The organism is Sinorhizobium numidicum, assembly GCF_029892045.1.
Classification (GTDB): domain Bacteria; phylum Pseudomonadota; class Alphaproteobacteria; order Rhizobiales; family Rhizobiaceae; genus Sinorhizobium; species Sinorhizobium numidicum.
The window spans coordinates 963,498-1,019,483 of sequence record NZ_CP120368.1; the positions used below are offsets into that span (position 1 = coordinate 963,498).

51 protein-coding genes, 2 tRNA genes and 2 pseudogenes (2 of these 55 running past the window's edge) are annotated in these 55,986 nt (G+C 61.4%); 28 read left to right on the forward strand and 27 right to left on the reverse strand.

Annotation, left to right across the window (positions count from 1 at the left end):
- Positions 1-939: the 3' portion of a zinc-binding metallopeptidase family protein gene (locus PYH37_RS15675; protein WP_280735837.1), read on the forward strand. 126 nt of this gene lie to the left of the window's left edge; only the last 939 of its 1,065 coding nucleotides appear in the window; its start codon lies off the left edge, out of view; the stop codon is at positions 937-939.
- Positions 940-1,012: 73 nt separating this feature from the next.
- On the opposite strand, the gene PYH37_RS15680 is transcribed toward PYH37_RS15675, so the two are convergent.
- The 4 genes from PYH37_RS15680 to thrC all read right to left on the reverse strand — a co-directional run bounded on the left by PYH37_RS15680 (position 1,013) and on the right by thrC (position 7,582).
- A complete protein-coding gene (locus PYH37_RS15680; protein WP_280735838.1) occupies positions 1,013-3,925 on the reverse strand; it encodes a sensor domain-containing phosphodiesterase in 2,913 nt (970 codons plus the stop codon).
- Positions 3,925-4,536: a GNAT family N-acetyltransferase gene (locus PYH37_RS15685; RefSeq protein ID WP_280735839.1), complete on the reverse strand. Its 612-nt coding sequence runs from the start codon at positions 4,534-4,536 to the stop codon at positions 3,925-3,927. The genes PYH37_RS15680 and PYH37_RS15685 overlap by 1 nt, the downstream gene beginning before the upstream one ends.
- Before the next feature lie 331 nt (positions 4,537-4,867).
- Positions 4,868-6,166 carry a M16 family metallopeptidase gene (locus tag PYH37_RS15690; RefSeq protein ID WP_280735840.1) on the reverse strand — a complete coding sequence of 433 codons (1,299 nt, stop codon included), beginning with the start codon at positions 6,164-6,166 and terminating at the stop codon, positions 4,868-4,870.
- 15 nt (positions 6,167-6,181) lie between these two features.
- On the reverse strand, positions 6,182-7,582 hold the full coding sequence (thrC, locus tag PYH37_RS15695; RefSeq protein WP_280735841.1) for a threonine synthase: 1,401 nt from the start codon (positions 7,580-7,582) through the stop codon (positions 6,182-6,184).
- Between the two features lie 473 nt (positions 7,583-8,055).
- Here thrC and PYH37_RS15700 point away from each other — a divergent pair, with 473 nt between their 5' ends.
- Positions 8,056-8,601, forward strand: coding sequence for a hypothetical protein (locus tag PYH37_RS15700; protein ID WP_280735842.1), 546 nt, complete (start codon positions 8,056-8,058; stop codon positions 8,599-8,601).
- Between the two features lie 267 nt (positions 8,602-8,868).
- On the opposite strand, the gene PYH37_RS15705 is transcribed toward PYH37_RS15700, so the two are convergent.
- On the reverse strand, positions 8,869-9,975 hold the full coding sequence (locus PYH37_RS15705) for a branched-chain amino acid ABC transporter substrate-binding protein (RefSeq protein ID WP_280735843.1): 1,107 nt from the start codon (positions 9,973-9,975) through the stop codon (positions 8,869-8,871).
- Between the two features lie 219 nt (positions 9,976-10,194).
- Positions 10,195-10,890 (reverse strand): HAD family hydrolase, encoded by a 696-nt coding sequence (locus PYH37_RS15710; protein ID WP_280735844.1) that lies wholly within the window; start codon positions 10,888-10,890, stop codon positions 10,195-10,197.
- Positions 10,891-11,060: 170 nt separating this feature from the next.
- On the opposite strand from PYH37_RS15710, the gene PYH37_RS15715 reads away from it, so the two are divergent.
- From PYH37_RS15715 to PYH37_RS15725, 3 genes are all read left to right on the forward strand, one after another.
- Positions 11,061-11,729, forward strand: a complete 669-nt coding sequence (locus tag PYH37_RS15715) for a GntR family transcriptional regulator (RefSeq protein WP_280735845.1) — start codon at positions 11,061-11,063, stop codon at positions 11,727-11,729.
- Between the two features lie 185 nt (positions 11,730-11,914).
- Positions 11,915-12,508: a biotin transporter BioY gene (locus PYH37_RS15720; RefSeq protein WP_280735846.1), complete on the forward strand. Its 594-nt coding sequence runs from the start codon at positions 11,915-11,917 to the stop codon at positions 12,506-12,508.
- The gene (locus tag PYH37_RS15725) at positions 12,505-12,954 is read left to right on the forward strand and encodes a DUF1284 domain-containing protein (protein ID WP_280735847.1); all 450 of its coding nucleotides are present in this window, start codon (positions 12,505-12,507) and stop codon (positions 12,952-12,954) included. The genes PYH37_RS15720 and PYH37_RS15725 overlap by 4 nt, the downstream gene beginning before the upstream one ends.
- Here the strand turns inward: PYH37_RS15725 and PYH37_RS15730 are convergent.
- Positions 12,951-13,634 carry an ArsR/SmtB family transcription factor gene (locus PYH37_RS15730; protein ID WP_280735848.1) on the reverse strand — a complete coding sequence of 228 codons (684 nt, stop codon included), beginning with the start codon at positions 13,632-13,634 and terminating at the stop codon, positions 12,951-12,953. The genes PYH37_RS15725 and PYH37_RS15730 overlap by 4 nt on opposite strands.
- Positions 13,635-13,707: 73 nt before the next feature.
- Here PYH37_RS15730 and PYH37_RS15735 point away from each other — a divergent pair, with 73 nt between their 5' ends.
- The 3 genes from PYH37_RS15735 (at position 13,708) to PYH37_RS15745 (ending at position 15,707) form a co-directional block, all read left to right on the forward strand.
- Positions 13,708-14,028 (forward strand): NIPSNAP family protein, encoded by a 321-nt coding sequence (locus tag PYH37_RS15735; RefSeq protein ID WP_280735849.1) that lies wholly within the window; start codon positions 13,708-13,710, stop codon positions 14,026-14,028.
- Positions 14,029-14,032: 4 nt separating this feature from the next.
- Positions 14,033-14,392, forward strand: a complete 360-nt coding sequence (locus tag PYH37_RS15740; RefSeq protein ID WP_280735850.1) for an antibiotic biosynthesis monooxygenase family protein — start codon at positions 14,033-14,035, stop codon at positions 14,390-14,392.
- A gap of 184 nt (positions 14,393-14,576) precedes the next feature.
- Positions 14,577-15,707, forward strand: a complete 1,131-nt coding sequence (locus PYH37_RS15745; RefSeq protein ID WP_280735851.1) for a site-specific DNA-methyltransferase — start codon at positions 14,577-14,579, stop codon at positions 15,705-15,707.
- Positions 15,708-15,890: 183 nt separating this feature from the next.
- On the opposite strand, the gene PYH37_RS15750 is transcribed toward PYH37_RS15745, so the two are convergent.
- From PYH37_RS15750 to mutY, 3 genes are all read right to left on the reverse strand, one after another.
- Entirely contained in the window at positions 15,891-16,928 is a 1,038-nt protein-coding gene (locus PYH37_RS15750) for a calcium-binding protein (RefSeq protein ID WP_280735852.1), read from the reverse strand.
- A gap of 146 nt (positions 16,929-17,074) precedes the next feature.
- Positions 17,075-17,692, reverse strand: a complete 618-nt coding sequence (locus tag PYH37_RS15755; protein WP_280735853.1) for an HAD family hydrolase — start codon at positions 17,690-17,692, stop codon at positions 17,075-17,077.
- A gap of 75 nt (positions 17,693-17,767) precedes the next feature.
- Positions 17,768-18,856, reverse strand: a complete 1,089-nt coding sequence (mutY, locus tag PYH37_RS15760) for an A/G-specific adenine glycosylase (RefSeq protein WP_280735854.1) — start codon at positions 18,854-18,856, stop codon at positions 17,768-17,770.
- Positions 18,857-18,946: 90 nt separating this feature from the next.
- Here mutY and PYH37_RS15765 point away from each other — a divergent pair, with 90 nt between their 5' ends.
- The 5 genes and pseudogenes from PYH37_RS15765 (at position 18,947) to ppdK (ending at position 27,296) form a co-directional block, all read left to right on the forward strand.
- Positions 18,947-19,453, forward strand: a complete 507-nt coding sequence (locus PYH37_RS15765; protein ID WP_280735855.1) for a DUF721 domain-containing protein — start codon at positions 18,947-18,949, stop codon at positions 19,451-19,453.
- Positions 19,454-19,575: 122 nt separating this feature from the next.
- Positions 19,576-20,385: a DsbA family protein gene (locus PYH37_RS15770; RefSeq protein WP_280735856.1), complete on the forward strand. Its 810-nt coding sequence runs from the start codon at positions 19,576-19,578 to the stop codon at positions 20,383-20,385.
- A gap of 155 nt (positions 20,386-20,540) precedes the next feature.
- Positions 20,541-20,772, forward strand: a pseudogene (locus PYH37_RS32445) (endonuclease domain-containing protein); the annotation flags it as partial.
- A gap of 241 nt (positions 20,773-21,013) precedes the next feature.
- Complete coding sequence (locus tag PYH37_RS15780) at positions 21,014-24,475, forward strand: chromosome segregation SMC family protein (RefSeq protein ID WP_280735858.1); 3,462 nt, start codon at positions 21,014-21,016, stop codon at positions 24,473-24,475.
- A 130-nt stretch (positions 24,476-24,605) separates the two neighbouring features.
- Positions 24,606-27,296 carry a pyruvate, phosphate dikinase gene (gene ppdK, locus PYH37_RS15785; protein ID WP_280735859.1) on the forward strand — a complete coding sequence of 897 codons (2,691 nt, stop codon included), beginning with the start codon at positions 24,606-24,608 and terminating at the stop codon, positions 27,294-27,296.
- 263 nt (positions 27,297-27,559) lie between these two features.
- Here ppdK and PYH37_RS15790 read toward each other — a convergent pair whose 3' ends face one another.
- Positions 27,560-27,844, reverse strand: a complete 285-nt coding sequence (locus PYH37_RS15790) for a hypothetical protein (protein WP_280736062.1) — start codon at positions 27,842-27,844, stop codon at positions 27,560-27,562.
- Positions 27,845-28,229: 385 nt separating this feature from the next.
- Positions 28,230-28,619 (reverse strand): hypothetical protein, encoded by a 390-nt coding sequence (locus PYH37_RS15795; RefSeq protein WP_342394668.1) that lies wholly within the window; start codon positions 28,617-28,619, stop codon positions 28,230-28,232.
- 354 nt (positions 28,620-28,973) lie between these two features.
- Here PYH37_RS15795 and PYH37_RS15800 point away from each other — a divergent pair, with 354 nt between their 5' ends.
- The gene (locus tag PYH37_RS15800) at positions 28,974-29,882 is read left to right on the forward strand and encodes a DUF1499 domain-containing protein (RefSeq protein WP_280735861.1); all 909 of its coding nucleotides are present in this window, start codon (positions 28,974-28,976) and stop codon (positions 29,880-29,882) included.
- A 10-nt stretch (positions 29,883-29,892) separates the two neighbouring features.
- Here PYH37_RS15800 and PYH37_RS15805 read toward each other — a convergent pair whose 3' ends face one another.
- A complete protein-coding gene (locus PYH37_RS15805; protein WP_280735862.1) occupies positions 29,893-30,816 on the reverse strand; it encodes an MBL fold metallo-hydrolase in 924 nt (307 codons plus the stop codon).
- Between the two features lie 17 nt (positions 30,817-30,833).
- Positions 30,834-31,130: a cupin domain-containing protein gene (locus PYH37_RS15810; RefSeq protein ID WP_280735863.1), complete on the reverse strand. Its 297-nt coding sequence runs from the start codon at positions 31,128-31,130 to the stop codon at positions 30,834-30,836.
- A gap of 227 nt (positions 31,131-31,357) precedes the next feature.
- Between PYH37_RS15810 and PYH37_RS15815 the strand changes: the two genes are divergently transcribed.
- Positions 31,358-31,432: transfer RNA gene (locus PYH37_RS15815), tRNA-Gln, on the forward strand.
- An 81-nt stretch (positions 31,433-31,513) separates the two neighbouring features.
- Here the strand turns inward: PYH37_RS15815 and PYH37_RS15820 are convergent.
- Positions 31,514-31,927 (reverse strand): hypothetical protein, encoded by a 414-nt coding sequence (locus PYH37_RS15820; protein WP_280735864.1) that lies wholly within the window; start codon positions 31,925-31,927, stop codon positions 31,514-31,516.
- A 290-nt stretch (positions 31,928-32,217) separates the two neighbouring features.
- Between PYH37_RS15820 and PYH37_RS15825 the strand changes: the two genes are divergently transcribed.
- The 3 genes from PYH37_RS15825 (at position 32,218) to PYH37_RS15835 (ending at position 33,973) form a co-directional block, all read left to right on the forward strand.
- Positions 32,218-32,294 (forward strand) — tRNA-Pro (locus PYH37_RS15825).
- A 740-nt stretch (positions 32,295-33,034) separates the two neighbouring features.
- Entirely contained in the window at positions 33,035-33,271 is a 237-nt protein-coding gene (locus tag PYH37_RS15830) for a YjiS-like domain-containing protein (protein ID WP_280735865.1), read from the forward strand.
- A 558-nt stretch (positions 33,272-33,829) separates the two neighbouring features.
- A complete protein-coding gene (locus PYH37_RS15835; protein WP_280735866.1) occupies positions 33,830-33,973 on the forward strand; it encodes a hypothetical protein in 144 nt (47 codons plus the stop codon).
- Positions 33,974-34,062: 89 nt separating this feature from the next.
- Here PYH37_RS15835 and cysN read toward each other — a convergent pair whose 3' ends face one another.
- The 3 genes from cysN to PYH37_RS15850 are packed head-to-tail and all read right to left on the reverse strand — an operon-like array spanning position 34,063 to position 37,320.
- A complete protein-coding gene (gene cysN, locus PYH37_RS15840; protein ID WP_280735867.1) occupies positions 34,063-35,565 on the reverse strand; it encodes a sulfate adenylyltransferase subunit CysN in 1,503 nt (500 codons plus the stop codon).
- The gene (cysD, locus tag PYH37_RS15845) at positions 35,565-36,518 is read right to left on the reverse strand and encodes a sulfate adenylyltransferase subunit CysD (protein ID WP_280735868.1); all 954 of its coding nucleotides are present in this window, start codon (positions 36,516-36,518) and stop codon (positions 35,565-35,567) included. The genes cysN and cysD overlap by 1 nt, the downstream gene beginning before the upstream one ends.
- A 46-nt stretch (positions 36,519-36,564) precedes the next feature.
- Positions 36,565-37,320: a phosphoadenylyl-sulfate reductase gene (locus tag PYH37_RS15850; RefSeq protein ID WP_280735869.1), complete on the reverse strand. Its 756-nt coding sequence runs from the start codon at positions 37,318-37,320 to the stop codon at positions 36,565-36,567.
- Positions 37,321-37,616: 296 nt separating this feature from the next.
- Here PYH37_RS15850 and PYH37_RS15855 point away from each other — a divergent pair, with 296 nt between their 5' ends.
- Both PYH37_RS15855 and PYH37_RS15860 read left to right on the forward strand, forming a co-directional pair.
- The gene (locus PYH37_RS15855) at positions 37,617-38,003 is read left to right on the forward strand and encodes a DUF6152 family protein (RefSeq protein ID WP_280735870.1); all 387 of its coding nucleotides are present in this window, start codon (positions 37,617-37,619) and stop codon (positions 38,001-38,003) included.
- Complete coding sequence (locus PYH37_RS15860) at positions 38,003-38,488, forward strand: DUF6644 family protein (RefSeq protein ID WP_280735871.1); 486 nt, start codon at positions 38,003-38,005, stop codon at positions 38,486-38,488. The genes PYH37_RS15855 and PYH37_RS15860 overlap by 1 nt, the downstream gene beginning before the upstream one ends.
- Positions 38,489-38,490: 2 nt before the next feature.
- Here PYH37_RS15860 and betA read toward each other — a convergent pair whose 3' ends face one another.
- The 4 genes from betA to betI all read right to left on the reverse strand — a co-directional run bounded on the left by betA (position 38,491) and on the right by betI (position 44,046).
- Entirely contained in the window at positions 38,491-40,140 is a 1,650-nt protein-coding gene (gene betA / locus PYH37_RS15865) for a choline dehydrogenase (protein ID WP_280735872.1), read from the reverse strand.
- A 176-nt stretch (positions 40,141-40,316) separates the two neighbouring features.
- Complete coding sequence (gene betB / locus PYH37_RS15870; protein ID WP_280735873.1) at positions 40,317-41,780, reverse strand: betaine-aldehyde dehydrogenase; 1,464 nt, start codon at positions 41,778-41,780, stop codon at positions 40,317-40,319.
- A gap of 1 nt (position 41,781) precedes the next feature.
- Positions 41,782-43,320 carry a choline-sulfatase gene (gene betC / locus PYH37_RS15875; protein ID WP_280735874.1) on the reverse strand — a complete coding sequence of 513 codons (1,539 nt, stop codon included), beginning with the start codon at positions 43,318-43,320 and terminating at the stop codon, positions 41,782-41,784.
- 138 nt (positions 43,321-43,458) lie between these two features.
- Positions 43,459-44,046 carry a transcriptional regulator BetI gene (gene betI, locus PYH37_RS15880; protein ID WP_280735875.1) on the reverse strand — a complete coding sequence of 196 codons (588 nt, stop codon included), beginning with the start codon at positions 44,044-44,046 and terminating at the stop codon, positions 43,459-43,461.
- Positions 44,047-44,193: 147 nt separating this feature from the next.
- Here betI and PYH37_RS15885 point away from each other — a divergent pair, with 147 nt between their 5' ends.
- The 3 genes from PYH37_RS15885 (at position 44,194) to PYH37_RS15895 (ending at position 47,872) form a co-directional block, all read left to right on the forward strand.
- Complete coding sequence (locus tag PYH37_RS15885) at positions 44,194-44,742, forward strand: HdeD family acid-resistance protein (protein WP_280735876.1); 549 nt, start codon at positions 44,194-44,196, stop codon at positions 44,740-44,742.
- Between the two features lie 140 nt (positions 44,743-44,882).
- Positions 44,883-46,682 carry a bifunctional diguanylate cyclase/phosphodiesterase gene (locus tag PYH37_RS15890; protein ID WP_280735877.1) on the forward strand — a complete coding sequence of 600 codons (1,800 nt, stop codon included), beginning with the start codon at positions 44,883-44,885 and terminating at the stop codon, positions 46,680-46,682.
- A 188-nt stretch (positions 46,683-46,870) separates the two neighbouring features.
- A complete protein-coding gene (locus tag PYH37_RS15895) occupies positions 46,871-47,872 on the forward strand; it encodes an NAD(P)H-quinone oxidoreductase (protein WP_280735878.1) in 1,002 nt (333 codons plus the stop codon).
- A 266-nt stretch (positions 47,873-48,138) separates the two neighbouring features.
- Here PYH37_RS15895 and PYH37_RS15900 read toward each other — a convergent pair whose 3' ends face one another.
- Complete coding sequence (locus PYH37_RS15900) at positions 48,139-48,876, reverse strand: DUF3750 domain-containing protein (RefSeq protein WP_280735879.1); 738 nt, start codon at positions 48,874-48,876, stop codon at positions 48,139-48,141.
- A gap of 71 nt (positions 48,877-48,947) precedes the next feature.
- On the opposite strand from PYH37_RS15900, the gene PYH37_RS15905 reads away from it, so the two are divergent.
- Positions 48,948-49,955, forward strand: a complete 1,008-nt coding sequence (locus PYH37_RS15905; RefSeq protein WP_280735880.1) for an asparaginase — start codon at positions 48,948-48,950, stop codon at positions 49,953-49,955.
- 21 nt (positions 49,956-49,976) lie between these two features.
- On the opposite strand, the gene PYH37_RS15910 is transcribed toward PYH37_RS15905, so the two are convergent.
- Positions 49,977-50,729: a DeoR/GlpR family DNA-binding transcription regulator gene (locus tag PYH37_RS15910; RefSeq protein ID WP_280735881.1), complete on the reverse strand. Its 753-nt coding sequence runs from the start codon at positions 50,727-50,729 to the stop codon at positions 49,977-49,979.
- Between the two features lie 92 nt (positions 50,730-50,821).
- Here PYH37_RS15910 and PYH37_RS15915 point away from each other — a divergent pair, with 92 nt between their 5' ends.
- A complete protein-coding gene (locus PYH37_RS15915) occupies positions 50,822-51,193 on the forward strand; it encodes a DUF4406 domain-containing protein (protein WP_280735882.1) in 372 nt (123 codons plus the stop codon).
- 323 nt (positions 51,194-51,516) lie between these two features.
- On the forward strand, positions 51,517-52,137 hold the full coding sequence (locus tag PYH37_RS15920; protein ID WP_280735883.1) for a glutathione S-transferase family protein: 621 nt from the start codon (positions 51,517-51,519) through the stop codon (positions 52,135-52,137).
- Positions 52,138-52,272: 135 nt separating this feature from the next.
- Here PYH37_RS15920 and PYH37_RS15925 read toward each other — a convergent pair whose 3' ends face one another.
- Positions 52,273-52,626, reverse strand: a complete 354-nt coding sequence (locus PYH37_RS15925) for an MmcQ/YjbR family DNA-binding protein (protein ID WP_280735884.1) — start codon at positions 52,624-52,626, stop codon at positions 52,273-52,275.
- Between the two features lie 59 nt (positions 52,627-52,685).
- The gene (locus PYH37_RS15930) at positions 52,686-52,880 is read right to left on the reverse strand and encodes a hypothetical protein (protein WP_280735885.1); all 195 of its coding nucleotides are present in this window, start codon (positions 52,878-52,880) and stop codon (positions 52,686-52,688) included.
- A gap of 193 nt (positions 52,881-53,073) precedes the next feature.
- Here PYH37_RS15930 and PYH37_RS15935 point away from each other — a divergent pair, with 193 nt between their 5' ends.
- On the forward strand, positions 53,074-54,009 hold the full coding sequence (locus PYH37_RS15935; RefSeq protein WP_280735886.1) for a LysR substrate-binding domain-containing protein: 936 nt from the start codon (positions 53,074-53,076) through the stop codon (positions 54,007-54,009).
- Here the strand turns inward: PYH37_RS15935 and PYH37_RS15940 are convergent.
- Complete coding sequence (locus PYH37_RS15940; RefSeq protein WP_280735887.1) at positions 53,969-54,628, reverse strand: glutathione S-transferase family protein; 660 nt, start codon at positions 54,626-54,628, stop codon at positions 53,969-53,971. The genes PYH37_RS15935 and PYH37_RS15940 overlap by 41 nt on opposite strands.
- 254 nt (positions 54,629-54,882) lie before the next feature.
- Here PYH37_RS15940 and PYH37_RS15945 point away from each other — a divergent pair.
- Positions 54,883-55,986, forward strand: a pseudogene (locus PYH37_RS15945) (putative bifunctional diguanylate cyclase/phosphodiesterase); it runs 1,240 nt beyond the window's last position.

Genomic DNA, 55,986 nt, shown 5'->3' on the forward strand with positions numbered 1-55,986 from the left:
GGTGACGGAACCTGGCAATGTGCGGCATTGCCGGGGCAAAGGTTGCGATTTTGCGACAATGCCCGCATCGACGTCTGCAACTGGCTACTCACCGATGCGGAGCGCGGGCCTTTTTGTGCCGCATGCCGTCACAACCGGATTGTTCCGGCGGTCAGCCAGCCAGGTTTGCGACGATGGCAACGCATTGCTCAGGCGCAGCGCCATCTGTTCTATTCGCTGATCAGGCTGAACCTGCCTCGTCCGGACCGTGAAGAGGACCCGCAAGGCGGCCTCGTTTTCGATTTTCTGGCCGATGAGGTCGGCGCTGACGGGGAAGTCGTTCCGGCGATGACGCGCCACGAGGAGGGGCTCATCAGCCTGCGCGCTGCAGAAGCTGACGACGAGACGCGCGAAAGTATCCGTGTGTCGATGAACGAACCTTACCGCACATTGCTCGGGCACTTCCGGCATGAGATCGGGCATTTCTATTGGCCGCGGCTCGTTCGGGATGAACCGACGCTTGCCGAGGCGAGAGCGCTTTTCGGCGACGAACGGGAGGACTATGCCGAGGCTTTGCGAAGAAACTACGAGAACGGCCCACCCGCTGACTGGCAGGAACGCTTCATATCAAGCTATGCCAGCAGTCATCCGGCCGAGGATTTCGCCGAATGCTGGGCTCATTGTCTTCACATCGTCGATACGCTCGAGACGGCGCGCGCCTTTGGCTTGTCGATCGATCCGCGCCACCACGAAGAGATGGCGGCGGAAGTGGACTTCGACCCCTATACGGTGCGGGAAGCGCAGGTGCTTGTCGATTCTTGGATACCGCTGAGCGTTGCACTGAATGCTGTTCAGCGCAGTATGGGGCAGCCGGACAGTTATCCCTTTGTCCTTTCGCCACCGGTCGTCGAGAAGCTCGATTTCGTCATAAATCTGGTTCACGGCGCGCGGAGAAGCTGATCGCGAGTGCTGCAATTCAGAGCGCTGATTTTGTAGCTCGTTCGGCCCGCAGCGCCGTGAACACCGGCAGCTTTCAAGCCCTCTTCATCAGCGGAAATCGCTCCTTGAGCAGCCGCAGGATCGATTCCGAACCGACGGGCGGGCCGAACAGGAAGCTCTGCCCGTAGTCGCATCCCATCTGCGATAGCTGGATCGCATCCTCTTCCGACTCGATGCCTTCGGCCACTACCTGCATGCCGAGTTCGCGTGCCATCGTGATCACCGAGCGCAGCAGAATGCCGCGCTTGTCGCTCGGATCACGCACCAGCGCCTTGTCGATCTTGATCGTGTCGAAGGGAAAACGTGTCAGATAGGAGAGCGAGGAATGGCCGGTGCCGAAATCGTCCAGGGCCAGCCGCAGGCCCGCTTCCTTGAGCTTCTCGAGCACGAGACGAGCTTGCTCCGGATTCTCCATCACCAGCGATTCGGTCAGCTCCATCTTTACCTTTGCCGGATCGCAGCGGTTCTTGTTGAGGACCGCGCGCACGTCATCGTAGAGCTCGTTGTTGAGAAGCTGTGCGCTCGACAGATTGATCGAGACGAAAATCGGCAGGTCGCCGGTCTGGATCTGCCAGTCGGTGAGATCGCTCGTTGCCTTCTCGAAGGCGAACATGCCGATCTGGTTTATGACGTCGGAGTTCTCGGCAATCGGGATGAACTCAGTCGGCGAGATGTTGCCACGCTTAGGATGATCCCAGCGCATGAGCGCCTCGAAACCGGCGATCTCAGCGTCGCTAAGCCGGACGATCGGCTGATAAACAAGGGACAGTTCCTTGCGCTCGATCGCTCGCTTCAGATCCGCCTCGAGCTGAAGGCGGTCCGAACCCGACGTTCGGAATGCCGGCCGGAAGGGCTCGACGCGGCTGCCGCCCGCCTTCTTGGCGCGGAACATCGCAAGCTCGGCGTCATCAAGCAGGCCGGCCGCGTTCTGTTCCTGATCGAGCCAGGAAACGAGGCCGATCGAGGCGGTCAGGTTGATTTCGCGATTGCCGTAGTTGAGCGGAACCATGATCGCCTTGCTGACCGCATCGGCGAAGTCCGCGATCTTTGCCGGATCGCGCTCGGACATGAGGATCAGCCCAAACTGGTCGCCGCCGAGACGCGCCAGGGTATCTTGCGGGCGCAGGAGCCGGCGCAGGCGACGCGTCAAGGCGATGAGAATGTTATCGCCGGCAGCAATGCCGAGCATGTCATTGACCTGCTTGTAGCGATCGATGTCGATGGCGAGGACGGTCGGGCGCACGGGGTTGGCGCTGTCGGCCATCAGCAGGATCGCCTGCAAGCGGTCTAGGAACACCTGTCTGTTCGGCAGGCCGGTCAGATTGTCGAGAAGCGCGTTGTGCAGCAGCCGCTCGACCGAGTTGCGCTGTTCGGTGATATCGACAATGGTGCCGACGCAGCGGATGATTTCGCCGTTGGCGCCGAGCACAGGCCGCGCTCGGATCGATAGCCAGTGATAGTGACCGTCTTCGGCGCGCACGCGAAACTCATGGTTCAACCGGCCGCGCCTGTGTTCCAGGAGCACATCCAACGTCGCCCGGAACCGATCGCGATCGTCCGGATGCAGCCGCGGCACCCAGTTGCGGACAGGTCCACTCATCGTTCCGAGCGAGAGGCCGAGCTGGTGCGAGATATCGGGAATGGTGACAACGCGGTCGCGGGCCACGTCCCAGTCCCAGACCGTGTCGCCCGAACCGGTCAGCGCAAGCGATTGGCGTTCCAGGTCGGAGAACAGGCCCTGCTGGTAGGCGCCGCCGGCAAAGGCATGCTGCATGACGGTGAAGCCGATCAGAAGCACGATGAGGACGAGCCCCCCGCCAAGCGCCGGCTGCACGATGTCGTTGGCAAGCTGGCCGGTCACGGCAAGCCAGGCGCCGAAGAGCCAGACGAGGATCAGCAGCCAGGCCGGGACGAGAAGAATGGCACGGTCGTAACGGTTGAAGCCGAGATAGGCGATCAGCACGATGCCGACGATCGCCGTCAATGCGAAGGAGAGGCGGGCGATGCCCGAGGCGATTGCCGGATCATAGATGGCCACCCCGAAGAGCAGCCCCAAGCCAAGAATCCAGGCGAGTGTCGCGTAGCCAAGATGCTGGTGCCAGCGATTGAGGTTCAAATAGGTGAAGAGGAAGACGACCAGTCCAGCCGCCAGAAACACTTCTGCCCCCGCTCTCCATATTCGCTCGTCACCCGCCGTCACACTGATCAGCTTGGAAAGGAAGCCGAAATCGACGCAGATATAGGCAAGCACCGCCCAGGCGAGCGCCGCGGTCGCCGGCAGCATCGAGGTGCCTTTGACGACGAAGAGGATGGTGAGGAACACCGCCAGAAGTCCCGCAATCCCAAGCACGATCCCGCGATAGAGCGTGAATGCATTCACGGTGTCCTTGTAGGCGTCGGGCTGCCAGAGATAGATCTGCGGCAGATCCGGCGTTGTCAGTTCGGCAACGAAAGTGATGACAGCGCCCGGATTGAGCGTGATGCGGAAGACATCAGCCTCGTCGCTCGGCTGCCGGTCGAGCGCAAAACCCTCGCTCGGCGTGATCGACAGAATACGCTGGGATCCAAGATCGGGCCAGAACAGCTTGGAATTCACCAGCCGGAAATGAGGCGCGACGATAACGCGCTCGAGCTGCTCCTCCGAGACATTGGCAAGCGCGAAAACGGCCCAGTCCCCTTGATGGTTTTCCGTGCTCGAGCGCACCTCGATGCGCCGCACGATGCCGTCCGTGCCGGGAGCGGTGGAAACCTGGAACGCCTCGCCCCGTCCGCTGTAGATTTCCGTCGTGGCGGTGAGGTCGAGCGCGGTATCCTCCCGCGAGATTTTCACCGGTTCGAGCGCATGCGCGACGCCGCCGGCAAGGCCGAGCGCGAAGACGACGAATGCGACCAGAAGCGCCGCTAGCTTTGTGGCTGGCCACGCGAACGGCTTACAGGTTAGGGGCATCAAAGGGGCATATTCCTGTTCGGTACGGCGTCGGCGGACAGAAGGGAAAACATCAGATGATCCCGCCACTGTCCGTTTATCTTCAAGTACTGTCTCAAATAGCCTTCACGCTCAAAGCCGGCCTTTTCAAGGAGGCGAATGCTCCGTGCGTTCTCTGGAATACAGGCTGCTTCAATACGGTGCAACTCAAGGGTCGAAAAGATGTAGGGGATCGTCAGCTTCAGCGCCTCGAACATATGGCCCTGACCGGCATATTTCTGCCCCATCCAGTAACCGATCATGCAGTTCTGCGCCGCACCTCGCCGGATGTGGCCGATGGTCAAGCCGCCAAGGAGGATTTCATCGGGCTTGTGGAATAGGAACAACGGCACAGCCTGACCGGAGGCGTATTCCTGCTCATTGCGAATGACTCGGCTTCGAAAGGCGCTCTCGGTCATTTCGTCGACGCGCCAGGTCGGCTCCCAAGGCTCCAGGAAGGCGCGACTCGCGCTGCGCAAGTGGTACCACTGCCGATAATCGGCATACCGGGGCAGGCGGAGCAGGTAATGCTGATTGGCGATCTCGACCGACTCGGGCTGCCGCGACAGGAACCGAAAAACCGATCGTGCCATACGTACCTCCGGGCCAAACTCAGGAGCGGGATGCTGGCGGAAAACCGCGCCGCACTTCCCTATCCCGCATCAAATCAATTGCGTGAACGGGTGGGAATCCTCCGTTCGCGGCGCCGCCGATCACTCGTGCGAGGCCGTCGTTCAATCCTGAACGTTGCACAAGTTTGCGCTCGAATCGAATCCGATTTTTCAGGAATTGTGAGAGAAAGAAGATTGCCTCTCAACACGTCTATCGACAACGTCTCTACCGCGCCGCGCGTCTTTTCAGACGCACGAACTGCTGCATGGTTTATCCTTAAAATCGGCTCCGATTTTAGGAAACATGCAGTAATTAGCCCGCGAGCGCGCGTGTATCGGCCTTGGTGGTAAGCGTCGACAGGATATCGTTCATTGGCGCGAGATGTTCGAGCGGGCCGATCGCCGAAAGCGTGGGCACCGTATCGAAGAACAGTCGGCCTGCGAGATCCGTCAGGCGCTCGATCGTGATACCGGACAAGCGCTCCATCAGTTCGTCATTCGGAATCGGGCGGCCGTAGAGCATCATCTGGCGTGCGATCTGGCCGGCCCGGGCTGCCGGGCTCTCCTGGCCCATCAACAACTGCGCGCGAATCTGCGCGCGGGCGCGTTCAATCTCCTGCTGCTCTATGTTCATCGACGACTTACGCAATTCGTCGACGATCACCGGCATCAGTTCCGGCAGGTTTTCGCCGCCGGTCGCCGCATGGACACCGAAGATACCGGTATCGGAAAAGCCCCAATGAAAGGCATAAACCGAATAACAGAGACCCCTGTGCTCGCGCACTTCCTGGAACAGGCGCGAAGACATGCCGCCGCCAAGAATGTTCGCCAGGATCTGCGAGCAGTAAAAATCGCGGGCGTGATAGGCCTTGCCTTCGAAGCCGAGCAGAATCTGCGCATCCATGAGGTCGCGGCTTTCGCGGCTATCGCCGCCGGTATAACGCGCCGTGTCGAGAACGGGTGAAGAAAGCGGTGCGGTCGCGAGAGTGGAAAAGCGTTCCTCGACCTGGCGCACAAGCGAGTCGTGCTCGACGGCGCCGGCTGCGACGATGAAGATCCGGTCGGTCGTATAGTTGCGGCCAAGATAGTGGCGGATCTGGTCGGCCGAGAAGGACAAGACGGTCTCCGGCGTCCCGAGGATCGGCCGGCCGACCGTCTGGTCGCGGTAGGCTGTTTCGGCGAAGCGATCGAAGACCACGTCGTCCGGCGTATCGTCGGCAGCCCCGATCTCCTGCAGAATAACCTGCTTCTCGCGCCGGAGCTCGTCGTCGTCGAACGTCGACTCGGTCAGGATATCGGCGAGGATGTCGACCGCCAGCGGCACATGATCCTTGAGCACGCGGGCGTAGTAGGAGGTCGTCTCGGTCGAGGTGGCCGCGTTGACCTCGCCGCCGACATTCTCGATCTCCTCGGCAATCTGGCGAGCGCTGCGCCGCCGGGTTCCCTTGAAAGCCATGTGCTCCAGCAGATGCGCAATTCCGTGTTCATCCACGGTTTCGTTTCGCGATCCGGACTTGATCCAGACGCCGAGTGCCACACTTTCGAGATGCGGCATTTGCTCGGTCACCACCGTCAGCCCGGAAGGGAGCCGGGTGCAGTCAACTTTCATCATATGCTTCTTTCGTTCCTAATCCCGAACGCGGGTACGCTCGCCGATGAAGGTTTCGACGTTCTTAAGCTCCGGATCCAGGATATCGAAACGCTCCGCCCTGTTCATGAGATCAGCAAGCCACGTCGGAAGCGCGGGGTCAATACCACTTGCCGATTTTACTGCAGCAGGGAATTTCGCAGGATGGGCTGTCGCGAGCGTCACCATCGCGGCCGAAGATTTCTCATGTTTATCCGCGACGTGCACACCGATTGCCGTATGCGGATCAAGGAGATAGCCGGTTTCCTCGAAGGTTTTGCGGATGGTTTTCGCCACCTCCTTTTCCGAGGCGCGGCCGGCGCGAAACTCCTTGCGGATTTTTTTTAGCGCGCCGTCACCGATCGCAAAAGAACCGGACTGGCTGAGGCTTGCCATTGCCGCACGCACCGCGGCCGGATCACGCTCATTGGCCTCGAACAGCAGCCGCTCGAAGTTGGAGGAGATCTGGATGTCCATCGACGGCGAGGTCGTCGCCTTGACTTCGCGCATCTCGTAGCGCCCGGTCTTCAAGGTGCGGGCGAGGATGTCGTTCTCGTTGGTGGCGATAATCAACTTGTCGATTGGCAAGCCCATGCGCTTGGCGACGTATCCGGCGAAGATATCGCCGAAATTGCCGGTCGGCACGGTAAAGGAGATCTTCCGATCCGGGCCGCCAAGCGCGACGGCCGTCGTGAAATAATAGACGATCTGGGCCATGATGCGCGCCCAGTTGATCGAGTTGACGCCCGAAAGTTTGACGCGGTCACGGAACGCCTCGTCATTGAACATGGCTTTGACCAGGTTCTGGCAATCGTCGAAATTGCCATTGATGGCGATCGCATGCACGTTCGCTTCGGTGGCGGTCGTCATCTGTCTTTGCTGCACCGGCGAAACCTTGCCATGCGGGAAAAGAATGAAGATGTCGGTGCGCTCCCGTCCGGCAAAGGCGTCGATCGCCGCCCCGCCGGTGTCTCCGGACGTCGCTCCGACGATCGTCGCCCTTTCGCCGCGTTCGGCAAGAACATGGTCCATCAGTCGGGCGAGCAGTTGCATCGCCACGTCCTTGAAGGCGAGCGTCGAACCATGGAAGAGCTCGATGACGAAAGCGTTGGGGCCGGTCTGAACCAGTGGCGCTATGGCCGGATGGCGGAAGGTAGCATAGGCATCGTCGATCATCTCGCGGAATTTGACGGCTGGGATTTCGCCATTGGTGAACGGCTCGAGGATGGTGAAGGCGATCTCTTGATAGGATTTGCCGCGCAACGCCCGGATCTCCTTCTTCGAGAATGTCGGCCATTCCTTCGGTAGGTAAAGCCCGCCGTCACGAGCCAGCCCCGCCAGAAGAGCGTCGCAGAAACCGAGAGATTTTGCTTCTCCCCGTGTCGAAATATACTTCACCATCGTTTTCCTTCGTCGTGCGAAACCAAGATGGTCTCGGGCCGAATCAAGCCGAAACCCATGCAGAAGTTCAAAGTGCTACAGCCTCCGCCGTGCGTCTGAAAAGACGCACGGCGCTGTCGTGCGAGAGTGTTGCAGACCGCAAGTGAATCCGCCCGGCCCGGATTCTTTTGCGTTAGTCACTGGCAAATCGCGCGGCCATTCTTGTCACCATGGCAATTTCCGGGCGTTTCGGAAATTTCGGCTCGCGAGGGCCGACCGGTCGATTTTTCAATTTGCCGCTGCTATAGACGATGCCCGAAGGCCAAGAAAGGCCTCAAGTCGATCGTTTTCGGTCGAGAGCGCGGCAAGGACGAAGATTGAAGCGGCTCCGCCTGCATCGCGTTCTCGCTTATTGAAGTCGACCATGACGAGTTTGGATTGTCTGAAGTCATTGTGGTCGAAGAGTTTCAACCGTTCAGTAGAGGTTGTGCAACGTGTTTGGCAAAGTATCCCGTCGTCTTCTCGCAGTGTCTCTCCTTTTGGCCGTTGCCGGCTGTAACAAGACGCAAACAGGTGGCGCCATCGAAACGGGGGGCAGCGCGAGCGCCGCCACGCCGGCCGTGGTCCAGGCGGCCTGCCCGCCGGTTGGCCTCAGGGATGGCACCTCCTCCTATCGGACTTATGCGAAAGGCGCGAAAGACGATCCGAGCAAAGTCGTCTACCAAGCCTCGCTTGCCGATACGACGCGCCAGTGCGTGCAGGGCGAAGACAAGCTAACGGTGACGGTGGTCGCTCAGGGTCGCGTCGTCGCCGGTCCCGCCGGAGGACCCGGCAAGATCACGATGCCGATCCGTGTGGCTGCGACCGACGGCGAAAAGACCCTCTATTCCGAACTGACCCAATATCCGGTCGAGATTCCGGCAGGCAGCGCCACCACCCAGTTCGTTTTCACCAAGGCCGATGTCACGCTGCCGGCCGGTGCAGGCGCGGAAGCCAAGATTTTCGTCGGCTTCGACGAAGGTCCGTACCGGACGAACTAGAGCGCCGTGCGTTCAAGTGAACGCACAAAGGACGCTCTACCACTCTAGATTCTAGAGCATCTTGAGATTCTAGAGCATCTTGTCCGCTTCCGGCGGTTCCGCTTGAAAGCGGGATGCTCTAGGGGCGTGTGGACGATGTTTGCCCCTGACCCCAGCCCTCTCCGCGCAGGCGGGCAGAGGGGTGGACAGGCGGAAGACTTCGCTCGATCCCCCAACGCAAAACGCCGGGGCAAGGCCCCGACGTTGCTTTTTCCCATAAGCGCTCGCCTATTCCACCGCGACGCTCTTGCCGGCGTCCCACTTGTAGAGCGAGAAGCTCGGCGATGTGAGGTCGCCGGTTTCGCCATAAGTCAGCTTGCCGATGACGGTATCGATCTCATCGCCGGATTTGATCGCCGTCGCAACGGCATTCGGGTCGTCGACCGATCCCGCCTTCTCAATGCCCGCTTTGAGGACCTGAACCGCTGCATAGGCATTGAGAGTGAAGGCTTCGGCAGGGATGTTCTTGGCCTTGAGAGCCTCGATCACCGGAGCGGCTGCCGGATTGCGGGTTGCGTCGCTGGCATTGGTGTAGATCGTGCCGGCGGCAGCGTCGCCGCCGATCGCCCAGAACTCGGTATTGGAGAGGCCATCGCCGCCGAGAAGCTGAGCGTTGACGCCCTGGTCGCGCATCTGGCGCACGAGCAAGCCGCCTTCGGCGTGATAGCCGCCGAAGTAGACGACATCGACATTCTCGGACTTGAGGCGCGTGACGATGGCGCTGAAGTCCTTTTCGCCGGGTGTCAGGCCCTCATACACGACTTCGGTGATGCCGCCGGCGTTGATTGCGGCCTTGAATCCGTCGGCGAGACCCTTGCCGTAGGGGCCCTTGTCGTGCAGCACGGCGATGCGCTTGTCCTTGAGGTTCTTGACGACGTAGTCGGCAGCGACGACCGCCTGCTGGTCGTCGCGGCCGCAGGTGCGGAATACGTTCCAGAGCCCTCGGGTGGTGAGATCCGGCGTGGTCGCCGTCGGCGTGACCATCAGGATGCCGTTCTCAGCGAGCACATCGGACGCCGGCATCGCGGTGCCGGAAAGAACCGGGCCGACGACGTAACGCACACCTTCGCCGGCGAGCTGGTTGGAGACCGACACCGCTTGCTTCGGTTCGCCCGCGTCGTCGAGGATCTTGATGACGATCTTCTCGCCCTTGATGCCGCCGGCATTGTTGATGGCTTCGACCGCCGCTTCGGCGCCGTTCTTTACCTGCTCGCCGAAAGCCGCAACCGGGCCGGTGAGCGGAGTGATCACACCAATCGTGACGTCGGCATGGGCAAGCGGCGCGAATGCGACGCCCGCCGCCAAAGTCAATCCGGTCAATAGTGAAAGACGCATAATGTTTCCTCCTTGGAGTTACCCTTGCGGGCTTGCTTGATATGGCGCTCACGCGCGGCCCGACAACCGGGGAGATTGTCGGAGGAAAGCCATGCGGCTTCAATGCGGCATGGCGTCCTTCGCGAGTCAAAATGGACACGCGCCACTATGGTCTGAGGACTTTCCCGCTCCGACGGCCGCCGGGGCGGAAGGTCGATCGGGCTGTCTGGCCTTCGGGGGTTAGGCCGTCATGGACTCCGACCATTCGGCTAGCGCTGCGATTACGCCCGGCAGGGCGGCCATCCGCGAGATGACCGTTTCGGCGCCGGCTTCCGTCAGCTTGTCCGCATGCGTCAGAAAGGTGTGGGAGCCGCCGGTGAAGCCGACGACGCGCATGCCGGCGGCGCGGGCGCCATGGATGCCATGCACCGAGTCTTCGATGACCAGAACGCGCGACGGATCGACGCCGAATTGGGCGGCGCCGTGCAGGAAAATATCCGGCTTCGGCTTGACGCGGTCCGGTCCGAGGTCACGCGCGGAGTAGATGTGTTTGCCGAAATGGTCCTTGATGCCGACCTTGCCGAGCATCGTCGCAAGACGCTCTGAGGTGGAATTGGAGCAGATGCAATGTGGCAGCGTCAGTTGCACCAGCACCGGCTTGACCCCATCGATGATCTTGACGTCGCGCGCCAAGCGGTTGTCGAGAATGGCGTCGACCCTGTCGATCAGCGAGGCGGAGAGCGGGATGCTCGCTTCCTTCTCGATTGCCAGCAATGTGTTGTGCCACGTCATGCCGGCGAAGCGCTCGGCCATTTCTTCGACGCTGATGGGATAGCCCGCCTCGGTCAGCAATCCGGCCTCGACTTCCGAGGCGATGATTTCGGAATCGACGAGAACGCCGTCGCAATCGAAGATAATGAGGTCGATACCGGTCATTTTGCATCAGTTCCTTGGGAGAAAAGTCGCGGCTGACAGGGAGAAGTCTGGCGCGGGAAACGGTCCCGAGACGTTTATACGATGGCAGATCAAAGCTCAACCTATGGAAATCGCCAGAACGGCGCCGCGCTCTGCTCGACAGGTCCCGGTCGCGACTCTATCTGTAGCCCATGAGCAAGGAACGCGACGACACGCTTGCAAGCCGAATCAGCCGGGCACTCGCCGAAAGGATCATCTCCGGCGCCCTGCCGCCGGGCGAGCGGCTAAGGCAGGATCATGTCGCCGAGGAATTCGGCGCCAGCCACGTGCCGGTTCGTGAGGCTTTCCGCCGGCTCGAAGCACAGGGTCTGGCCGTCAGCGAGCCGCGCCGCGGCGTGCGCGTCGCAGCCTTCGATTTGAAGGAGGTGCGCGAGGTGGCTGAGATGCGCGCAGCACTGGAGGTGCTGGCGCTCCGCCATGCCATACCTCACCTGACGCCGGCAATTCTCGACAGAGCCGAGGCCGCGACGGCCGCCGCCGACAGTTCTCGCGACGTGCGCTCCTGGGAGGCGGCAAACCGCGCTTTCCATCGCTTGATTCTCGAGCCCTGCGCCATGCCTCGCCTGCTCGCCGCAATCGATGATCTCCATGCGGCAAGCGCTCGTTTTCTTTTTTCCGCCTGGCGCTCAAGCTGGGAGGCGCGCACCGATCACGACCATCGTGCCATTCTGGCGGCTCTTCGTCATGGACGGGGTGAGGAGGCTGCGGCCATTCTCGAGCGTCACGTCGGCTGGATCGGCAGGACGCCGGTGAAGACGTCAGGCGGTGAAATCCGCGAGGCATTTTCGATTATCGGCTAGTTTCCGGCCGCGCACCGCACTGATCGCCATTTTCCTCGACGACCGTTCGCTTGCGCCGCGGGCTTCACATTTGCCTCGACTGTTTTTTCAGATGTTTCCGCCTTGATCTGTACCCTTCTGCCCGCTATCGGATAATTATAGATAGTTTTTTGAATTATCTATAATTTTGCTCGTTAGGAGGATCGATGTCAGATTTCGTTTCCGTTCAATCACCCGGCTTCGACCCGCTGCGTCTTGACGAAAGGACATGGACGTTGAAGGCGCTGTTTGTGATCGCGGGCACAGGGTTTCTCGCGCTGTCTTCGCAGATCAGCGTGCCGATGGTGCCTGTGCCGATAACCATGCAGACTTTCGCCGTGACGATGATCGGCGTGCTCTACGGTTGGCGCCTCGGCGTCCTCACCATTCTTGTCTGGTTGGCGGAAGGCATGGCCGGCCTGCCGGTGTTGGCCAATGGTGCCGGCGGTGTTGCCCATTTTGCCGGGCCGACGGCGGGCTATCTCGTCTCGTTCCCGCTGGTCGGCGGCCTTGCCGGCTGGCTGGCCGCCCGCGGCTGGACGGGCGACCGGGTGGTGCTGAGTTTCGCTGCGCATTTCTCGGCCAATATGCTGTGCCTAGTCGTCGGCGCGGCGTGGCTTGCGACAGTGATCGGCGCCGAAAAGGCCATCATGCTGGGTGCGGCGCCCTTCGTGCTCGGCGCAGTCCTGAAATCGGCATTGGCGGCCGCGGTCCTCAAGGCGGTGCAGAACTGCGTCCGCAAATCGGTGGACGCGCTATGACAATCCGGTTGCGCGGGCACCATCTCCTGTGCCTGCTGACCTTCGTGGGCGAGGGCTACACGCCCTCGTTCACCCGCAACTATCTCCGGATCGCGCAGCGTCTTTCTGCTGGCGAGGCGATCGAGATCATCGACGGGCCCGACGATATTTGCGCTCCGATGCTGGGCTTGCCGGAAGCCCATTGTTGCAACGAAAACATTCGTGATCGTGACAATCGGGCGCTTGCCGCCGTTGCGGACCTGCTCGGATTTTCGCTTGGAGTTGGCTCGATGCTCGTTCTCGACGCCAGCCGCCTCGATGCCTTGCGCGCTGCTTTCGCGCGTGACTCCATTCGCGCCGCCTGCGACGAATGCGAATGGTCCGCATTGTGCACGCGCATTGCCGTCGAGGGGTTCAGAGGTGCGCTGGTCGACGCGGGCGCCTCGGCGACACCTCGGTGCGACTAACGCGGAAAAAGTTCCAGGAACGCCTTTTCGCCTGCATGGCTGAAGCGAATGGCGCGGCTGTTCTGCTCGCGCTTGGCCCAACCCCTATCGATGAAGAGCGTCAGCAATGCCTCGCCGAGCGAGCCGGCAAGATGCGATCGGCGTTCGCTCCAGTCGAGGCAGGTGCGGCAGATCGGCCGGCGTGATTTCTTAAGGGCGGCATAGTCGATGCCGATAGCCTCGATGCGGATCCGCCCGGCATCGGTCAGAGCCAGATCATCGTCGCCCGTGACCTCGATTTGACGAGCGGCGATCAGGCTGTCCAGCATGCGCACGCCATAATCGCCGGCGAGGTGGTTGTAGCAGATACGCGCTTTCCGGAGCGCCGGATCTCTCGGTCCCGGCTGGTGGCGCGTCAGGCCGCGGCTCGCGGCAAAGCCCATGAGGCTTTCGAGCATCAGCCCGACCTCATCCTCGCTCAACGCGTAGTAGCGGTGACGGCCCTGCTTGCGCTGCGTCAGCAATCCGCCAGCTTCCAGCTTGGCAAGATGCGAACTCGCCGTCTGCAGCGTGACGCCGGCATGAGCGGCCAGCTCCGTCGACGTCAGCGCTCGTCCGCCCATCAAGGCGGTCAGCATGTTGGCGCGCGCGGGATCGCCGATCAGTGATCCGATGAGGGTGATGTCTGGACCTTCCTTCATACTTCGATGGTAATCGAAGCATTCCGGATGGGCAAGCAGGCATAATGGGCACCGATCAAAAAAGGAGAAGCCCGTGATCACCTGTTTCATCCGCTATGAGATCGATCCTTTCCGCAAGGACGATTTCGCCGCCTACGCCCGCAATTGGGGCGAGGCCATTCCGCGCTGCGGCGCCGACCTCATCGGCTATTTCAGCCCGCACGAAGGTTCGGCGACGACGGCGTACGGCGTCTATAACATCGAAAGTCTCGCTGCCTACGAGGCCTATCGGGCTCGCCTCGCCGCCGATCCGCTCGGGCGCGAGAACTATGAATTTGCCCGGCGAGAGCGCTTCATCTTCAAAGAGGATCGTATCTTTTTGAAGAATGTTTCGCTGCCGCACGGAAAGGTATGACACGATGATCGCCGTCATTTTCGAAGTTCTGCCTGCAAAAGGGGAGCGCGACACCTACCTCGGGATCGCCGCCGATCTGCGTCCCTCGCTGGACGGGATTGACGGCTTTATTTCCATCGAACGCTTCCAAAGCCTTGCCGATCCGAACAAGTTGCTGTCGCTTTCCTTCTGGCGCGACGAGGAGGCGGTAAAGGCGTGGCGCAACGGTGCCGAGCATCGCGCGGCGCAGGAGGCGGGACGCCGAGGCGTCTTCGCCGATTATCGCTTGAGGATCGCTGCCGTCGTCAGAGACTACGGTCTCAACGATCGCCGCGAAACACCTGACGACAGCCGCCAATGGCACGACGAAACCCGCGCCGGCTGAGATGGCGCGGCGAACGGCTACGTTGAAAGGCAAAATGCGTGCTCAAATAGGGGTTGCCAAAGTGCCCTGAGCTACCGTTCTCAGACCGGTGAGACTTTTTCCGGACGGCCTTCAGGCTTTGGTAACCATCTTCGGTAACCATAGTGCTATAGTCATCCCGAGTAAGCGTATTTGCGAGTTGCCAATGTCTTCAGTTGTTTCGCTTGCCGAAATCTCCCGTGCCGCCCGTCCGTTGAACTGGCTCGACAGCATCATCAAGGGAGATTGCGTGGCCGCGCTGAACGCGCTTCCCGATAATTCGGTCGATGTCGTTTTCGCCGACCCACCTTACAATCTCCAACTCGGCGGTATGCTGCACCGGCCGGACCAGTCGCTGGTCGATGCCGTCGACGATGATTGGGACCAGTTCGCCTCCTTCGAGGCCTATGATGCCTTTACTCGCGCCTGGCTGCTTGCCTGCCGCCGCGTTCTGAAGCCGAGCGGCACGCTCTGGGTGATCGGCTCCTATCACAACATCTTCCGGGTCGGCGCGATCCTCCAGGACCTGCATTTCTGGATCCTGAACGACATCATCTGGCGCAAGACCAATCCGATGCCGAATTTCAAGGGTCGCCGCTTCCAGAACGCGCATGAGACGCTGATCTGGGCGACGCCGAATGCGAAGGCCAAGGGCTACACCTTCAACTACGAAGCCATGAAGGCGGCGAACGACGACGTGCAGATGCGGTCCGACTGGCTGTTCCCGATCTGCTCCGGTTCGGAGCGCTTGAAGGGCGACGATGGCAAGAAGGTGCATCCGACCCAAAAGCCGGAAACCTTGCTCGCCCGCATCCTGATGGCCTCGACCAGGCCGGGCGACGTGGTGCTTGATCCGTTCTTCGGCTCAGGCACTACCGGCGCCGTCGCCAAGCGCCTCGGCCGCCACTTCGTCGGCATCGAGCGCGAACAGGACTATATCGACGCCGCCGCCGAACGGATCGCCGCGGTCGAGCCGCTCGGCAAGGCGACGCTCTCGGTCATGACCGGCAAGAAGGCGGAACCGCGCGTCGCTTTCAACACGCTGATCGAAAGCGGCCTCATCAAGCCTGGCACGGTATTGACGGACGCAAAGCGCCGCTATAGCGCCATCGTGCGCGCCGACGGCACGCTCGCGTCCGGCGGCGAGGCTGGCTCCATTCATCGCCTCGGCGCGAAAGTCCAGGGTCTTGACGCCTGCAACGGATGGACATTCTGGCATTTCGAAGAGGGGAATACCTTGAAACCCATCGACGAACTCAGGTCCGTCATTCGAAATGACCTGGCAAAACTGAACTGATCAACCAGTTCCGCTTAGGTCTTCGAAAAGCGCTCCGCCCGGTTTTTGTACCTTCAGTCCCGGAAGGAGAGCTTTAAACGCCCGGAATCCGCGAGGATTCCGGGCGTTTGTATTCGAGATGTAGATGAATGGAAAAGCCCACCGCAAGAGCGGTGAGGCTCTGGATCCAAAGGCCTGAGCGGGTTACAGAAAGAAGTCGTCAACCCGCAGGGTGGAAACGCCGTTTACCTTGATCTGAAAATCGGCGTAACCATCACCGTTGACGTCGCCCGAGATCACCCCGGAGCGGAAATTCAACTCGCCCGCCTCGCCGGTGAAGGCGTGGCTGCCGATATAGGTGAAGCTCTGATTTCCGCTCCAGGTCACGTCGGCGTCGATCGTCGAAAGGTCGATTACGTCGTATTCCGATCGATGGAAATCGGTGATCACATCGCGCCTGCTACCGACCGCCGTCTCGGTGATCGAATTGAAGTCGAAATTATCGGCACCGGTGCCACCCGTCAGGTAATCGAAGCCAGCGCCGCCGCGCAGGATATCGGCGCCGGAGCCGCCATAGAGACTATCCGCACCGCTGCCGCCGTCGAGGAAATCATTGCCGCCGAGGCCGTCGAGAATGTCGTTGCCGCCGAGCCCGCGCAACACATTGGCGACGGAACTGCCGGTAATGTCGTCATGGCCGTAGTTCGTTCCGGTCGCGTTCTCGATGCTGATCAGGTCCTCGCGCCGGCCCGTGCCGGTGGTCGCATATTTGTAGCCAAGGTCGATCGTCACGCCCTTGCCGCGCTCCGAGCTCCAGTCGTCCTGCAACTGATAGCTGATCGTATCGATGCCGGTGCCGCCGTTGAAATAGTTCTTGAAGCCGACCGAGAGGAAGGTGTCGTTGCCGCTCTCGCCATAGTAATCGCTGGCGTAGGTTTCGATCTCGAAGCGGTCATTGCCGCTGCCGCCGTAAACGAGATCATACGAGCTTGCGTCGCGGGCGCGCGCATCGGCGATATAGAGATCGTCACCTGCGCCCATATAGATATCATTGCCGCCTTCGAAGTAGTTCACGACAACATCGTTGCCGTATCCCGCGTCGACAAAGTTGTATCCGCCGTAGCTGTCGGTCCTGTTCAAATAGATGCTGTCATTGCCGTCATAGGCATAGATTTCCACCGCCACATAGCCGTTCTGCTTGATGATGTCGGCGTAGTTCGTACCGTAGATGCGCGTGACCATTGCTCGGCCTTTCAGCGAAGGTGTTGAATTCTAATGCTGATCATGGAGCGGCGAAGCTGAATGGCCGGTGAACCGATTGCGGCGTTTTCGTGAATTCGAAGACCGTTCGGTGTCGGAAATCCTGGACGCTGCGCGGCGGAGAGATCTCAGGAGTGAACGCCGTAGGCTGCCAGGTCGACCCTCAGTTTCTGCGGATCGGTGAAATGGACTGCTTGCCATCCGGCAGCCTTCGCACCCTCCACATTTGCCATGCTGTCGTCGATGAAGAGCGTCGCTTCGGGAATGAGGTCGAATGTCTTCGCATGGGCACTGTAGATTGCGACGTCGGGCTTGATGAGGCCCACATCGCCGGAGACCGTAACCCCGCGCGGCAGCGTCAGGAACGGATAGAGCTGCTGTGCTTCGCGAAACGTGTCGGAGGCGAAGTTCGTCAGCATCGTCACGTCGCGGCCGTCGGTGATCAGGCTCTCCATGATCGAAACCGTCCCGACATAGGCGTGCGGCACCATTTCGTGCCAGTGCCGGCGGAAGGCGCGGATATGCTCCTCCCGTTCCGGATGGTTCTGGATCAGCAGGGCTTCGGCCTCTTTCCAGGAGCGGCCGCGATCCTGCTCTACGTTCCAGTCTTGGGTGCAAACATTGGCGAAAAACCAATTGCGCTCCGCTTCGTCCGGAATGATGCGGCAATAGGGGAGATGCGGGTCATAGTGGATCAGCACCTTGCCGATGTCGAACACGATGTGACGGATGTCGATGCTGCTCATTATCAATTCCCGAACGATAACAACCGAGCGACGTGGACGAAAAGCCGCCTCGTTTTCTTCTGCGCGGTGCTCGCTTTACCCGGTTTTGAACGCATGCGGTATAGCCTGGGCAATTGCCTTTTTCATGACAGTCGGAAGCGCCTGCGCCTTGAGCGACGCCATCGGTTCCCACCATCCGTTGGCAGCGGTGACTGCGTGCGCGACATTGGCGCGGTAGACGGAAAGGCGCAACTCGAAATGTGTGAAGATGTGGGTTATCGCTCCGCAGGGCTCCCAGGGTGCGGCAAAAGGCTGCGCCTCGATCGAGGTTTCGCCGTCGCGCCTGGCGGTCCAGTCGGTGCCGGGCACTTCCGTCATGCCACCGAGCAGGCCCGTTTCGGCACGCTTCTGCAGGTAGACGGCATTGGAGCTGTCGATCGCAACGAAGGCGGCGCCGCGGCGGAGCGGTTTTTCCCTCTTCACCCCCTTTCGCGGGAATGTCTCGGGGTCGGCCGTCGCAAGCGCCAGACAGTTCGCCCGGAACGGACAGAGCGAGCAGGCCGGGCGCTTCGGCGTGCAGATCGTTGCCCCGAGGTCCATCATGGCTTGCGCGAAGTCACCCGGCCGGTCGGCCGGCGTAAGGTCGGAGACCAGCGCCCGCATCTCCGGCTTGGCAGCAGGCAGCGGCGTCTCGATCGCAAACAGGCGGGAAATGACACGTTCGACATTGCCGTCGAGAACGGCGCTTCGACGGTTGAACGCGATCGCTGCCAGCGCGGCGGCTGTGTAGTCGCCGATGCCCGGAAGCGCTCTTAGCCCTTCCTCACGATCCGGAAAACGTCCGCCATGATCGCGCGCCACCGCTTCGGCGCATTTCTTCAGGTTACGTGCGCGGGCATAATAACCGAGGCCGGCCCAGGCCTTCATGACGTCCTCGGTTTCGGCGGCGGCGAGGTCTTCAACCGTCGGCCACAACGTCAGAAATTTCTCGAAATAGGCCTTGACCGCCTGGACGGTAGTCTGCTGCAGCATCACTTCGGACAGCCAGACATGGTAGGGATCGGGAGTTGCGCCATTTCGCGCCATGGGCGGCGAGACCCGCCACGGCAGTTCGCGGTGGTGGCGATCGTACCAGTTGAGCAGACGGTCGGCGGCGTCCATCGCTATTAAGGTGTTGCGCATCATTTGCCGGGCAGTCCTTTTCCGGCCTATACTTGGCGGACGCCAGCTTGAGCTGCAAGGCTCAATAGGAGTTGCAAACAGAAAGTCGTTCCGGTGAATCAAGCAAAGGCCCGAAAGGGCGTCGTCCAGATCAGCGAGGTCGCCAACGGCCTGATCGATCCGGTGCTGGCGAAGCGTGCAGGCATCAACACGATGCTGCTCGGGTCGTGGGACGAGATTGCCGGGGAGGAATTTGCCGATTGCACCCGGCCCGAAAAAATCGCCTGGCCACGGCGAGCCTCCGAAATCGGAGGCGAAGGCGGCTACCAGCCGGGCGTCCTGACCATCGCCTGCGAGGGGGCACGGGCGCTTTTCCTGACCCACGCACAAGGTGAACTGATCCAGCGCATCAACGGCTTCTTCGGTTTTTACGCAATCGGCCAGGTGCGCATCGTCCAGAAACCGGTGGCCGCACCGCCCAAGCCCCATCGTCGGCCGCGCCTACTGGTGGGCGAGGCGGCTCGTCGGCTCGAAACCATGATGGAAGGCATCGAGAGCGAGGCCCTTAAGACGGCGCTGAAACGGCTTGGCACCGCAGTGCTTTCGCCGCGCAGGAAATAAGGGCGACCATCAGGCGGTCACAATTCTTTGACTTCAGTTGAAGCACCACCCCTTGTCGTCCCGCACACGGCAAGTTATCGAAATCACACTTCAATTTTCCCTCATAGAACACGGGTCCTGTCATGTCCGCTTCCGAAATGAGCCTCCCGAAACGCCTGCTGAGCGGTGTTGCCGTTGCAGCGATTGCCCTGGTGCTCGCAGCTTGCAGCGACGAGAAGAAGGAGACGGCTTCCAAGGCGCCGAGCGAGATAACGGCAAGCGCTGACGCAACGACCACCGCATCCACGACGGCGACGCCCGCCGCCTCCGAAGCGAAACCCGCCGGCACCGAAGTAGCGCAGGCGGCCGCTCCGGCCGCTAAGGCCGACCTCCCGCAGTCGGAAGGCACCGTCGATGTGGCGAAACTCATGGAACCGGGGCCGCTGCCGGAAATGGCGGTGGGCGAAGCCAACGCGCCGGTGACGATCGTCGAATACATGTCGATGACCTGCCCGCACTGCGCCAACTTCCACAACAAGACCTTCGATGCCATCAAGGCGAAATATATCGACAGCGGCAAGGTGCGCTTCATTGTGCGCGAATTCCCCTTCGATCCGCGCGCGGCAGCCGCCTTCATGCTGGCGCGCTGCGCGCCAGAGGGCCAGTATTTCCCGATGATCTCCATGCTCTTCAAGCAGCAGGAACAATGGGCCGCTGCACAGAATGGCCGCGACGCGCTCTTGCAGATGTCGAAACTCGCGGGTTTTACACAGGAGAGCTTCGAGGCCTGCTTGACGAACCAAAAACTTCTGGATGATGTGAATGCAGTAATGCAGAGGGGCGCCAAGGAGTTCGGGGTGAAATCGACGCCGACCTTCTTCGTTAATGGTGAGCACTATTCGGGAGACATGTCGGTTGACGTTATGTCGGCCCTCATCGACAGCAAGCTCTGATCCTTCGCTTTTCCTGACAACGGGCGACGGCAGCAGCCGTGCGCCCGTTTTTTTCGTTCCGGAGTCTTCCTCTGCCGTCCTGAGCAATAGGAGACATACACTGCAGCCGGTGAGGTCTCGACATGCCTCACGGTGATGTTTCGCTGAAAACCCGGATTAACGGCTGCATCGTCGATTTTGCTTGTGCGGAGCATCGCCTGATAGTCGAAGTCGACGGGTCGCAGCATGCGAGACCGGGCAATCTCGACCACGATCGGCAGCGCACCCTAGGTCTAGAGGCGGATGGCTGGACGGTCTTGCGTTTCTGGAATGACGATGTGCTGCGCGACGTCGACGATGTATGCGAGCATATCGTGCGGGGTGATCGGGAAGGGGGCGTTCGAGTGATGCCTTCGCAGGTTACCCCCCTCTGCCCTGCCGGGCATCTCCCCCACAAGGGGAGAGATCAGCAAGCGGCGATGCCCCGCCCGGCCACTTATCTTTCGCCTCGACCGAGGGACGTCGTGCTTTCGGCAATTGCCATGTTGTCTTTGGGCAGATTCGTGCTTCCGGCCGATCTCCCCCCTTGCGGGGGAGATGCCCGGCAGGGCAGAGGGGGGTATCGGTCTCTCCCCCCAGCGTGCCGCCCATGAAGTTCAACAAGCTTCGCCTGCTCGGCTTCAAATCCTTCGTTGAGCCGACGGAATTCATCATCGAGCGCGGTCTGACGGGGGTGGTCGGGCCGAACGGCTGCGGCAAGTCGAACCTCGTCGAGGCGCTGCGCTGGGTGATGGGCGAGAACTCCTACAAGAACATGCGCGCCTCCGGCATGGACGACGTGATCTTTTCCGGATCGGGCAACCGGCCGGCGCGCAACACGGCGGAAGTCGGCCTCTATCTCGACAACGGCGATCGAACGGCGCCCGCAGCCTTCAACGACAGTGACGAAATCCAGGTGACGCGCCGGATCGAGCGCGAGCAGGGTTCGCTCTACCGCATCAACGGCAAGGAAGCGCGCGCCAAGGATGTCCAATTGCTGTTCGCCGACGCCTCTACCGGCGCGCGCTCGCCGTCGATGGTCGGCCAAGGCCGGATCGGCGAGCTGATTGCCGCCAAGCCGCAGGCGCGCCGGCAACTGCTCGAAGAAGCCGCCGGCATTTCCGGCCTGCACTCGCGCCGTCACGAGGCAGAACTTCGGCTTAGGGCGGCCGAAACCAATCTCGAACGCCTGGATGACGTGACCTCCCAGCTCGAAAGCCAGATCGAAAGCCTTAAGCGACAGTCACGCCAGGCCAATCGCTTCAAGATGCTGTCGGCCGATATCCGTCGGCACGAGGCAATTCTTTTCCACATCCGCTGGGTGCAGGCCAAGGAGGCAGAAGCCGAGGCGACCAGCCAATTGAACCAGATTACCGCGCATGTTGCCGAGAAGGCGCAGGCGCAGATGGAGGCCGCCAAGGCCCAGGCAATTGCCAGCCTCAAGCTTCCGGAATTGCGCGAGAATGAAGCAAAATTCGCAGCCGCTTTGCAGCGCCTTCAGATCGCCCGCTCGCAACTCGAGGAGGATGCGAGCCGGATCCTGCGGCGGCGCGACGAACTGCAGCGCCGGCTGGCGCAACTTGCCGAAGATATTGCGCGCGAAGAACGGCTCGTGACGGAAAATGCCCACATTCTCGCCCGCCTCGATGAGGAAGAAGCGGAGCTGCGGGACGTTCTGGCGGAGGCGGACGACCGCGCCGCGGCGGCGCGCGACAGGCTGGATGAGACGAACGACAAACTCTCGGCGAGCGAAGCCGACCTTGCCCGGCTGACAGCCGAGCGCGCCGAAGCGCAAGCCGCACGCAATCAGATCGAAAGAACGTTGCGCGACCTCTCCGACCGGCAGGCGCGCCTTCTTCGCCAGCTCGCGGATCAGGCACGCGATCTCGACGATCTCGATCGCCAGATGGCCACACTCCCCGATCCGCACGAAAAGCGGGGCCAGGTGGAGGTTGCGGAAGCCGCGCTGGAGGAGGCCGAAGCTGCCGTTGTCATGGTTGAAGAGGCGCTCGCGGCCGCCCGGGCGGACGAAGCTGCCGCCCGCCCGCCGGTCGATCAGGCGCGCGCGAGGCTGAACGGCATCGAAACCGAGGCACGCACGATCCGCCGGATGCTGGAAGCCGCCGGGGCCAGCGCCTATCCGGCGGTGGTTGAAGAGATGAAGGTCGAACGCGGCTTCGAGACGGCGCTCGGTGCGGTCCTTGGCGACGATCTCGATTCGCCCTTGGAACAGGCGGCGCCCTCGCATTGGCGGATGCCCGGCGATCACGCGAACGATCCGGCGCTGCCGATAGGTGCCACGCCTTTGATCGGCTATGTGCACGGGCCGGAGGCGCTAAGAAGAACTCTAACTCAGATCGGCATCGTGGAAAACGAAGCGCAGGCCGAGCGCCTGCTGCCGCTCCTTATGACCGGGCAGCGCCTGGTGACGAAGGAAGGCGCGGTCTGGCGGTGGGATGGTCACGTGACCGGATCGGAGGCGCCGAGCGCGGCGGCGCTGCGGCTTGCCCAGAAGAACCGCCTTTCGGAGCTCGAAGGCGAAGCGGACGATGCAACGGAGGCCCTGCGGCGGGCCGAGGCGGAGCTTGCAACCGCCGGTGCGCGCATTCGCACCGACGACGAGCGGCTTCGACTTTCGCGCGACGCCCAGCGGATGATCTCCAAACAGCTCGCCGACGCTCGCGACGCATTGGCAGTCGCTGAACGTGCCTCGGGCGATCTCGCTCGCCGTCGCGCGGTGCTCGCCGAGACGAAGCTTCAGGTGGAAGGGCAGGTTGAAGAGGTCGCCGAGCAGATCGAAGCCGCGAATGATGCCCTTGCCGGTCAGGCGGATCTTTCGGAAGTCGATCTGCGACTGCGCAGCCAGACGGCCGAAGTCGCGACCGACCGCGCGGCCGTTGCCGAAGCGCGCGCTGCCCATGACGGTCTTGCCCGCGAAAACGAGGCGCGCCTTCGCCGGCTTTCGGCGATTGCCGGTGAGCGGGAAACCTGGAGGGCGCGGGCCGCGAGCGCCGACGAGCACATCGCCACATTGCGCGATCGCGAGGCGGAAGCGCGCGATGAAGTCGAGGAGCTGATCGATGCTCCCGACGAGTTCGAGGACAAGCGCCGTAGCCTAATGAACGAATTGCAGAAGGTGGAGGCGTCGCGCCGGCAGGCAGCCGACATTCTTGCAGAAGCGGAGAGCCGCCAGCGTGAAGCCGATCGCCTTGCTGCGACGGCGCTTTCGGAACTTGCGGAAGCGCGTGAAAAGCGCGGCCGGGCCGAGGAACGGCTCGTTTCGGCCCGTGAGCGCCGCGTCGAGATCGAGGCCCGTATCCTTGAGGCGCTTTCCTGCGCACCCCATGAGGTGATGCGGCTGACTGGCCTTGCCGTCGATGAGGTATTGCCTGAAATGCGCGGCGTCGAGCGCGAGCTTGAGCGGCTGAAGGTCGAGCGGGAACGGCTGGGCGCCGTCAACCTGCGCGCCGACGAAGAGCAGAAGGAGCTTGCCGAACGCCTTGCGGCGCTGCTGAAGGAGCGCGACGACGTGATCGAGGCCATCCGCAAGCTGCGCAGCGCCATCCAGAATCTCAACCGCGAGGGCCGCGAACGATTGATTGCGGCGTTCGACGTGGTCAATGGCCAGTTCCAGCGGCTCTTTACGCATCTCTTCGGCGGCGGCACCGCGGAACTGCAATTGATCGAGAGCGACGATCCACTGGAAGCCGGCCTCGAAATTCTCGCCCGGCCGCCCGGCAAGAAACCGCAGACGATGACACTGCTCTCGGGCGGTGAGCAGGCGCTGACGGCAATGGCCCTGATCTTCGCCGTCTTCCTGACCAATCCGGCGCCGATCTGCGTGCTCGACGAAGTCGACGCGCCGCTCGACGATCATAATGTCGAGCGCTATTGCAACCTGATGGACGAGATGGCGGCATCGACCGAAACGCGGTTCATCATCATCACCCACAATCCGATCACCATGGCCCGCATGAACCGCCTGTTCGGCGTCACCATGGCCGAGCAGGGCGTCTCGCAGCTCGTCTCTGTCGACCTGCAAACGGCCGAGCGGTTGCGCGAAGCCGTCTGAGACTTCCGTGGATTTCGCTCGCTGACTCTAAAATTGATGCACTGCAGCAAAAATCTTGGCCAAGTGCATTTTCAGCCCGAAACATATACTGTAGACCGTCAGAAAAGCTGTTTCTGGGTGGAGAACAGGCATGACGAAATGGGTATATACCTTCGGCGGAGGCAAGGCCGAGGGGCGCGCCGAAGAGCGCAACAGGCTCGGGGGAAAGGGCGCGAACCTGGCGGAGATGTGCAATCTCGGCTTGCCGGTTCCGCCCGGCCTGACGATCGTCACGGATGCCTGCAACAGCTATTTCGAGAATGGCAAGACCATGCCCAAGGGCCTGCGCGAGCAGGTACGCGAGGGCATTGCCCGAACGGAGGAGATCACCGGCCGCGTCTTCGGCGATACCGCGCATCCGCTCCTCCTCTCCGTTCGCTCCGGTGCCCGCGCCTCGATGCCCGGAATGATGGACACCGTTCTGAACCTCGGCCTCAACGATCAGTCGGTTCATGCCCTCGGACATGATGCCGGCGATGCGCGCTTCGCCTGGGACAGCTACCGGCGCTTCATCCAGATGTATGGCGATGTAGTCATGGGGGTCGACCATGAGATCTTCGAGGAGATCCTGGAAGACGAAAAGGGGCGTCTTGGTCACGAGCAGGATACGGAGCTTTCGGCCGTCGAATGGCAGCACGTCATAACGCGCTACAAGGAGGCGATCGAGGAGGTGCTTGGCGAGCCCTTTCCGCAGGACCCCGAGGTCCAGCTCTGGGGCGCCATCGGCGCCGTCTTTTCGAGCTGGATGAACCCGCGCGCGATCACCTACCGCCATCTCCACGCCATACCGGCCGGCTGGGGCACTGCAGTCAACGTCCAGGCCATGGTGTTCGGCAATCTCGGCAATTCGTCCGCGACCGGCGTCGCCTTCACGCGCAATCCCTCGACCGGTGAGAAGGAACTCTACGGAGAGTTCCTGGTCAACGCGCAGGGGGAGGACGTGGTGGCGGGCATCCGCACGCCGCAGAATATCACCGAGGCTTCCCGCATCGCTTCGGGCTCTGACAAGCCGTCGCTGGAAAAGCTGATGCCGGAGGCTTTTGCCGAATTTGAGGCGATCTGCAACGCCCTCGAACGGCACTACCGCGATATGCAGGACCTCGAATTCACGATCGAACGCGGCAAGCTGTGGATGCTGCAGACGCGCTCCGGCAAGCGCACTGCCAAGGCGGCGCTGAAAATCGCCGTCGACATGGCCGAGGAGGGGCTGATCTCAAAGGAAGAGGCCGTGGCGCGCATTGACCCCGCTTCGCTCGACCAGCTCCTGCACCCAACGATCGATCCGCATGCGCGCCGCGATATCATCGGCTCCGGACTGCCCGCCTCGCCGGGTGCTGCGACGGGCGAGATGGTTTTTACCTCCGAGGAGGCGGTCCAGGCCGACAAGGAGGGCCGCAAGGTCATTCTGGTCCGCATCGAAACGAGCCCTGAGGATATCCACGGTATGCACGCCGCGGAGGGAATTCTGACGACGCGCGGCGGCATGACGAGCCACGCCGCCGTCGTTGCGCGCGGCATGGGCACGCCTTGCGTTTCGGGTGCCGGCAACATCCGCGTCGACCCGCGCAACGAGCTGCTGATTGCCGCAAGCGTGACGCTGAAGAAGGGCGACGTCATCACCATCGATGGATCGTCCGGCCAGGTGCTGAAAGGCGAGATCCCGATGCTCCAGCCGGAGCTTTCCGGCGATTTCGGCAAGATCATGCAATGGGCCGATCAGAGCCGTCGGATGACGGTGCGCACCAACGCTGAGACCCCGGCCGATGCGCGTGCGGCACGCTCCTTCGGTGCCGAAGGCATAGGCCTCTGCCGCACCGAGCACATGTTCTTCGAGGACGACCGCATCAATGTGATGCGCGAGATGATCCTGGCCGAAGACCAAGAAGGCCGGCGGGTGGCGCTTGCTAAGCTTCTGCCGATGCAGCGCTCAGACTTCGTCGAACTCTTCTCGATCATGCACGGGCTGCCGGTGACGATCCGGCTGCTTGACCCGCCGCTGCACGAGTTCCTGCCGAAGACCGACGAGGAAATCGCCGAAGTCGCCGGCGTCCTGTCGCTCGACCCAGCGCATCTGCGCGAGCGGGTGGACGCGCTACACGAATTCAACCCGATGCTTGGGCATCGCGGTTGCCGCCTGGCGATCTCCTATCCGGAAATTGCCGAAATGCAGGCCCGTGCCATTTTCGAGGCCGCGGTCGAGGCGGCACAGAAGACCGGTGCTCCTGTGGTCCCCGAGATCATGGTGCCGCTCGTGGGTCTGCGCTCCGAGCTCGATTACGTCAAGGAACGGATAGACGCGGTTGCCAAGGATGTGATCGGAGAGGCGGGCATCGGCATCGACTATCTGATCGGCACGATGATCGAGCTGCCGCGGGCGGCCCTGCGGGCCGGCGTGATCGCCGAGGCGGCCGACTTCTTCTCCTTCGGCACCAATGACTTGACGCAGACCACCTTCGGCATCTCGCGTGACGATGCCGCCCAGTTTCTCGCCACCTATCAGCAGAAGGGCATCATCGAACAGGACCCCTTCGTGTCGCTCGATTTCGAAGGCGTCGGCGAGTTGATCCAGATTGCAGCAGAGCGTGGACGCCGCACCAAGAATGGGCTGAAGCTCGGCATTTGCGGCGAGCATGGCGGCGATCCCGCCTCGATCCGCTTCTGCGAGGAGGCGGGGCTCGACTACGTTTCCTGTTCGCCATTCCGGGTGCCGATCGCCCGGCTGGCGGCTGCACAGGCGTCGATCAACGGCAGCAGCAAGGAGCAGGCGTTGGCGGCAAGTTGATGACTGCCGACGCACATTGTCAGACGACGATCGGTGGTCCCGCCCGCTTGAGTCCCGCGCGTCTTTTTCAGACGCACAAAGATCGCTGTAGCACTTTGAATCGCTGCATGTTTTTATCCTTAAATCGGTTCTGATTTAAGGATACATGCACTAGATCACGATGATTTTAGGTCGGATCGAACTAAAATCATGAACATGATCGAGTCTAATAATTTAGCGCGGGATGCGGGCGGAAAACCGCGCACACTTTTCCTCATCCCGCGCTATCGGTTCTGTGTGACGATCACCCGCCGCTCGACGACGACCGGCCGGTTCCAGCCCCACAACATCAAGTCGTTACTGTAGCGCAGGCTGCGCCGCTCGGCGCGACGGTCGAGTTCGATCCGCTGCAGGCAGGTGGCAAAGGCGTCGGTGCCCCGTCGGAAGCCGTAGGAGGCACAGGTGTTCGCGTCTGCGGCGCGACGCTCCTCGGGCGTCATCGTCTGGCACGCGGCGAGCAGCAGCCCTGCGGCTGCGAGCGGCAGCAGTCTCATGGTCATCATCGTCATCATCACCTCCTGATCGACGCGCGCAGTGCGCGGCGGTACTGCAGCGTCAACCCGCCATCGGCGGATGACGAGCGAACAGATCCTCCTGACAGAGGTCGGCCGCAAACCGGGCAGTCATATCCACTGCTGAATGAGGGAAAATGATCGTGGCCTCGCGTTCTCTGCGCGATGAGGCTGCAAACAAGAGGGAGCGACGCATAACGTTGGATCCGCAGGGCGCGATTCAATCCGATGGAATATCATGCGCCGGTTGCACGCGACTGGTCAATCGCCGCCGACAGCGCCGTGCGTCTTTTCAGACGCACAAAGATCGCTGTAGCACTTTGAATTTCTGCATGTTTCTCTTAAATCGGCCCCGATTCAAGGAAACCTGCATAGCAACGTGTCAGATCTGCTCCAGCACGCCGACGAAGGCTTCCGCAAAGCTCTTGAGGTCGGCCGTTCGCTCGCTCGGCTGCTCCACGCGAATTGTGCTTCCATCCCCATCGAGGCAGACGAACAGGATCATCGGCGCCTTGTCTTCGGTTTCACCGTAACGAATGGCGGCGATCGTCAGACAATCTTCAATGAGACCGGAGGCCGGCAGAGCGAAGAGGAATTCGCCGCCGACATCGTCCGCCACCGTGCGGATGAAAGCCGCAAAATCCTCTTTGTTTCCGGAAAAGTGGTCGAGAGAAAGTTCCAGCTCGAGCAGCGCCATCGGAATGGCCGCTTCGCCAGTCTGAGGCGGAGGGGCGGGGACGGCAATTTCCATGGTTGTTTCCGATGCGACCATGATGTTTCTCCGTTGCTTGCCGCGCGTTTGTTACAGCGCCGTGCATCTTTCAGAGGCACAAAGGTCGCTGCAACACTTTGACCTGCTGCATGGCTTTATTCTTAAATCGGTTCCGATTTAAGGAACCATGCAGTGGCTTTCGATGCCGGCCAAATGCCTCCAGTTCACTTCCCCGGTCCCGAAACAGCCGGCCGGAAATATCATGTCCAATAGCTTGTTAACGAGAATGGCGAATTTGCGGCGCCTATGCAACCGCATAGTGTTTGTTCGGATGGCCAGAGCATTTCTGTTCCCAGGGCATCGGCCATGGTCTAAGAAAGCGAGGTCTGTTCCGCCTGGGATTGATTCCGTTATATGATTGTTCGCTACGAGCGTCCCTATTCCCATGCTGCCCATTGGGCGCGCCGTTTGGCCCGCATCGCCTTTGCGATCTTCGTGCTGTCGGTACTGGCGCATCGTTTCGGTCCCCTGACGACCCCGCATTTTCTGGCGCTGGCGTCGCTATCCGGCGCCTTTGCCTTGATCGGCCTGCTGCTGGCGGCCATCGGCCTCACGCGTCTGTGGCAGGTGGCGGCGGTCGGCGGCATCGCTTCGATCTCGGCTATCGCCTATGCGGCGCTTCCGCTCGGCTTTCTCGGCTATGGAGCCGTGCAGTATCTGATGCGGCCGGCTATCTACGATATCAGCACCGACACGGTGACGCCGCCGCCTTGGATCAAGGTGCCCGAGGCGGAAAGGAGTTGGCTGAAACGCAACCCGACCGTTACGCCGCAGGATCGCGAGGCGCGGATCGCCGCTTATCCGGGGCTCACCGGCCGGCGCTATGATGGCGCACTCGACCGCGTGTTTCAGGGCGTCCGCAAGGTCGTCGATGAAACGCGCGTCGGCACGACGGCGGAACTCGGGACCGAAAACGCGCGGGCCAACCTTGAGGATCTGGCGGTGCGGTCTGGCGCGGGTGCGGATGCGAATAGCGAGCCGGATGTCATTCCGGTGCCGGCCTGGCGGCCCGCGCCGGGGCTCGATGGCGGCATACCGGGACGCCGCTCGGGCGATGTCGTGCTGCAGGGCGAATGGCGCACTTTGATCGTCGGCTTCCGCTTCGACGTGCTGATCAGGCTGCGCGAGGAGGCGGAGACCACCCTTGTCGATCTGCGGGTGGCCTCGCGCTACGGGCCGCATGACCTCGGCATGGGCGCTCAGTTCGCGGAAGAATTTTTGCGGGCTCTCGATGCAGAACTGCTGGGGATAGCCGGCGATTGATCGCGGCCCTTCATCCGGCGCCGCCGGGCATCAGGCGATAATCGCCGAGAAGCGAGGGCGGTCCATCGGTCTCGACGCGGCCCTGCTCGATCAGGTCTTCCATGTGGGCAAGGACTGAGAGCTCTGCCGCCCCGTGAAGCCGCGGATCGGTCGAAGCATAGATCACCTTCACCATATCCGGGATCTTCCGGTCGCCGGCGCTGATGCGTTCGAGTACGGCGCGCTCGCGCATCTTGCGATGCGCCCTGAGCCCGCGCAGGAACGAGCCGGGCTCGGTAACCGGGCCGCCATGGCCGGGCAGATAGAGCCGGTCGTCGCGCCCGAGGAGCTTTTCGAGCGAAGCCATATAGTCGGCCATGGCGCCATCCGGCGGCGCGACGATGGTCGTCGCCCAGGCCATCACGTGGTCGGCGGAAAAGAGGATGCCCGTGTGATCAAGCGCAAAGGCCATGTGGTTAGCCGTGTGTCCCGGCGTGGCAAGCGCCGTAAGTCTCCAGCCATCGCCTTCGACCTTTGCGCCGTCCGAGAGGGCGACGTCGGGGGCAAATTCCATATCCGAGCTTTCGGCGAAGGGATTGGTTTCGCCCTGGTGCAAGGGCCGGGCGCCCCGATGCGGACCTTCACCAATGATCAGCGCCCCTGTCGCAGCCTTGAGGCGGCGGGCGAGTGGCGAATGGTCGCGATGCGTATGGCTGACGGCGATATGGGTCACCTCGCGACCTTCAAGCGCTGTCATCAGCGCGTTGAAATGCGCGGCATCCTCCGGCCCCGGATCGATGACCACGACGGAGCGGCGGCCGACGATATAGGTATTGGTGCCGTGGAAGGTGAAGGGACCGGGGTTGTTGACGGTAATGCGCTGCACGTCCTCTGCAACCGCCACCGCCTGGCCGTGGGCCGGCTTGAAATCGAGATCGAACTCCGGGCCTTGCATGCGTCTCTTCCTGGCTTTCACTTGTATTCGATCTCGATGAAGGACATCGGCTCGCTGCCCGCATTGACGACATTATGCGCGACGCCCGCGTCGCGCCGGTAAGCGATGCCCTTTGCGACATCGACCCTGCGGCTGCCGCCTTCCTCTTCCACCAGGAACTGGCAGTCCGTCATCGGCACGACGACATAGCCGAGCCCGTGAACGTGGTGCCCCGTATCGGCGCCAGGCTCGAAATCCCAACGGATGATGCGCACGACGGTGTCGTCGAGCAGAACGGTTGGAACGGCAGGCGGGCGGGCGCGAAACGGGCTCATCAAGGTCTCCATTTGCGGCGACAATAGGCCAAAGGATCGAAGGAGGAAACGGGCCTAGGTACAGGATCGTTAGCCATTGCGGCCTTTGGGCGAATGAGCGGATGCCGTGTGGAAGGAAGGTAGGCAGTAACAAATTTGCGCGCAACGCGAAGTTAAGCATTGTGACGGCGCACGAGCTTTGCTAATCAGGCGCTCGATTTGGCGAGGTAATTTCTCGCCAGCTCCGTTGGGGCGTAGCCAAGCGGTAAGGCAGCGGTTTTTGGTACCGCCATTCCCTGGTTCGAATCCAGGCGCCCCAGCCACATTCGATCAAAATACCTTCGAAGCGACAAAAAACGCCGACTTTCGCCGGCGGATTTCTGACGATGTTTGGTCGGTTGGTTTCACTCCGCCTTCGCGCCACCCAAGAACTCTTCGCACCAGCTCGGGCCGTTTGCGCGTTTGCGGTCGCCGGCGATGCGGATTGAGCGGATGACGTAGTCGGAGGAGACGGTGAGTTGGACGGCGCAGCTCAGATATTCCGTACGGGCGGCGGAAATGCGCTTGCCGCGTTTGCCGTCGGCGGTTTTTTCGTATTCGGCCGGGATCTTGCGGGTCTTGTAGCCGCCCTTCCAGCTATAGATGGTGTCGCTTCCGGCTTCGACGTCGGAAATCGGCGGGCCGTATTGGGCGAAGAAGGTGCCGGCGGGCTGGCCCAGCCAGCGGGCCTCGACCGCGTTTCTCGTCACCCCTGTAGTCGTCGTACAGCCGGCAAGGACCAGCGCAAGGCCGGCCACCGTCATCATGCGGAAGTTCATATCTCTGTCCCTTTGGTGCTTGTCCTGAAATCTGCAGCGCGGAAGGCCGGAATCCCCCGGTTTTCCAAGCGATCCGTTGAGCCTCTAACGTCAAAAGGAAGGAAAGAAAATCGGCTCCCGGCGTTCCGATTCAGGAAAATCCGAAGCGTTGCAGAAACGCCCTATTTTGGCGCGCGGCGGCGGGTGTGGACAGGCGTTCCTTCGGTCGAATTTTGGTGGTGCGGGCATTCTTTTTTGAGCTAGGCGCTTGTGAAATCGAAAATGCTGTTCTATAGAGGCGCCGCTGGTCACGGAGTGTAGCGCAGTCTGGTAGCGCACCACGTTCGGGACGTGGGGGTCGAGTGTTCGAATCACTCCACTCCGACCAGCTTACAACCTCCCGAAATCATCGAATTATCAGCGTTTTTCGCGTCGTAGGTTTGGCGTCGACGCTACGTCTTACCAACAGAAACGACTCTATCGGCGGCATTTCCTCCTGAACTCGTTTGATAAGGTCGTCGCCGGTATAACCGAAGCGCGTTGCATGTGGCGGCGGGCGAGGGGTCGAAGCTCGACACCGCAGTCGGAAGCCGACGCTCTACGCACTGAGCTACAGCCGCAACGGAATGCCACGGTGGTAGTCCCCGGGGTCCGGAAAGTTCTATCCGGCAGGCAAGAGGGGGCAACGACAGCAGGCCGAACGCACCGGCCGAAGCGTGAAGCGGACGGGCTTAGGGTCGAGTGTGGGTCATCGGAATGGTGTTGCTTTCCTGCAACGATTCATGTGTGATTTCTACAATTCGAAATTGTGTACTTGCCGATCGGCCAGTCTCGTGTAATGTAACGCTATCCGCAATTCAATCAGAGGAGGCGTGAAATGGAATCTATTCTCGTGTTTGTGCGCCTCTCTGGCGGGACGGCTATCATGGCTTCGATGTGTCGTGCATCTAGCCCAAGCCGATTTTGGTTCCAGGGCCTCTAAGCCCCGGATTTCCGCCGTTTGGCATTTTCCCATCTGATCTGACGTGACCGGCTGACGGAGCGACTGTTCGCATTTCCGCGTCCGCATCCGCGCGTCTTTTGACCTACGAGAGGACCTGGCTGCGCGTTGCGCCGGGACAGAAGCTCATGCGCGAAGCACAATTTTTAGTTGTCGATACCCTTGCGGCAACGGTCGACGAACTGTGCCGGAAATTCGGCGTCTGGAAGACCACGGGTGCGTTGATTCTGGCCGCCTGGAGGCGTCGTCAAATGAAGAACCAGATGTCTCACCTGCCAAATCGCATGCTCCGCGATATCGGCCTTCCGGAGAGTGAGAACGCGCCCGGGGAAGCCAGATTTTTCCCTTGGGATGTCCGGTTTTAAGGCAAGGTGACATCTACAGCGCCGCGCGTCTAATTAGACGCGCAAAGTTCGCTGTAGCACTTTGAATCGCTGCATGATTTTGTCCTTAAATCGGTTCCGATTTAAGGAATCATGCAGTAAGGCCTCGGCGGCTTGTCCGCCGGGGCTGGCCTGCTTAGGCAGGCGGACTGTCCCACGACGTTCGAAGCGGTGAAACAGCCCTATCGGTCATCATGGCCGACGGGCCACCTTACCAAGTGAGGACCGCATTGAAAGGCCCCCAGTGGCGGCAATCGCATCAACCTGAATCGTTTCTTGGAAGTGTGCCGTTTTGAGACGCTGCCGGCTTCGTTGCTACTGCATGTTTCCTTAAATCGGAGCCGATTTAAGGATAAAAACATGCAGCAATTCAAAGTGCTACAGCGACCTTTGTGCGTCTGAAAAGACGCACAGCGCTGTAGGGCGCCCAGCGGGCTTTATTGTTCACTAAGAAACGTCCTGTTTCCAAAACGCTGTCTTCTCAAAGTGAACGATGGACGCGATGATGCCTTCAACGAATGCATCCTCTGCGAGACAGCGATGTCGAAGGAACCAATTTTCACACTGCGCGAAATCCTTATCTGGTCCGTCATCCTGGGCAGTGTCGTCGGCTATCAGCTTTGGCGGCATGCCGATCTACCGCCGCTGACCATCGATCTGGCGACCATCGAGAGGCACGCCTGATGATCGCCGGCAGAGGAAAGTATGAAGCGGCGTTCGCCAACGAAAAAGGGGGCCGCGTGGCCCCCTGTCGATCGTCGCAAAATCGTTGATCAGCCGTCGATCGCGTCGATGATCTCCACGGCCTTTGCGGCAGTGACACGGCGTACCTCTGCGTCTTCGCGGCGATTGGCGAAGATTTCCGTCGCCATCAGCTGGTCGGCGAGATCGGCCGGCAGCGAGAGGATCACCCGGCTCTCTTCCGCATGGATGCCGCCGAGAGCGGCACGCTTGGCGGTGATCATGCCGCCGGCAACCGTATTGTTGGTGTCGGGGTCGATCAGGATGAAGGCGCCGGTCGTGCGGTTCTGCTCGTAAGTGTCGAAGATCGCCTGTTCGTCGAAGGCGAGGTGAACCTTGCCGATGGCATTCATCGGCAGCTCTTGCGTCTGGTTCCACTTGCCGCTGTTGAGGTCGAGCTGGCTCGCGGGTTGCACCTGAACGCGCTGGCGGCGGCTGCCGGACTTCAGCCAGTAGCGCTTGCCGGGCTGGATGCCTTCCGGCTGGAGCGCGACAAGCTGCGCATCGAAGGCAAGCCCGGTCATCGGCTGGCTGTCGATCGCCGCGATCACGTCGCCGCGCGAAACGTCCACCTGACGGTCGAGCACGAGCGTGATCGCATCGCCGGCAACGGCGGCATTGCGCACGAGATCGAACGTGACGATCTTCGTCACATTGGCGACGATGCCGGATGGCAGGATGACGACGGAATCGCCGGGCTTCACCGAGCCGCCGGCAACCGTGCCCTGGTAGCCGCGGAAGCTTTCACCGGGGCGCGAAACACGCTGCACCGGCAGGCGGAAGCCGACGGTCTGCGCCGAGCGCGTCGTTGCGAGCTCCAGAACCTCGATCAGCGTCGGACCATCATACCAGGGCATGGAGGCGCGGCCGTCATAGACGACGTTCTCGCCTTTCAGCGCCGAGACCGGGATCGCTGTGACCTGACGCACGCCGAGCGACAGCGCCAGTTCCCTGAATTCGTGCGAGATCTGTTCAAAGCGGGCGCGGTCGTAGTTCGTAAGGTCGATCTTGTTGACCGCGAGCACGAACTGGCGAATGCCCATCAGCGTCGCGATCGTTGCGTGGCGGCGGGTCTGCTCCAGAAGGCCCACGCGCGCATCGACCAGCAGCACGGCCAGATCGGCGGTCGAGGCACCGGTTGCCATGTTGCGGGTATATTGCTCATGGCCGGGCGTGTCGGCGACGATGAAGGAGCGCCTGTCGGTCGAGAAATAACGGTAGGCGACATCAATGGTGATGCCCTGTTCGCGCTCGGCCTGCAGCCCGTCGAGCAGCAAGGCGAAATCCGGCAGGCCGAGATCGTTTTGCTTGCCCTTGGAATCGCGCTGGAGGCTTGCGGCCTGGTCTTCCTTCACCGCCTTGGTGTCCCACAGCAGCCGGCCGATCAGCGTCGACTTGCCGTCATCGACGCTGCCGCAGGTGATCAAACGCAGCGGACGGGTATCCCGCGTGGCCCGCGCCGGCTCCTGCGCCGGAAAAGCGACGACAGCGGTCGTTTCGTCGAGAGCGGCGTTCGCGATGGCGGGTGCGGTCATCAGAAATATCCTTCGCGTTTCTTCTTTTCCATCGATCCGGCCTGATCGCGGTCGATGGCGCGGCCCTGCCGTTCGGAGACGGTCGCGGTTTCAAGTTCGGAAATAATGTCGTCGAGTGTGGTGGCGCGGGAACGAATGGCGCCGGTCAGCGGGAAGCAACCGAGCGTGCGGAAGCGGATGACTTCTTCGCGCTTCGTCTCGCCAGGCAGAAGCTCGAGGCGCGGGTCTTCGGCGAGGATCATCATGCCGTCGCGCTCGACGATCGGGCGCTTCTCCGCGAAATAGAGCGGCACGATCGGAATCTCTTCCGCCTGAATGTAGCGCCAGATGTCGACTTCCGTCCAGTTTGATAGCGGGAAGGCGCGCACGCTCTCACCCTTGCGGACCATGCCATTATAGATGTTCCAGAGCTCGGGGCGCTGGTTGCGCGGGTCCCAGCGGTGGTCCGGCGTACGGAAGGAATAGATGCGTTCCTTGGCGCGGCTTGCTTCCTCGTCGCGCCGCGCGCCGCCGAAAGCGGCATCGTACCGGCCGGCATCGAGCGCCTGGCGCAACGCCTCGGTCTTCATGATGTCGGTATAGAGCGCCGAGCCATGCGAGAACGGCGTGATGTTCTCGGTAGCCCCGCGCGGGTTGGTATGAACGACGAGATCGAGATCGTATTTTTCGACCATCTCGTCGCGGAAGGCGATCATCTCCTGGAACTTCCAGCCGGTATTGACATGCAGGAGCGGGAAGGGCACGCGGCCGGGATAAAAGGCCTTGCGCGCCAGATGCAGGAGCACGGAGGAGTCCTTGCCGATCGAATAGAGCATCACCGGGCGCTCGAATTCCGCCGCGACCTCACGGAAAATGTGGATCGCTTCGTTTTCCAGCGCCTTCAGATGCGGGTCGAGCGGCGGCTTCGCGCTCTGCGGATTGTGCAGTTCCGTTTCCGGATGGGTGTGGGGCATTTCGAACTCCAGGGGAGGATACTTGTCTTTTGATGCGGCTGCCGCCTCAGGCGGCGCTGCTTGCACTGGGGATAATGGAGGAAGCTGCTTCCGGCACATGCAGACCGCATTCCCGCTTCTCGTCATTCTCCCACCACCAGCGTCCAGCCCGCTCGGGCTCGCCGGGCTTGATCGCGCGGGTGCAGGGTTCGCAGCCGATCGATGGATAGCCGCGGCCGTGCAGCGGGTTGACGGGAATGGCTTGTGCCGCGACATGGGCGCGGATGGTCTCGATGTCCCAATCCGCAAGCGGATTGATCTTGATGAGCCCGCGTTCGAGATCCGCTTCCGCAAATGGGGTGGCGGCGCGATTGCCCGACTGGCCGCGACGCAGGCCGGTAATCCAGTAGCGTGCTCCTTCAAGGGCGCGGGCAAGCGGCTTCAGCTTGCGCACGCCGCAGCAGGCATGTCTCGCCTCGACGCTTTCGTAAAAGCCGTTCATGCCGTACTGCGCCACGTAAGCATCGATATCGGCCTTTTCAGGATGATAGCGCTTGATCAGGATGCCGTAGGTTTCCTCGGTCCGGTCGATGAGCGCAACGGTCTCGTTGAAGAGGCGGCCGGTGGAGAGCGTCGCAACTTCGATGCCGAGGCGGCCGGTTCCGATCGCGGCGGTGATGACCTGATCCTCGATACCGAGCGACGTCGTGAAAACGGTCCGGCCTTCAAGACCGGCGACCAGGGCCAGGCGTCCGGCAAGATCCAGGCCTTCGAGCTTTGCGTTCAAGGCCTCCGCTTTGGCTTCGAGGGATTGCGTGGTCATGGCTGCATCCTGTTGCAATTTGCACGGAATATCGCAGCCGTTTGTGACAAAGGACAGAAAAACGGATTTCTATTGCTCAAGGATCAGAGCAAATATCTCTCTCATCCAGAAAGTTCTAAGAAAACCTAGTAAATTGGTAGATTATTCTCCCCGCAGACGTGCAGGGCCAGGTTACTCGTGCGCGTACCGCGCTGAATGGTCTCTCGGCGTTCAAGATTTGTTGAATGCACTGTCCTTCCGTTTCAAGCGCGCCAAGTTCAGGCTGATCTTATGGGTCCATGGACAGGAGAGAAGAGATGGCCAGACCCTTACCGCTTCGCATGCTCGTCGCAGCTCTCCTTGGGCTGCTTGTCGCCACGGGTGCCTATGCACATCATGGCTGGTCCTGGGCGGAAGCCGATCAGATTGAGCTCTCCGGGACGATCCGCGAGATTTCGATGGCGCCGCCGCATCCGACCCTTCGCGTCGAGACGAAAAATGACGGCGTCTGGCGAGTCGAACTCGGCAATCCCCGCCTCACCGAACGCTCCGGTTTCGTCGAGGGCGTCGCAAAGATCGGCGATCCGATCGTCGCACTTGGCAATCGCTCGCTCGACCGCAGCGAGAAGAGGATGAAGGCGGTCCGGATCACGGTGGCCGGAAAGGTCTACGACATTTATCCGGAGCGCATACGGACGAATTGATGGAAGGGGTAAGCGTGCTGGAGTGGATCGGGACGTTGCCCTTTGCGGTGGCGATACGGCGCTCCGCAATCCTCTATCTCTTCGTGAACGCTGCGCACGTCCTTTCGATTGGGCTCTTAGTCGGCGCGATCCTTCCACTCGACCTGCGGCTGCTCGGCTTCTTCAGGAAGGTTCCGGTAGAGGTGGTCGGGCCGTTCCTCTCGCGCGCGGCGGCGACCGGCGTCGGCCTCGCGATCATCACCGGCTTCTGCCTCTTCAGTGTCCGCCCGCTCGAATATGCCGGTAATGCGGCCTTTCTCACCAAGATCACCCTGCTTGCCCTCGGCATCACCAATGCGCTGCTGCTGCATCTGACGCCGCAATGGCGAGCAGCCGTCAAGGGCGGACCGCTTTCCCCAAGAGTCCGCCTCTCGGCCCTGCTTTCCGTGGCGATCTGGACCGGAGCGGTACTTTCCGGGCGCTGGATCGGCTTCCTTTCAGAGTAGTCTCACCGGTCGCTCAACGCCCATCTCGGATTGATCCAAGGCTCCTGGTTGGAGCGGGCGAGCGGTTGCTTGCCAAGAATGTAATCGGCGGCCTTTTCGCCGGTCATGATCGAGGGGCCGTTGAGATTGCCATAGGTGATGTGCGGAAAGATCGAGGAATCGGCGACACGCAGTCCTTCAACACCGATCACCCGCGTTTCCGGATCCACCACCGCCATCGGGTCGTCCTTCGCACCCATCTTGCATGTGCCGCAAGGGTGATAGGCGCTTTCCAGGTGCTCGCGCAGGAAGGCGTCGATCTCCTCGTCCGTCTGGACTTTTTCTCCCGGCTGGATTTCCGGGCCGCGATAGAGGTCGAAGGCCGTCTGGCCGAAGATCTCGCGCGTCAGCCGCACGCAATGGCGGAATTTCTCCCAGTCCTCCGGATGGCTCATATAATTGAAGCGGATGACCGGATCGGCTTTCGGATCGGGGGAGCGAAGCGTGACGTCGCCGCGTGATTTCGACAGGTTGTAGCCAACATGCACCTGAAAGCCGTGCGAGTTCGCCGCCGCCTTGCCGTCATAGCTGATTGCCACCGGCAGGAAGTGGTACTGGATGTCCGGCTGCTTGACGCCGGGAGCCGAGCGCAGGAAGGCGCAGGCCTCGAACTGGTTGGAAATGCCAAGGCCGGATTTGAAGAAGAGCCATTGCGCCCCCGCCACGCCCTGCCAGAACCACGGCAGCCAAGAATAGAGCGAGACCGGCTTGGTGCTGACCTGTTGGAAATAGAATTCCATATGGTCCTGGAGATTCTGGCCGACGCCCGGGCGGTCGACCTCCACCTCGATACCCATCTCTCTTAGATGCGCTGCAGGACCGATGCCCGAGAGCATCAGCAGTTTCGGCGAATTGAAGGACGACGCCGAGACGATCACCTCGCGATTGGCCTTCACCACTTCTGTCCGGCCGTTGCGTTCGATCTCAACGCCCGTTGCCCGGCCATTCTCGATGACGATCTTATGGGCGAGGCAACGAATGAGCTGGACATTGGACCGTTTCAGTGCCGGCTTAAGATAGGCGGAAGCGGCCGACCAGCGACGGCCGTGCCAGGTCGTCTGCTCCATCAGGCCAAAGCCTTCCTGCTTCGAACCGTTATAGTCTTCGGTAGCCTCGAAGCCTGCCTGTTTCCCCGCTTCGATGAAGGCGCGGAAGAGGGGATTCCTGAGGCTGCCGCGCTGGACATGCAGCGGCCCGTCGGTACCGCGCCAGCCCTCTTCGCCGCCATGAGAATTTTCCATCCGCTTGAAATAGGGCAGCACGTCGGCATAGGCCCAGCCCTTGGCGCCGAGCTCTTCCCAGCGATTGAAATCCTCCGCATGGCCGCGGACATAGACCATGCCGTTGATCGAGGAGGAGCCGCCGATCACCTTGCCGCGCGGCGCGGTGATGCGCCGGTTGTTGAGGTTCGGTTCCGGCTCGGAGAGATAGCCCCAATTGTAGCGGTTCATGCTCATCGGCCAGGCAAGGGCCGCCGGCATCTGGATGAACGGGCCGAAATCGGAGCCGCCGAACTCCAGCACGATGACCGAATGCTTGCCGTCTTCCGAGAGACGATAGGCAAGCGCCGAGCCTGCCGAGCCGGAACCGATGATGACAAAATCTGCCTGCATGCGATGGTCTTTCTTTTGTATCCTTTAAGCGGCGGCGATGATTGCCGTGACGCTGCCTCTTGGAAGGACTCTTTCGCGCCACCGACCTGGCGCTGCTGGATCCCCGGAACACGCTTCGCTCGCCCAAGGATGAGGGAGAAAAACAGCAGCCTCTCGCCCGAAACGCCGCTTGATCCTCAATAAGGCGCCTGCACCGGCCCCATGCCGACATAGACGGTCTTGAGCTCGGTATAGTGGTCGAGTGCCGCGACCGAGTTTTCCCGCCCGAAGCCGGATTGCTTCGAGCCGCCGAAGGGGATTTCGACCGGGCAGAGATTATAGGTGTTGATCCAGAGCGTACCGGCCTCGAGCTGGTCGACGACCCGGTGCGCGCGGGTGAGGTCCGCGGTGAAGACGCCGGCGGAGAGACCGAATTCGGTCGCATTCGCGCGTGCGACGACCTCGGCCTCGTCGTCGAAGTCGAGCACGCACATGACCGGTCCGAAGATTTCTTCGCGCGCAATCGTCATCTCGTCGGTGACATCGGCGAAAACTGTTGGTTGGATATAGGTGCCTTCGGTATTCACTGCGTTCGGAATGCCGCCGCCGGTCATGAGCCGCGCGCCTTCGGCTTTACCCTTCTCGATATAGGAGAAGACCTTGTCGCGCTGTGGCTTGGAAACCATCGGGCCGAGTTGGGTCGCCTCGTCCATCGGATCGCCGATGACGATCGCCTCCGTGCGCTGCTTGAGCCGCGCAAGAAAGGCGCCCTTGATCTTTCGCTGCACGAAAACGCGGGTGCCGTTGGAGCAGACCTGGCCGGTCGAATAGAAGTTGCCGAGCATGGCGCCGCCGATGGCGCTTTCGAGATCGGCGTCGTCGAAAACGATCAGCGGGGACTTGCCGCCGAGTTCCATCGTCACGTGGCGAAGTCCGGCGGCGGCCGCCTCGTAGACCTTACGGCCGGTCGGCACCGAGCCGGTCAGCGACACCTTGGCGACGTCCGGATGGTTGACGAGCAGCGGCCCGGTCGAGCGGTCGCCCTGGATGACGTTGTAAAGGCCCTTCGGCAGGCCCGCTTCCACCAGGATCTCGGCAATCTTCAGCGCCCCGAGCGGGGTATTCTCCGACGGTTTGAAGACCATGGCATTGCCGGCCGCGAGCGCCGGCGCGCCCTTCCAGCAGGCGATCTGCTGCGGATAGTTCCAGGCGCCGATGCCGACGCAGACGCCGAGCGGTACCCGCTTGGTATAAGCGAAATCGCTGCCGAGTGGGATATAGTCGCCGTTGAGTGCGGCGGCCGCGACACCGCCGAAGAATTCGAAACTGTCAGCGCCCGAGGTCGGGTCGGCGACGATCGTTTCCTGGATCGGCTTGCCGGTGTCGAGCGTCTCGAGCTCGGAGAGCTCGCGGTTGCGTTCGCGCATGATTTCGGCGGCGCGCTTCAGGATGCGGCCGCGCGCCGTCGGGCTCATCGCCGCCCATTCCGGCTGCGCCCGTTTGGCGGCGGCGATCGCTTTCTCGACGATCGCCGGCGTTGCGGCATGCAGGCGCGCGATGACTTCGCCGGTCGCCGGATAGATGCTCTCGATCACCGTGCCGGCGGTGTCCTCGACATATTCGCCGTCGATGAAGTGCGAGGCTTGCGGTTGGGCTCTCATGTCATTCTCCCCGCGGGTAGCGTTTGGATTCCTCGAGATTGTCGAGGTTCATGTGGTTGCGCATGTAGCGCTCGGATGCTTTCTGCAGCGGCTGATGGTCCCAGGGGTAATAAGCGCCGTTCCGGAGCGCCTCGTATACCACCCAGCGCCGCGCCTGGCTTTCGCGCACGGCGGCATCGAAGGCCTCCATGTCCCAGTGCGCAATCCTCATGTCGCGAAAGGCGGTGAGCGTGGCGGTATCGACCGGGCTGCGCGGACTTTCCGCAAGATTGGTGAGTTCCAAGGGATCAGCTTCAAGGTCGTAGAGCTGGTCCGGATCGAGTGCGCAGTGGATATATTTCCACTTGCCTTCCCGAATGCAGACGAGCGGCGCATAGGAGGCCTCCGCCGCATATTCCATCAGCACCGGTTCCGTCCTGTCTGCGCCGTTCATCATCGGCAGAAGGCCGACGCCGTCCGTCCAGGGCTTGACCTCGTCCATCGAGATGCCGGCGAGATCGGCAAGCGTCGGCGTTACGTCGAGGTTCGAGGTTGGCGTCAGATGCAGACCGGGTGCAACGCCCGGGCCGGCGATCATCAGCGGCACGCGCGCCGAGCCTTCGAAGAAATTCATCTTGAACCACAGACCGCGCTCGCCGAGCATGTCGCCATGGTCGGAGCAGAAGATGATGAAGGTATTGTCGAGCATCCTTGTTCGCGTCAGCGTATCGATCAGGTCTCCGACCTTTTCGTCGAGATAGGAGATGTTGGCGAAATAGGCACGGCGAGACCGCCGGATGTCCTCCTCGGTCACCTCGAAATTCTCGTAGTCGCAGGAGAGAATGATGCGTTTGGAATGCGGGTCCTGTTTCTCGGGCGGAAGCATGCCAAGTTCCGGCAGCAGGTGCTCGCAGTCCTCGTAAAGGTCCCAGAACTTGCGCCGCGCCACATAAGGATCATGCGGGTGGGTGAAGGAGACGGTCAGGCACCAGGGGCGGCGGTTCTCGTCGTCGTTCTCGCGGGATAGATGATAGAGCTTCTGATTTGCCAGAAACGCCACCTCGTCGTCATACTCCATCTGGTTGGTGATTTCGGCGACGCCGGCGCCGGTGACGGAGCCGAGATTGTGATACCACCAGTCGATGCGCTCGCCGGGCTTGCGATAATCCGGCGTCCAGCCGAAATCGGCCGGATAGATATCCGTCGTCAGCCGCTCCTCGAATCCATGCAACTGGTCCGGCCCGACGAAATGCATCTTGCCGGATAGCGCGGTGTAATAGCCGGCGCGACGCAGGTGGTGGGCATAGGTCGGGATCGACGACTGATATTCCGCCGCATTGTCGTAGACGCGGGTGCGGCTCGGCAATTGCCCGGCCATAAAGGACGCGCGAGCCGGCGCGCAGAGCGGCGACGAGGTGTAGTTGTTGCGGAAGCGGGCCGATCGCTTGGCCAGCGCCTTTAGGTTGGGCGCATGCAGGAAGTCGGCAGGACCGTCAGGGAAAAGCTTCCCATTCAGTTGGTCCACCATAATGATCAGGATATTCGGCTTCGCGGTTGTCACGCGGTTTGTTCCTTAAGTCTACATCTCGCTTGTTGGCCTTTGCCCCTCAACCTAGCCTCTCCCCGCAGAGGGGAGAAGATGGCGGCAGCCGGATGAGGGGCAACTACCTGCCAGCATGGCGGAGTTGTCGCCTCCGACTCATGCTTCGCGAGCCTGCAAATGCGCATTCACATAGTCTTCCGTCAGCGCGATCGAAGCTTCGATGCTGATCGGCGCCGATTTCAGACTTTGGCGGATATAAAGCCCGTCGATCATCGCAGCCGCGCCCTCGGCGATGCGTTCCGCGTCATCCTTTGCGCAGAGCGCCCTGAGGCTGACCAAAAGATTGGAGCGCAGCCGCCGCGCATAGATGACGAGAAGGCGGCGAACGTCGTCGGAGCGCTGCGCTTCGGAATAAAAGGCGAGCCAGGCGGCGATCGTCTCGGGCGCGAATTGGTCTGCCCGGAAGCTGACGCGGATCAGCGCGCTCACCTTTTCTCGTGGCGTCGCTGCCGCTTTCAATGCGGTCACCGCATCCTGGCGCAACTGTCGCAAAAGGCTGCGGATGGTCGCGATCAGCAATTGTTCCTTGCTGCCGAAATAGTGATGGGCGAGCGCAGGCGAGACACCGGCCGTCCTGGCGATATCGGACATGGTGACGGCCAGCGTGCCTTGATCGCCGATCACGCGCAGCGCTGCATCCACCAGCGCCTTGCGGCGCACCGGCTCCATTCCGACTTTCGGCATTCCTGTCTCCTCTGACACGTCTCAGTTTATTTTTGATTGACGCATCAATCAATAAAAAACTTTCGCTTTTTCCCTTTCTTTTTGCTGCAAAATCCGGCTCAATCATGAGGTGGCGCTCGCACTTATCGGCAAGACTGGAGGTTGAGAATGACCCACGCTTTCGATCCCGCCGGTAGAGACACCGTGGCAGGCAAATGGGGATGGTTTGTCGCCCTTGGCGTGCTTCTGATCATGTGTGGCGGTATCGCCTTCGGCAACCTGCTCATGGCGACCGTCGCGTCCGTCTATTATGTCGGCATCATCATGCTGATCGGTGGTCTGCTCAATCTCGCCCACGCCTCTCAGGTCAGGGGCTGGGAAAGCTTTTTCTTCTGGGTGCTGAGCGGCGCTTTCTATGCGGCTGCGGGCCTGTTCGCCTTTGTCAATCCGGTGCTCGCGTCCTCGGTCCTGACCTTCCTTTTGGCGCTCGCACTGATCGTCGCTGGCGGCTTCCGCATCTGGGTCGGCTTCACGCTGCGGCCGCTGGCCGGCTGGGGCTGGATTGTCATCGGCGGGCTTGTCACCTTGGCCGCCGGGCTCATCATCGCCGCCGGCTGGCCGGTCGACAGTCTCTGGATTCTGGGCCTGTTCCTGGCAATCGATCTTGTCATGCAGGGTTTGGCGCTGATTGCCTTCGGCGTTCTCGTCAAAGCCTAGAAGAGCCGTATTTTCAACGAGCAAAGGCGTGCCTTTGTCCCTCGCTTAAGCTTCACAAAACTTTCACATTCGGGAAAGACTTCGTTGACGCTTGCCTTCGATGCTGACGCGCGTCAATTGTCGCTATCCTGGAGCCCGGCATGTCCGCCGCCCCCGCAGAAGTCCTGTCGCTTCGTCGCTTCGGCGACGAGCAGATCGTCACGCTCGCCAAGCTCGTCATCGAAAATGCCTTCCAGCCGATCGTGGAAGCGACGACCGGCGCGGTCTTCGGCTATGAATCATTGGTGCGGGGATACGAGCGTCTGGGCTTCACGTCTCCGCTCGAGCTGCTCGATAGGGCAGAAAGTGCGGGTCAGCTCCTGGCGCTGGAGCACTTGATTAACAGTCGCGCCGTTGCCGCCTTCGCGACCATTCCGGATTTTTCGGCGCGTACCCTGTTCCTGAATTTCGATTCGCGCCTGGTCGGTGGCGAGGGGGACGTCGTTGAACGGCTGGTCAATCATCTCAAGCGCGGCAATATCGCGCCGTCCTCGCTTTGTTTCGAACTCTCGGAGCGTTTCGACGGCGGCAAGATGCCGGATTTCTCCGCGCTGGTTCGCCAGTTGCGGCTCGCCGGCTTCAAGCTGGCGATCGACGACTTCGGCGCCGGCTTCAACGGGCTGAAACTCCTTTGCGACCAGCCGGTCGACTATGTGAAGATCGATCGGCATTTCATTTCCGGCATCGAGAGGGACCCGCGCAAGCGGCACCTCGTTCGCCACACGGTCAACATGGCCCATGTGCTCGGGACGCGGGTGATCGCCGAGGGGGTGGAGACGGAGGCCGAATTGCTGGTTTGCCGCGATATCGGCTGCGATCTGATACAGGGCTATTTCGTTGCCCGTCCCACGACGCATCTCAACGAGTTGCAGCCGGTCTATCCTCATTTGGCATCGATCGGCAGCGGCAGGCGGCGCTCGGCGACACTGGACAGCATTCTGATCAGGAAGGAGATCGAGCAGCTTCCGGCGGTCAGCGAGAGCGACGACCTCGATTCCGCTTTCGACCTTTTCCGCCTCAATCCCCGTCAGCCGTTCTTTCCGGTGCTGAACGCCAATGGCGAGCCCCGCGGCATCCTGCACGAGTACCACGTCAAGGAGATGATCTATCATCCCTTCGGCCGCGATCTCCTGAAGAACCGCATCTATCAGCGCCGCATTTCGCATTTCGTCAGTCCGGCGCCGACCGCCGAACTCGATACGCCTGCCGATGAGATGCTGAAGATTTTTGCCGGCATGGACGGCAGCGATTGCGTGATCGTGACAGAAAACATGCGCTACGCCGGCATTCTTTCCGCTTCGTCGCTTTTGAAGATCATCAACGAGAAGCAGCTAAAGACGGCGCAGGAGCAAAACCCGTTGACGGGTCTTCCGGGCAACCGCGCCATTCGCGATTATGTGCAGGACGCCATTCTCGACGGCGATCAGACGCGCTATTTCTGCTATTGCGACTTCGACGATTTCAAGCCGTTCAACGACACTTACGGATTCCAGAAGGGCGATCTGGCGATCACCTTGTTTGCGGCCCTCCTGCGGCGCCACTTCATCGGCGAGGAGAAATTCCTGGGCCACGTCGGCGGCGACGATTTCTTCGTCGGCGTCAGCGGCTTCAGCGAAGGGGAGATGCGCACGGTGCTCGGGCGCCTTGTCGATGATTTTCATTCGGACGTCCGGCAGCTCTATTCGCAGGAGCACCAGGCGGCAGGACGGATCAGCGGCTATGGCCGCGACGGTGCCACGAAGGAATTCCCGCTGATGCGCTGTTCAATCGCCGTGCTGGTGCTTCCGGAAGGCTACATCCTCTCCGACGCTCAGACGGTGAGCGCGCGGATTGCGGAGTTAAAGTCTCGCGCCAAGGCAAGCGAGAGCGGTCTGGTGCTGGAGCCGCTTCTGCAGCCTTGATGACATAGCTCCGGCCGCCGCCGCTGGTGACAAGCCGGATCATGCCGGAACGGCAACGTTGCCGGTTTTATCGAGTTCTCTTGTCTTCCCATTCCGGAAGTCTGGCTCGACGGCAAGAGAGCGCGGACTTTCCGGAACGGCAGAGGGGCTATAGGTTAGACGCAATGCCGTTTTGCGAGGATGCCGCCATGACCCTTCCGACCGAGATGACCTATGTGGACGTGCCAAACCCGGGTGGGGCGGAAAACATGGTGCTGGCGCGGGGGCCGCTGCCGCAGGTGAAGCCCGGCGATATCCTGATCCGCGTCGAGGCGTCGGGGATCAATCGCCCGGATCTCCTGCAGCGCAAGGGCGACTATTCGCCGCCGCCGGACGCGAGCCCCATTCTCGGCCTTGAAGTTGCGGGCGAGGTGGTGGCTCTCGGCGACGGCGCCACCGGGTTCTCGATCGGCGACAAGGTTTGCGCGCTCGCCAATGGCGGCGGCTATGCCGAATATTGCGCGGTGCCGGCGACGCAGGCCCTTGCCTGGCCGAAGGACTATGATGCGGTAAGGGCCGCGGCATTGCCGGAGACCTTTTTCACTGTCTGGGCCAACGTCTTCGACATGGCAGGACTCAAGCGGGGCGAAACGATCCTCGTTCACGGTGGATCGAGCGGCATCGGCACAACGGCAATCCAGCTCGCCAAAGCCTTCGGCGCGGAAGTATTCGCGACCGCCGGCAGCGCCGAGAAGTGTCGGGCTTGCGAGGAGCTTGGCGCGAGACGCGCGATCAACTACCGCGAGGAAGATTTCAAAGCCGTCGTGCTCGATGAGACAGGCGGGCGCGGGGTCGATGTCATTCTCGATATGGTCGGCGGGCGCTATTTCGATCGAAACATCGGTTGCCTTGCCAAGGACGGACGCCTGTCGATCATTGCCTTTCTCGGCGGTGCGCGGGTAGAAAACGCCAATATCGCGCCGATCCTGAGGAAGCGGCTGCATGTGATGGGATCTTTACTTCGGCCACGCACGGCTGAGAAAAAACAGGCGATCCGCGACGGGCTGCTTGCAAGGGTCTGGCCCCTCCTCGAGAGTGGCGAAGTTGCGCCTGTCATCCATGCCGTCCTGCCGTTCGAAAAGATTGCCGAGTGTCACCGACTGATGGACGCAGGCCACCATATCGGCAAAATCGTGGTGAGGCTGGGCTGAGATACGACGATAGTCGGCCTTGCATTCGGGCTGAAACAACCTACGTTGGAGATATCGGCAACAACAGAAAGGAAGGTGATCCAATGTCTAATGAGATTTCGGACCTCGTGACAGGCATGGGAAAGGTGAAGGAGTCGAGGCAGCCCTCGGCTTGATACCCGCCTTCCTTCGGGCCAGCCGGCCCGGGCCGTCATAGGCCAAAACTCATGGAAGGGTCGCCAAGTGCGGCCCTTTTCCTTTTGCATCATGGGTCCGAATTGCGGGCATCAGAGCCCGAGACGGCCGATGGCCGGTATCTTGATTGCAGGCCTTGCAACGTCGAGCCCCGCCACCAATCCCATGAAATGCAGTTCCAAGCCGCTTCGCCAGCCGGCTGAAATACCGGCGAGCCCATAGAGCGTCGCATGAAGATCGAGACCATCGGTATCGACCTGGAAGAGCCTGCCCCCGGGCAGGTAGTCGCGCCCGACGGCGTCCGGCGGCAGCACTGCGTCAAGTTCGGGTACGGACCGCAGCACATGAGCGACGAAGGTGTTTGAATTCGGGCCCGGCCAGAGGCGATAGGTGCCGGGCGAGGAATAGGGATAGGCGGCGATCGCCTGCTCCACCTTCGAAAGCAGCCGCTCCGCTTCCGCGCCCTTGATCGCGACAACAATGCGCGGCTCATTCGAATACCAGCGCGCATCGGCCTGATAGGCGTTCTTGCGGATCGGCTTGCCCCAGCCGACTTTCTCGTACCGGCCGTAGGCGAGGGCCCCTTCCTCCTTGGTGACGATCCAGGCATGGCTCGCCACGGCCCCCTTCATGCCGCCTGTGGTCGCCGAGAAGACGTAGATTGCGGCTTCCGGACTTTGGCTCGCCTCGGGCAGCATGCCGGCGGAGGACCAATCCGCATCCCGCCAGCTCTGCGGCCTATCCTTCACGTACCACCAGCCCGCCGAGGCGAGTGCCGGAAGCAGGTAGATGAAGAGGAAGGCGGCGAGCAGCCGACGCAAGATTTTCATGGATTACCCCGGTTTCCAGCAGATGGATTCCTGATAAATGCGTAGGCGAAAAAGGAAAATTGAGGGCAAGCATGTCTAATCCCGTTCTGGTCGAGGTCACGCGCGGAAACCTGGTCGAAAGCCGCCATCGCGGGGCGGTCGTCGCCGTCGACGGCGAAGGCCATACGGTATTTTCATTGGGGGATACGGATGCGGTCATCTTCCCCCGTTCCGCCTGCAAGGCCATGCAGGCCCTGCCGCTCGTGGAAAGCGGTGCAGCGGACGCCTATGGTTTCGGCGCCAAGGCGCTGGCGCTTGCCTGTTCCTCGCACTCCGGCGAGCCGGAGCACGTGGCGCTCGCCGTCGAAATGCTGGCGGCTGCGGAGCGTGACGTCGGTGCCCTCGAATGCGGCGCCCATTGGTCCTCCGACCAGAAGACGCTGATCGCACAGGCGCGTTCGCTCGAGGCTCCGAGCGCGTTGCACAACAATTGCTCCGGCAAGCATGCGGGCTTCGTCTGCACCTGCTGCCACTCCGGCACGGAGGTTTCCGGGTATATCGGCTACGACCATCCAATCCAGAGGCAAATCCGCGGCGTCATGGCAGACCTGACGGGGGCAATTTTCGCTCGAGACAACTGCGGTGTCGACGGCTGCTCGATCCCGACCTATGCCGTACCGCTGAAGGCCCTTGCCCACGGTTTCGCCAAAATGGCGACCGGCTTTGGGCTGGAACCGGAGCGGGCGCGTGCTTCGAAGCGCCTGATCGATGCCTGCATGGCCGAGCCGTTCTATGTCGCCGGCACCAAGCGTGCCTGTACGCGACTGATGAAAACGGCGCCCGGACGTATCTTCGCCAAGACCGGTGCCGAAGGCGTTTTCTGCGCGGCAATCCCGGAAAAGGGCATCGCGATTGCGCTTAAATGCGAGGACGGAACGACGCGCGCCGCCGAGGCGATGGTCGCGGCCACACTCGCACGCTTCTTTGCGGACGAACCTGAGATCCGCGCAGCCTTGATGGCGCAGGCCAACCACGCGATGAGCAACTGGAACGGCATGCATGTCGGCGATGTACGCGTGACGGAGGCTTTCGCCATCTGACTTTGCGACCGGCTTGCGCCGTCAGGTCATGATCAACGTAGCGGCGGCATCGCGGTAGGGGGATAACGGTTCGGCCGCCATATCCGCGGGTACGATCAGGCCGGCAATATCGCCGACGCCCAGGATGCGGTGAGGGGAGGCAGCGCCGAATTTTTCCGGCGTAGCGAGGACGTAGGTCTCGGCGGATTGGCGGGCAATCGCGCGCTTGATCGCGGCTTCCTCGTAATCACCGGTCGAAAGTCCATGCACGGGGTGAACTGCGGTGACGCCGAGAAAAAAGACGTCGACGCGAATCTCCTCGATGGCCGCAATCGCGGCCGCGCCTGTTGTTACCATCGAATGCTTGTAGAGCCTGCCGCCGACGAGGATCACCTCGGCATCGTGGCGCTCAAGCTCGGCGGCAATCGTCGGGCTATGCGTGACGATGGTCGCGCGCAGGTCGCGCGGCAGTGCACGCGCGATTTCCGCATTGGTGGTCCCTCCGTCGAGGAAAACGACCTGTCCCGCCTTGATGAGGCCTGCCGCGCGGCGGCCGAGCTTTCGCTTCGTCTCACTGGCGATTGCACCGCGGGCGGCGAAATCGGGCAGAGGCGGCGCCAACGGTAGTGCGCCGCCGTGAACCCGCTTCAACAAGCCTTCGGCCGCCATTTCCCGGAGGTCGCGGCGGATCGTATCCTCCGAAAGCCCGAGTTCGTCTGCAAGTGCCTTGGCAATGATCTGTCCGTCGCGGTCGAGTCTCGCCGCGATCATGGCCCGTCTTTGTGTGGTCAGCATCAATTTCTCCTTGACTCGTCACGATATTGCATGAATGTTCATAAAATAACAGGTAATTTCTGGAAAGTTCGTGCAAAATATTGGAGGAAATCATGCTTGTCCTGATTGCTGGTCCCTATCGTTCGGGTACGGGAGACGATCCGTCTAAAATGGCGGAGAACTTGAAGCGTCTGGAAGAGCCGTCCTACGCCCTTTTCAGGGCTGGGCATGTGCCGATGATCGGTGAATGGGTAGCCTTGCCCGTATGGCGCGCGGCAGGCGGGAGCCATGTCGGCGATGACCTCTATGAGGAGATTTTCCATCCCGTCGCCGGCAGGCTGCTCGCGCTTTGCGATGCCGTACTGCGGCTGCCGGGCGATTCCAAGGGGGCTGACAATGACGTGCGTATCGCCCATGAGCGCGGCATTCCGGTCTACTACCGCCTCGAAGACGTGCCGGGCTGTTCCGACGCTCTGGTCGCGTGAGTGAAAGCTCCGGCGGGGCTCGCTCCGCCGGCAGTTTTCGCGATTATTCGTGCACGTGCGGCTCGGCAACGAAGGTCAGCGTTGCGGTGTAGCCGGTCTTGTCGGCAGCGCTGCCTTCGAGCGGCACCGTGTGGCTGACCGCCAGCACGTTCAGCCCGGCATTTGCGGCGCGAGACCTCCGTCGCTCCTATCATGTTATAACATTTACAGAACACATAGTTGTTAGCGGGCCGTCGCCGACCTTGTCAATCGCGGCGATTTCATTTTTGCTGCGGGCACAAATTGCGGCCGCAGGCCGCCATGCAAGTTTGGGAGGCAGGACAATGCTGAAACTGTTTTATACGCCCGGAACCTGTTCGCTCGCCTCGCACATCGCCCTGGAGGAGGCTGGAGTGGAGTATGAAACACGGCGTATCGATTTTTCGAAAGGCGAACAGACCACGCCCGAATACCTCGCGATCAATCCGAAAGGGCGGGTTCCCGCATTGGTGACCGAGCGCGGTACGCTGACCGAAACGCCGGCTGTCCTCGCCTATATCGCCCAGAGTTTTCCGGAAGCCCGGCTGGCGCCGCTGAATGAACCATTCGAGTTCGCACGGTTGCAGTCCTTCCTGAGCTATCTCTGCTCGACGGTGCACGTCGCCCATGCTCATGCCCGTCGCGCCGCCCGGTGGGCCGACGATCCGGCTGCGCATGAGGCGATGAAGGCGAAGGTTCCGAAGAACATGACGGATTGCTTTGCCCTGATCGAGGGCTCGATGTTCGCCGGTCCCTTCGTCATGGGCGAAGATTATTCGATAGCCGATCCCTATCTCTTCACGATCGCCGGCTGGCTAGAGGCCGATGGCGTCGATCCGTCACAATTCCCGAAAATCCTCGACCACCGCAACCGGATGGGCGAGAGGCCGGCCGTCACAAGGGTGCTTGCGGTGGTGCAGGCATAGGGCGGCGTTGGTCGGTGCCGCGTGTCGGGCGGTCTACAGCGCTTTTCGGACGCACAAAGGTCGCTGTAGCGCTTTGAACCGCTGCATGTTTGTATCTTTAAATCGGTTCCGATTTAAGGATACACGCCGTAGGTTTCAGGGACCAAACTGGGCCGCGAGCCGCTTCGGCGCTTTCTCTCGCCAGGCAGCAATCAGTCTCTGCGTCAGCGTTTCATTGTCGATAGCGGACAGCCTAACGAGCATCGCCGGCCACCCCTTGTAATGGTCGGTCTCGAAGAAAAGCGACGGATCGAGTTCCATCAGCATTTCCTTCTCTTCCAGCGCGCACATCACCACCAGCGTCTCGGCGTTCTTCATCCGAGCGAAGCTCTTGCCTTTGACGAGCAGCGCTGGCGTTCCGTAGGACGTGCCGACGGTCGTTTCCGGCAGTCCGATCGACTCGGCCAGCCGCCGGACCCGTTCGAAGGAACTCACCATATCTCCCGCCATGATCACGCCGTCTGTTCACGCCAGTGCGTCAGCCACAATAGCCGAATTATGGCCGTCGATCATGGGCAGTCGCAGGTTCCGTCCATCGCCGCGCGCGGCCACGGCCAGCCCGGGAATGGCAGATCGGCAAGTTCGCGTTCTTCCATCTGGGCGAGATCCGGATGCTGGAGGGGATCGCGCAACCAGTTCACCGCCGCCTCCGGACCGCCGCAGGTGATCGCAGGCAATTTTAGCATAGAGAAAAACTTCAGCATGGCGAGTCATCCTTCCGATGCAGTCGCAGCGTCAGACATGTGTTCGGAGCTAAGGAGGAATCCGATTAAAAGTCTGGAACTGCTGCCTGGTTTCTCCTGGATCGACCTGGATCCTAAGAACCTTGGAGCAGCATCCGCCCCTTCGGCGATATTTGCAATTGAGATTGCCGGATTTCGGATTTAGAAAAGCTATATGAAAGAGTTGAACACGATCCATCTGAATGGGCTACGTGCGGTAGAGGCAGCCGGTCGCCTCGGCTCGCTTGCGGCCGCGTCGGAAGAACTCGGCGTGACGCCTGGCGCCGTGAGTCAGCAGATCGTCAAGACCGAGGCGCAACTGGGGCGCGCGATCTTCGAGCGCTCGCCGAGAGGGCTCGTACTCACGGATTTCGGGCGCAAGCTCCTGGTGCGGCTGTCGAGTGCCTTTGCGGAACTCGCGGAAGCCGTCGCGCAAGCCCGGCGCCGTGACGAGTCGGTGCTGACGGTTTCCGTGGCCCCGGTTTTTGCAGCTCGCTGGCTGGTCTACCGCCTTAACCGCTTTGCCGAACGTCATCCGGAAATTCGGCTGAGAATTGACGCCACCACCACCCTCGTCAATCTGGAGACCTCCGACGTTGACGTCGGCATCCGCGTCGGTGCGGGGCGCTGGCCAGGCGTGCGCGCCGAACTGCTTCTGGAGCAGGAGGTCTTTCCCGTCTGCTCGCCGGCCCTCGCGGCAGAACTGCGTGAACCCGCAGATATCCTGAAGCTACCTGCGGTCATCGATGAGCATGCGATGTTTTCCTGGGACCTTTGGTTGAACGCGGCCGGTCTTTCCGGCTCCCGGATGACGGTGCGCCATGCCTTCAACGAGGCGTCGCTTGCGCTTGATGCGGCCATTGCCGGCCAAGGCGTCATGCTTGCCTGGCAGACGCTTGCCGGCTACGCCGTGACGAAGGGCAGCCTGGTGGCGCCCTTCGGAATCCGCGCAAAAACCGGCTTTAGACACTATTTCGTCACGTCCGCATCAAGGCGTGAAAGCAAGGCCGCCACCGTCTTCAAACGCTGGGTACGCGATGAAGTCGAGGAGGGAATGCGGCTGCTCTCCGCTATTCCGGCTCCCGCAGCCGTTCCTCCATCATCGACTTGAAGGCGGGACGCGACTGGCAGCGCGCGAGCCACGTCTTGACGCGAGGATGCCTGTCGAAGAGAGCAGTCTGGCTCATCGCATAGCGGAAGACCTCTGCCAGGTTGAGATCGGCGACGGTGAAGCGATCACCGACCACATAATCGCGGTTCTGAAGATGCGCCTCGAGCACCGCAAATGCTTTTTCGAGCGACTGCGCGCAAGCTGCGATACGTGCCTCCCCCTCGGGCGTATTCTCGATACCGTCGTCATAGGCAAGGATGATCTTGACCGCGTGGGGCTCCACTTCGGTCGCAGCCCACATCGTCCAGTTGCCGATCTGCCCCTCTTCGGCGAGATCGGCCGGAGCAAGCGGCCCGCCATATTTGCGCGCGAGATAGAGATTGTTGGCAAGAGATTCGGTGAGCACCAGCCCGTTATCGTCGATTGCCGGGATGAGACCCATGGGATTGACGGCAAGGAAGCTAGGGGAGCGGGTGTTGATAGGCGCGTCCGCAGCCAGCGGATCCGCGAGGCGGCGTGCCTGGATCACGGGAACGGATTTGAATGGGATGCCAAGTTCATGCGCCATCCAGTAGTTGCGCGATGCCCGCGAACGATAAACGCCATAGATCGTCAGCATCTTCGGCCTCCTCCTTTGCGATGCATGACTCCATACGCGATTGCAGATGCAGGCAGAAGCGGTTCCCATTGATATGTCACATGAAATCTTTTGATGCGACGGTCGCTTGCTCCCAGCCGCCGATAAGGAGGCGCCCCGGCGGCGGTGTTGTCTGCAACCTTTAGGAGATTTTTCCGCACGATGTTTAGAGAAGCATAACCTCTATTCGCTAGCCTTGGGAATGGAAAGTCCGGCCGCTCTTCCGGAGGCTTTGCTTGGCAAGGAAAACGTCCCGCAGTAGCCGATACGCCGCCCTCAACGCGGGGCGACAACGCGGAGACGCGCCGGTTGATCGACGCCGGCAACCGCCTTGCGGAGGAGGTAGCACGCATCTTCCCGCCAGAACCCGACATCGCGGACCGCCACTATTGGCTGGAAACGATGATCAACCACGTTCCCGATTATATCTATGCCAAAGACACCGAAGGGCGGTTTCTCATCGCCAACGAAGTGACCGTTGCTGACAATGGTCTCGATAGCCTTCAGGATCTCGTTGGCAAAACCGATTTCGACTTGCATCCGCGCGAATTCGCTCAGGGTTTCGCCGAAATAGAACGCCGCGTAATTGAGACGGGCGAGCCGATCTTCGGCATCGAAGAGCGGGCGATCGTCACGAAAGGCCGCGACCGCTGGCTGATGACCTCGAAAGTGCCGCTGCGCAACCAGCGCGGCAAGATTGTCGGCGTTGTCGGCGTCTCGCGCGACATCACCGATCGAAAGGGTGCCGAGCGCCTGCTCGAAGGCCAAGCGCGGCTGCTGGAGATGATAGCGAAGGGCAGGCCGCTCGATGAATTCTTCACCGAATTGATCCTGCTGATCGAACTGCTGCTGCCCGGTATCAAAGGGTCAGTTCTGCTCCTCTCGGAGGACGGCCGCCATCTCCTGCACGGCGCCGCTCCAAGCCTCGACGAGGTCTATTGCGCCGCCATCCATGGTGTTGAGATCGGCCCGAACGTGGGTTCCTGCGGAACGGCCGCCTGGCGCGGCGAGCAGGTAATCGTCTCCGACGTGCTCTCTGATCTGCTTTGGGAAGGATATGCCGACCTCCTGCGGCCTTGCGCTTTACGTTCTTGCTGGTCCACGCCGATTGTTTCACGCGAACGCCAGGTCCTCGGCACGTTCGCGCTCTATTCGGGGGAAGTCGGCGTCCCGGGCGACCGGCAGCAGGAGTTGATCGCGATGGCTGCTCATCTGGCGGGGATCGCGATCGAGCGCAAGCGGGCCGAAGACAGGATCAGTTTCATGGCCCATCACGATGCCTTGACGGGCCTGCCCAACCGCGTCCTCTTCGAGGAGCAGGTGGCCGGGATGCTCGAGGC

Excerpts from the sequence above, each read along its gene's own strand:
- PYH37_RS15680 (WP_280735838.1), bottom strand. The coding sequence starts at position 3,925 with ATGCCCCTAACCTGTAAGCCGTTCGCGTGGCCAGCCACAAAGCTAGCG.
- PYH37_RS15685 (WP_280735839.1), bottom strand. The coding sequence starts at position 4,536 with ATGGCACGATCGGTTTTTCGGTTCCTGTCGCGGCAGCCCGAGTCGGTC.
- PYH37_RS15690 (WP_280735840.1), bottom strand. The coding sequence starts at position 6,166 with ATGATGAAAGTTGACTGCACCCGGCTCCCTTCCGGGCTGACGGTGGTG.
- thrC (WP_280735841.1), bottom strand. The coding sequence starts at position 7,582 with ATGGTGAAGTATATTTCGACACGGGGAGAAGCAAAATCTCTCGGTTTC.
- PYH37_RS15705 (WP_280735843.1), bottom strand. The coding sequence starts at position 9,975 with ATGCGTCTTTCACTATTGACCGGATTGACTTTGGCGGCGGGCGTCGCA.
- PYH37_RS15710 (WP_280735844.1), bottom strand. The coding sequence starts at position 10,890 with ATGACCGGTATCGACCTCATTATCTTCGATTGCGACGGCGTTCTCGTC.
- PYH37_RS15715 (WP_280735845.1), top strand. The coding sequence starts at position 11,061 with ATGAGCAAGGAACGCGACGACACGCTTGCAAGCCGAATCAGCCGGGCA.
- PYH37_RS15720 (WP_280735846.1), top strand. The coding sequence starts at position 11,915 with ATGTCAGATTTCGTTTCCGTTCAATCACCCGGCTTCGACCCGCTGCGT.
- PYH37_RS15725 (WP_280735847.1), top strand. The coding sequence starts at position 12,505 with ATGACAATCCGGTTGCGCGGGCACCATCTCCTGTGCCTGCTGACCTTC.
- PYH37_RS15730 (WP_280735848.1), bottom strand. The coding sequence starts at position 13,634 with ATGAAGGAAGGTCCAGACATCACCCTCATCGGATCACTGATCGGCGAT.
- PYH37_RS15740 (WP_280735850.1), top strand. The coding sequence starts at position 14,033 with ATGATCGCCGTCATTTTCGAAGTTCTGCCTGCAAAAGGGGAGCGCGAC.
- PYH37_RS15745 (WP_280735851.1), top strand. The coding sequence starts at position 14,577 with ATGTCTTCAGTTGTTTCGCTTGCCGAAATCTCCCGTGCCGCCCGTCCG.
- PYH37_RS15750 (WP_280735852.1), bottom strand. The coding sequence starts at position 16,928 with ATGGTCACGCGCATCTACGGTACGAACTACGCCGACATCATCAAGCAG.
- PYH37_RS15755 (WP_280735853.1), bottom strand. The coding sequence starts at position 17,692 with ATGAGCAGCATCGACATCCGTCACATCGTGTTCGACATCGGCAAGGTG.
- mutY (WP_280735854.1), bottom strand. The coding sequence starts at position 18,856 with ATGATGCGCAACACCTTAATAGCGATGGACGCCGCCGACCGTCTGCTC.
- PYH37_RS15770 (WP_280735856.1), top strand. The coding sequence starts at position 19,576 with ATGTCCGCTTCCGAAATGAGCCTCCCGAAACGCCTGCTGAGCGGTGTT.
- PYH37_RS15780 (WP_280735858.1), top strand. The coding sequence starts at position 21,014 with ATGAAGTTCAACAAGCTTCGCCTGCTCGGCTTCAAATCCTTCGTTGAG.
- ppdK (WP_280735859.1), top strand. The coding sequence starts at position 24,606 with ATGACGAAATGGGTATATACCTTCGGCGGAGGCAAGGCCGAGGGGCGC.
- PYH37_RS15790 (WP_280736062.1), bottom strand. The coding sequence starts at position 27,844 with ATGACGATGATGACCATGAGACTGCTGCCGCTCGCAGCCGCAGGGCTG.
- PYH37_RS15795 (WP_342394668.1), bottom strand. The coding sequence starts at position 28,619 with ATGGTCGCATCGGAAACAACCATGGAAATTGCCGTCCCCGCCCCTCCG.
- PYH37_RS15800 (WP_280735861.1), top strand. The coding sequence starts at position 28,974 with ATGATTGTTCGCTACGAGCGTCCCTATTCCCATGCTGCCCATTGGGCG.
- PYH37_RS15805 (WP_280735862.1), bottom strand. The coding sequence starts at position 30,816 with ATGCAAGGCCCGGAGTTCGATCTCGATTTCAAGCCGGCCCACGGCCAG.
- PYH37_RS15810 (WP_280735863.1), bottom strand. The coding sequence starts at position 31,130 with ATGAGCCCGTTTCGCGCCCGCCCGCCTGCCGTTCCAACCGTTCTGCTC.
- PYH37_RS15820 (WP_280735864.1), bottom strand. The coding sequence starts at position 31,927 with ATGAACTTCCGCATGATGACGGTGGCCGGCCTTGCGCTGGTCCTTGCC.
- PYH37_RS15830 (WP_280735865.1), top strand. The coding sequence starts at position 33,035 with ATGCGCGAAGCACAATTTTTAGTTGTCGATACCCTTGCGGCAACGGTC.
- PYH37_RS15835 (WP_280735866.1), top strand. The coding sequence starts at position 33,830 with ATGTCGAAGGAACCAATTTTCACACTGCGCGAAATCCTTATCTGGTCC.
- cysN (WP_280735867.1), bottom strand. The coding sequence starts at position 35,565 with ATGACCGCACCCGCCATCGCGAACGCCGCTCTCGACGAAACGACCGCT.
- cysD (WP_280735868.1), bottom strand. The coding sequence starts at position 36,518 with ATGCCCCACACCCATCCGGAAACGGAACTGCACAATCCGCAGAGCGCG.
- PYH37_RS15850 (WP_280735869.1), bottom strand. The coding sequence starts at position 37,320 with ATGACCACGCAATCCCTCGAAGCCAAAGCGGAGGCCTTGAACGCAAAG.
- PYH37_RS15855 (WP_280735870.1), top strand. The coding sequence starts at position 37,617 with ATGGCCAGACCCTTACCGCTTCGCATGCTCGTCGCAGCTCTCCTTGGG.
- PYH37_RS15860 (WP_280735871.1), top strand. The coding sequence starts at position 38,003 with ATGGAAGGGGTAAGCGTGCTGGAGTGGATCGGGACGTTGCCCTTTGCG.
- betA (WP_280735872.1), bottom strand. The coding sequence starts at position 40,140 with ATGCAGGCAGATTTTGTCATCATCGGTTCCGGCTCGGCAGGCTCGGCG.
- betB (WP_280735873.1), bottom strand. The coding sequence starts at position 41,780 with ATGAGAGCCCAACCGCAAGCCTCGCACTTCATCGACGGCGAATATGTC.
- betI (WP_280735875.1), bottom strand. The coding sequence starts at position 44,046 with ATGCCGAAAGTCGGAATGGAGCCGGTGCGCCGCAAGGCGCTGGTGGAT.
- PYH37_RS15885 (WP_280735876.1), top strand. The coding sequence starts at position 44,194 with ATGACCCACGCTTTCGATCCCGCCGGTAGAGACACCGTGGCAGGCAAA.
- PYH37_RS15890 (WP_280735877.1), top strand. The coding sequence starts at position 44,883 with ATGTCCGCCGCCCCCGCAGAAGTCCTGTCGCTTCGTCGCTTCGGCGAC.
- PYH37_RS15895 (WP_280735878.1), top strand. The coding sequence starts at position 46,871 with ATGACCCTTCCGACCGAGATGACCTATGTGGACGTGCCAAACCCGGGT.
- PYH37_RS15900 (WP_280735879.1), bottom strand. The coding sequence starts at position 48,876 with ATGAAAATCTTGCGTCGGCTGCTCGCCGCCTTCCTCTTCATCTACCTG.
- PYH37_RS15905 (WP_280735880.1), top strand. The coding sequence starts at position 48,948 with ATGTCTAATCCCGTTCTGGTCGAGGTCACGCGCGGAAACCTGGTCGAA.
- PYH37_RS15910 (WP_280735881.1), bottom strand. The coding sequence starts at position 50,729 with ATGCTGACCACACAAAGACGGGCCATGATCGCGGCGAGACTCGACCGC.
- PYH37_RS15915 (WP_280735882.1), top strand. The coding sequence starts at position 50,822 with ATGCTTGTCCTGATTGCTGGTCCCTATCGTTCGGGTACGGGAGACGAT.
- PYH37_RS15920 (WP_280735883.1), top strand. The coding sequence starts at position 51,517 with ATGCTGAAACTGTTTTATACGCCCGGAACCTGTTCGCTCGCCTCGCAC.
- PYH37_RS15925 (WP_280735884.1), bottom strand. The coding sequence starts at position 52,626 with ATGGCGGGAGATATGGTGAGTTCCTTCGAACGGGTCCGGCGGCTGGCC.
- PYH37_RS15930 (WP_280735885.1), bottom strand. The coding sequence starts at position 52,880 with ATGCTGAAGTTTTTCTCTATGCTAAAATTGCCTGCGATCACCTGCGGC.
- PYH37_RS15935 (WP_280735886.1), top strand. The coding sequence starts at position 53,074 with ATGAAAGAGTTGAACACGATCCATCTGAATGGGCTACGTGCGGTAGAG.
- PYH37_RS15940 (WP_280735887.1), bottom strand. The coding sequence starts at position 54,628 with ATGCTGACGATCTATGGCGTTTATCGTTCGCGGGCATCGCGCAACTAC.